The sequence below is a fragment of the Paraburkholderia sp. MM5477-R1 genome (genome assembly GCF_050436385.1).
Classification (GTDB): Bacteria; Pseudomonadota; Gammaproteobacteria; order Burkholderiales; family Burkholderiaceae; genus Paraburkholderia; species Paraburkholderia tuberum.
The window spans coordinates 1,365,963-1,423,633 of sequence record NZ_JBNDMC010000003.1 but is presented as its reverse complement, the minus strand read 5'-3'; the positions used below and the strand labels follow the sequence as shown (position 1 = coordinate 1,423,633).

General features: G+C 65.0%; 48 protein-coding genes, 1 tRNA gene, 3 pseudogenes and 2 riboswitches (2 of these 54 cut by a window edge). Of the genes and pseudogenes, 20 read left to right on the top strand and 32 right to left on the bottom strand.

The features are described from left to right. The 5 genes from flgA to OKW35_RS09790 form a co-directional block, all read left to right on the top strand. On the top strand, window positions 1–1,112 hold the 3' portion of the coding sequence (gene flgA, locus OKW35_RS09810) for a flagellar basal body P-ring formation chaperone FlgA (RefSeq protein WP_429551785.1). The gene continues 355 nt to the left of window position 1, outside the view; 1,112 of the gene's 1,467 nt are visible here — the last part of the coding sequence; its start codon lies off the left edge, out of view; the stop codon is at window positions 1,110–1,112. Between the two features lie 177 nt (window positions 1,113–1,289). Further along, complete coding sequence (flgM, locus tag OKW35_RS09805) at window positions 1,290–1,649, top strand: flagellar biosynthesis anti-sigma factor FlgM (RefSeq protein WP_090802502.1); 360 nt, start codon at window positions 1,290–1,292, stop codon at window positions 1,647–1,649. A 94-nt stretch (window positions 1,650–1,743) separates the two neighbouring features. Further along, window positions 1,744–2,190, top strand: coding sequence for a flagella synthesis protein FlgN (locus OKW35_RS09800; protein ID WP_018418771.1), 447 nt, complete (start codon window positions 1,744–1,746; stop codon window positions 2,188–2,190). A 290-nt stretch (window positions 2,191–2,480) separates the two neighbouring features. Continuing rightward, a complete protein-coding gene (locus OKW35_RS09795) occupies window positions 2,481–2,663 on the top strand; it encodes a type II toxin-antitoxin system HicA family toxin (protein ID WP_013090886.1) in 183 nt (60 codons plus the stop codon). Then, window positions 2,660–3,070, top strand: coding sequence for a type II toxin-antitoxin system HicB family antitoxin (locus tag OKW35_RS09790; RefSeq protein WP_090802498.1), 411 nt, complete (start codon window positions 2,660–2,662; stop codon window positions 3,068–3,070). The genes OKW35_RS09795 and OKW35_RS09790 overlap by 4 nt, the downstream gene beginning before the upstream one ends. 93 nt (window positions 3,071–3,163) lie before the next feature. Here the strand turns inward: OKW35_RS09790 and OKW35_RS09785 are convergent, their stop codons facing one another. From OKW35_RS09785 to flhD, 20 genes and pseudogenes are all read right to left on the bottom strand, one after another. Further along, window positions 3,164–3,898, bottom strand: coding sequence for an RNA polymerase sigma factor FliA (locus OKW35_RS09785; RefSeq protein ID WP_090802497.1), 735 nt, complete (start codon window positions 3,896–3,898; stop codon window positions 3,164–3,166). A gap of 30 nt (window positions 3,899–3,928) precedes the next feature. Beyond that, entirely contained in the window at window positions 3,929–4,798 is an 870-nt protein-coding gene (locus OKW35_RS09780; protein ID WP_429551784.1) for a MinD/ParA family ATP-binding protein, read from the bottom strand. Beyond that, on the bottom strand, window positions 4,791–6,740 hold the full coding sequence (gene flhF, locus OKW35_RS09775; protein ID WP_429551783.1) for a flagellar biosynthesis protein FlhF: 1,950 nt from the start codon (window positions 6,738–6,740) through the stop codon (window positions 4,791–4,793). The genes OKW35_RS09780 and flhF overlap by 8 nt, the downstream gene beginning before the upstream one ends. Window positions 6,741–6,987: 247 nt before the next feature. Beyond that, complete coding sequence (gene flhA, locus OKW35_RS09770; RefSeq protein ID WP_429551782.1) at window positions 6,988–9,090, bottom strand: flagellar biosynthesis protein FlhA; 2,103 nt, start codon at window positions 9,088–9,090, stop codon at window positions 6,988–6,990. After that, on the bottom strand, window positions 9,087–10,322 hold the full coding sequence (gene flhB / locus OKW35_RS09765; protein ID WP_429551781.1) for a flagellar biosynthesis protein FlhB: 1,236 nt from the start codon (window positions 10,320–10,322) through the stop codon (window positions 9,087–9,089). The genes flhA and flhB overlap by 4 nt, the downstream gene beginning before the upstream one ends. Window positions 10,323–10,497: 175 nt before the next feature. Beyond that, the gene (locus OKW35_RS09760) at window positions 10,498–11,817 is read right to left on the bottom strand and encodes a DUF3443 domain-containing protein (protein WP_429551780.1); all 1,320 of its coding nucleotides are present in this window, start codon (window positions 11,815–11,817) and stop codon (window positions 10,498–10,500) included. A gap of 14 nt (window positions 11,818–11,831) precedes the next feature. Then, complete coding sequence (locus OKW35_RS09755; RefSeq protein ID WP_184065972.1) at window positions 11,832–12,377, bottom strand: DUF2844 domain-containing protein; 546 nt, start codon at window positions 12,375–12,377, stop codon at window positions 11,832–11,834. Window positions 12,378–12,714: 337 nt separating this feature from the next. After that, entirely contained in the window at window positions 12,715–13,425 is a 711-nt protein-coding gene (gene cheZ / locus OKW35_RS09750) for a protein phosphatase CheZ (RefSeq protein WP_429490454.1), read from the bottom strand. A 1-nt stretch (window position 13,426) separates the two neighbouring features. After that, the gene (gene cheY / locus OKW35_RS09745) at window positions 13,427–13,822 is read right to left on the bottom strand and encodes a chemotaxis response regulator CheY (protein WP_018418782.1); all 396 of its coding nucleotides are present in this window, start codon (window positions 13,820–13,822) and stop codon (window positions 13,427–13,429) included. 61 nt (window positions 13,823–13,883) lie between these two features. Beyond that, window positions 13,884–14,972 carry a protein-glutamate methylesterase/protein-glutamine glutaminase gene (locus tag OKW35_RS09740; RefSeq protein ID WP_187613900.1) on the bottom strand — a complete coding sequence of 363 codons (1,089 nt, stop codon included), beginning with the start codon at window positions 14,970–14,972 and terminating at the stop codon, window positions 13,884–13,886. 5 nt (window positions 14,973–14,977) lie between these two features. Next, window positions 14,978–15,698: pseudogene (cheD, locus tag OKW35_RS09735) on the bottom strand (chemoreceptor glutamine deamidase CheD). Further along, on the bottom strand, window positions 15,695–16,657 hold the full coding sequence (locus OKW35_RS09730; RefSeq protein ID WP_429551779.1) for a CheR family methyltransferase: 963 nt from the start codon (window positions 16,655–16,657) through the stop codon (window positions 15,695–15,697). The pseudogene cheD and the gene OKW35_RS09730 overlap by 4 nt, the downstream one beginning before the upstream one ends. A 204-nt stretch (window positions 16,658–16,861) precedes the next feature. After that, window positions 16,862–18,718 carry a methyl-accepting chemotaxis protein gene (locus OKW35_RS09725; protein WP_429551778.1) on the bottom strand — a complete coding sequence of 619 codons (1,857 nt, stop codon included), beginning with the start codon at window positions 18,716–18,718 and terminating at the stop codon, window positions 16,862–16,864. Window positions 18,719–18,757: 39 nt separating this feature from the next. Continuing rightward, on the bottom strand, window positions 18,758–19,291 hold the full coding sequence (locus OKW35_RS09720) for a chemotaxis protein CheW (RefSeq protein ID WP_090802480.1): 534 nt from the start codon (window positions 19,289–19,291) through the stop codon (window positions 18,758–18,760). A 78-nt stretch (window positions 19,292–19,369) separates the two neighbouring features. After that, window positions 19,370–21,740: pseudogene (gene cheA / locus OKW35_RS09715) on the bottom strand (chemotaxis protein CheA). Window positions 21,741–21,836: 96 nt separating this feature from the next. Beyond that, window positions 21,837–22,214, bottom strand: a complete 378-nt coding sequence (locus tag OKW35_RS09710) for a response regulator (RefSeq protein WP_018418789.1) — start codon at window positions 22,212–22,214, stop codon at window positions 21,837–21,839. 83 nt (window positions 22,215–22,297) lie between these two features. Continuing rightward, window positions 22,298–23,308 (bottom strand): flagellar motor protein MotB, encoded by a 1,011-nt coding sequence (gene motB, locus OKW35_RS09705; RefSeq protein WP_090802477.1) that lies wholly within the window; start codon window positions 23,306–23,308, stop codon window positions 22,298–22,300. Window positions 23,309–23,330: 22 nt separating this feature from the next. Next, window positions 23,331–24,191, bottom strand: a complete 861-nt coding sequence (gene motA / locus OKW35_RS09700) for a flagellar motor stator protein MotA (protein ID WP_090802475.1) — start codon at window positions 24,189–24,191, stop codon at window positions 23,331–23,333. A gap of 136 nt (window positions 24,192–24,327) precedes the next feature. Continuing rightward, on the bottom strand, window positions 24,328–24,978 hold the full coding sequence (gene flhC / locus OKW35_RS09695; protein WP_184065986.1) for a flagellar transcriptional regulator FlhC: 651 nt from the start codon (window positions 24,976–24,978) through the stop codon (window positions 24,328–24,330). Beyond that, window positions 24,978–25,298: a flagellar transcriptional regulator FlhD gene (gene flhD / locus OKW35_RS09690; RefSeq protein ID WP_090802472.1), complete on the bottom strand. Its 321-nt coding sequence runs from the start codon at window positions 25,296–25,298 to the stop codon at window positions 24,978–24,980. The genes flhC and flhD overlap by 1 nt, the downstream gene beginning before the upstream one ends. 798 nt (window positions 25,299–26,096) lie before the next feature. Between flhD and OKW35_RS09685 the strand changes: the two genes are divergently transcribed. Continuing rightward, the gene (locus tag OKW35_RS09685; RefSeq protein WP_090802471.1) at window positions 26,097–27,161 is read left to right on the top strand and encodes a glycosyltransferase family 4 protein; all 1,065 of its coding nucleotides are present in this window, start codon (window positions 26,097–26,099) and stop codon (window positions 27,159–27,161) included. Between the two features lie 299 nt (window positions 27,162–27,460). Here the strand turns inward: OKW35_RS09685 and OKW35_RS09680 are convergent, their stop codons facing one another. Beyond that, window positions 27,461–27,763 carry an H-NS family nucleoid-associated regulatory protein gene (locus tag OKW35_RS09680; protein WP_013090908.1) on the bottom strand — a complete coding sequence of 101 codons (303 nt, stop codon included), beginning with the start codon at window positions 27,761–27,763 and terminating at the stop codon, window positions 27,461–27,463. Window positions 27,764–28,050: 287 nt separating this feature from the next. On the opposite strand from OKW35_RS09680, the gene aqpZ reads away from it, so the two are divergent. The 3 genes from aqpZ to OKW35_RS09665 all read left to right on the top strand — a co-directional run bounded on the left by aqpZ (window position 28,051) and on the right by OKW35_RS09665 (window position 30,313). Further along, window positions 28,051–28,791 carry an aquaporin Z gene (aqpZ, locus tag OKW35_RS09675; RefSeq protein WP_184065992.1) on the top strand — a complete coding sequence of 247 codons (741 nt, stop codon included), beginning with the start codon at window positions 28,051–28,053 and terminating at the stop codon, window positions 28,789–28,791. Window positions 28,792–28,964: 173 nt separating this feature from the next. Continuing rightward, window positions 28,965–29,732 (top strand): histidine phosphatase family protein, encoded by a 768-nt coding sequence (locus tag OKW35_RS09670; protein WP_429551777.1) that lies wholly within the window; start codon window positions 28,965–28,967, stop codon window positions 29,730–29,732. 287 nt (window positions 29,733–30,019) lie between these two features. Beyond that, window positions 30,020–30,313 carry a PXPV repeat protein gene (locus OKW35_RS09665; protein WP_429551776.1) on the top strand — a complete coding sequence of 98 codons (294 nt, stop codon included), beginning with the start codon at window positions 30,020–30,022 and terminating at the stop codon, window positions 30,311–30,313. Between the two features lie 101 nt (window positions 30,314–30,414). Here OKW35_RS09665 and OKW35_RS09660 read toward each other — a convergent pair whose 3' ends face one another. After that, window positions 30,415–31,236 carry a Cof-type HAD-IIB family hydrolase gene (locus OKW35_RS09660; protein ID WP_429356315.1) on the bottom strand — a complete coding sequence of 274 codons (822 nt, stop codon included), beginning with the start codon at window positions 31,234–31,236 and terminating at the stop codon, window positions 30,415–30,417. Between the two features lie 56 nt (window positions 31,237–31,292). Then, the gene (locus tag OKW35_RS09655; RefSeq protein WP_429551775.1) at window positions 31,293–32,174 is read right to left on the bottom strand and encodes a BadF/BadG/BcrA/BcrD ATPase family protein; all 882 of its coding nucleotides are present in this window, start codon (window positions 32,172–32,174) and stop codon (window positions 31,293–31,295) included. 140 nt (window positions 32,175–32,314) lie between these two features. Here OKW35_RS09655 and OKW35_RS09650 point away from each other — a divergent pair, with 140 nt between their 5' ends. Both OKW35_RS09650 and OKW35_RS09645 read left to right on the top strand, forming a co-directional pair. Next, window positions 32,315–32,911: a DNA-3-methyladenine glycosylase I gene (locus tag OKW35_RS09650; protein ID WP_429551774.1), complete on the top strand. Its 597-nt coding sequence runs from the start codon at window positions 32,315–32,317 to the stop codon at window positions 32,909–32,911. Between the two features lie 162 nt (window positions 32,912–33,073). Beyond that, window positions 33,074–33,423, top strand: a pseudogene (locus OKW35_RS09645) (hypothetical protein). Window positions 33,424–33,523: 100 nt separating this feature from the next. On the opposite strand, the gene rpsU reads toward OKW35_RS09645, so the two are convergent. The 6 genes from rpsU to OKW35_RS09615 form a co-directional block, all read right to left on the bottom strand. After that, window positions 33,524–33,736 carry a 30S ribosomal protein S21 gene (gene rpsU, locus OKW35_RS09640; RefSeq protein WP_006050883.1) on the bottom strand — a complete coding sequence of 71 codons (213 nt, stop codon included), beginning with the start codon at window positions 33,734–33,736 and terminating at the stop codon, window positions 33,524–33,526. 418 nt (window positions 33,737–34,154) lie between these two features. Next, window positions 34,155–35,096, bottom strand: coding sequence for an aldo/keto reductase (locus OKW35_RS09635; RefSeq protein WP_429551773.1), 942 nt, complete (start codon window positions 35,094–35,096; stop codon window positions 34,155–34,157). A 442-nt stretch (window positions 35,097–35,538) separates the two neighbouring features. Next, window positions 35,539–38,982, bottom strand: a complete 3,444-nt coding sequence (locus OKW35_RS09630; RefSeq protein WP_429551772.1) for a tetratricopeptide repeat protein — start codon at window positions 38,980–38,982, stop codon at window positions 35,539–35,541. A 211-nt stretch (window positions 38,983–39,193) separates the two neighbouring features. Further along, a complete protein-coding gene (locus OKW35_RS09625; protein WP_184051749.1) occupies window positions 39,194–39,493 on the bottom strand; it encodes a flagellar protein FliT in 300 nt (99 codons plus the stop codon). Between the two features lie 19 nt (window positions 39,494–39,512). Further along, the gene (gene fliD / locus OKW35_RS09620; protein WP_429551771.1) at window positions 39,513–41,141 is read right to left on the bottom strand and encodes a flagellar filament capping protein FliD; all 1,629 of its coding nucleotides are present in this window, start codon (window positions 41,139–41,141) and stop codon (window positions 39,513–39,515) included. Window positions 41,142–41,289: 148 nt separating this feature from the next. Continuing rightward, window positions 41,290–42,666, bottom strand: a complete 1,377-nt coding sequence (locus OKW35_RS09615; RefSeq protein ID WP_429551770.1) for a flagellin — start codon at window positions 42,664–42,666, stop codon at window positions 41,290–41,292. A 412-nt stretch (window positions 42,667–43,078) separates the two neighbouring features. On the opposite strand from OKW35_RS09615, the gene OKW35_RS09610 reads away from it, so the two are divergent. Further along, on the top strand, window positions 43,079–45,211 hold the full coding sequence (locus tag OKW35_RS09610) for a tetratricopeptide repeat protein (RefSeq protein ID WP_429551769.1): 2,133 nt from the start codon (window positions 43,079–43,081) through the stop codon (window positions 45,209–45,211). A 30-nt stretch (window positions 45,212–45,241) separates the two neighbouring features. On the opposite strand, the gene OKW35_RS09605 is transcribed toward OKW35_RS09610, so the two are convergent. Continuing rightward, on the bottom strand, window positions 45,242–45,541 hold the full coding sequence (locus OKW35_RS09605; protein ID WP_429551768.1) for a hypothetical protein: 300 nt from the start codon (window positions 45,539–45,541) through the stop codon (window positions 45,242–45,244). A gap of 103 nt (window positions 45,542–45,644) precedes the next feature. Next, window positions 45,645–45,720, bottom strand: a tRNA-Arg gene (locus OKW35_RS09600). 308 nt (window positions 45,721–46,028) lie between these two features. Between OKW35_RS09600 and OKW35_RS09595 the strand changes: the two genes are divergently transcribed. After that, window positions 46,029–46,928, top strand: coding sequence for a c-type cytochrome (locus OKW35_RS09595; protein WP_429490479.1), 900 nt, complete (start codon window positions 46,029–46,031; stop codon window positions 46,926–46,928). 120 nt (window positions 46,929–47,048) lie between these two features. Here OKW35_RS09595 and OKW35_RS09590 read toward each other — a convergent pair whose 3' ends face one another. Beyond that, the gene (locus OKW35_RS09590; RefSeq protein ID WP_429551767.1) at window positions 47,049–49,139 is read right to left on the bottom strand and encodes a UvrD-helicase domain-containing protein; all 2,091 of its coding nucleotides are present in this window, start codon (window positions 49,137–49,139) and stop codon (window positions 47,049–47,051) included. Between the two features lie 344 nt (window positions 49,140–49,483). Between OKW35_RS09590 and OKW35_RS09585 the strand changes: the two genes are divergently transcribed. From OKW35_RS09585 to OKW35_RS09555, 7 genes are all read left to right on the top strand, one after another. Beyond that, window positions 49,484–50,533 carry an oxidoreductase gene (locus OKW35_RS09585; RefSeq protein WP_429551766.1) on the top strand — a complete coding sequence of 350 codons (1,050 nt, stop codon included), beginning with the start codon at window positions 49,484–49,486 and terminating at the stop codon, window positions 50,531–50,533. A gap of 217 nt (window positions 50,534–50,750) precedes the next feature. Continuing rightward, window positions 50,751–51,101, top strand: coding sequence for a hypothetical protein (locus tag OKW35_RS09580; RefSeq protein ID WP_018418835.1), 351 nt, complete (start codon window positions 50,751–50,753; stop codon window positions 51,099–51,101). Between the two features lie 219 nt (window positions 51,102–51,320). Continuing rightward, window positions 51,321–51,422: riboswitch (glycine riboswitch) on the top strand. Between the two features lie 21 nt (window positions 51,423–51,443). Next, a riboswitch (glycine riboswitch) is annotated at window positions 51,444–51,603 on the top strand. Between the two features lie 80 nt (window positions 51,604–51,683). Next, window positions 51,684–52,799, top strand: coding sequence for a glycine cleavage system aminomethyltransferase GcvT (gene gcvT / locus OKW35_RS09575; RefSeq protein WP_429551765.1), 1,116 nt, complete (start codon window positions 51,684–51,686; stop codon window positions 52,797–52,799). Between the two features lie 59 nt (window positions 52,800–52,858). Further along, the gene (gcvH, locus tag OKW35_RS09570; protein ID WP_184003117.1) at window positions 52,859–53,239 is read left to right on the top strand and encodes a glycine cleavage system protein GcvH; all 381 of its coding nucleotides are present in this window, start codon (window positions 52,859–52,861) and stop codon (window positions 53,237–53,239) included. A gap of 68 nt (window positions 53,240–53,307) precedes the next feature. Beyond that, on the top strand, window positions 53,308–56,244 hold the full coding sequence (gcvP, locus tag OKW35_RS09565) for an aminomethyl-transferring glycine dehydrogenase (RefSeq protein ID WP_429551764.1): 2,937 nt from the start codon (window positions 53,308–53,310) through the stop codon (window positions 56,242–56,244). Between the two features lie 139 nt (window positions 56,245–56,383). Beyond that, window positions 56,384–57,514, top strand: coding sequence for an alginate lyase family protein (locus tag OKW35_RS09560; RefSeq protein ID WP_429551763.1), 1,131 nt, complete (start codon window positions 56,384–56,386; stop codon window positions 57,512–57,514). A 29-nt stretch (window positions 57,515–57,543) separates the two neighbouring features. After that, window positions 57,544–57,671 carry the start of an L-serine ammonia-lyase gene (locus tag OKW35_RS09555; RefSeq protein ID WP_090802417.1) on the top strand. The gene runs 1,261 nt beyond the window's last position, so the window shows 128 of its 1,389 coding nt (coding positions 1–128); the start codon lies at window positions 57,544–57,546; the stop codon falls past the right edge of the window.

Sequence of the window (57,671 nt, the reverse complement as noted above, 5' to 3'; positions counted from 1 at the left end):
CGCTCGGCCGCGCGAGCGGGTCGCGCGACACCGATACGTTCGGGCGTGCCGCGAGCGCAAGCGGCGCGATCGTCATTCCGGGCGCGGGCGAGCCCGCTGCCGCCGCGCCGGCCATCATCCGCACCAACTTCAAACCGGACGCCAACGGCGTCGTGACGATTCCGCCGGCGGCCAGCACTGAGGCGTCGGGCGTCGCGCGCGTCAATGTCGAAGCGGGCCCGGCCGCCAGCGTCGCGAATCAGCGCGTGGTCGCGGCCAGTGCGCCGCAAGGCGACGGTTTCGACAGTCTCGCCGCGCGCGGCGAGCCGCCCGAGTTCGGCGCGAATGGCAAGCCGATCGCGGCCGCTGCGGCGCAGCCGGCGCATCCCGGGATCGCGAGAACACCCGCGACGTCGCCTGGCTCGCGCCAGCCGGCGGCCGTCATTGCACAGAGAACGCCGCAGACCGCTACCGCCGCGACGGCTGCGCAAGCCGCCGCGCCGCTGCCTGGCCAGCAGGACCCGGAAGCGATTCACGCAAGCGCGCTCGCGTTCCTGCAACAGCAGGCCGTCGGCCTGCCCGGCAAGGCCGACATCACTGTCGCGTCCGCGTTTCCGCGCGGCCTCGCCGCGTGCACGTCGCTCGAACCGTTCATGCCGACCGGCGCGCGCCTGTGGGGCCGGCTGACGGTCGGCGTGCGCTGCGCGGGCGAGCGGCCGTGGACCATCTATCTGCAGGCGCGCATCTCGCTGCATGCGACCTACTACCTCGCCGCCCGCGCGATGGCGCCGGGCGAAGTGCTCACGGCCGCCGACCTCGTCGCGCGCGAAGGCGACCTGACCGGCCTGCCGCAGGCGATCGTCACCGACCCGTCGCAGGCGGTCGGCTCGGTCTCGCTCGTGCGGATCGCGGGCGGCATGCCGCTGCGCCGCGACATGCTGAAGAGCGCGTCGGCGGTGGTGTTCGGCCAGACCGTGCGGGTCATCGCGGCCGGCGACGGTTTCTCGATCTCGTCCGAGGGCAGCGCGATGAACAACGCGTCGCCGGGCCAGCAGGTGCGCGTGAAGACCGCCAACGGCCAGATCATCTCCGGCATCGTCAGGGACGGCGGCACGGTGGAGATCCAGATGTGAGCGGGCTGGCGGCAACGAGCACCGTCGAAACGGTCGGCGCCCCGGTGGCCAGGGCAGACGGACGGGGATTGAAAGGGGTAGATGGCCACCTGGCGGCGAGCCGGGTGTCGAGCGATTGCGCTAAAGTTTTGATCAGCGGTTGCCGTTATCAGGATCAAATCGTTAGGGAAGCCAATCGTGAAAGTCGATCCCACCACCTCTTCAAATCTGCCGTCCTTGAAAGACGCTTTGTCCCGTTCGCAGCAGAGCGACGAAGCCACGCCGGCAGCCAGCACCACCCAGGGCGCGACGAGCACCGCCGCGCCGGCCGCGAGCAGCGCGTCGGGCGAAACGAGCGTGAGCCTGTCGGGTCTGTCGCAGCATCTGCGCAGCCTCGCGGCCTCCGGCTCGGCCGACATCGACACCGCGCACGTCGAGTCGATCAAACAGGCGATCAAGGACGGCAAGCTGCAGATCGACTCCGGCAAGATCGCCGACGGCGTGCTGCAGACGGCGCGCGACCTGTTGCAGAACAAAACCTCGTCGACTGGCAACTGATCGGCATTTCGCCGCGCGGTGATCTGCCGGGCGGCGTCCGACCAACCCGGTTCGCGCGCCGTTCGCGAGCCAGTGTGCGTAGCGAGTTGTTGATATGAAAGACGCCCTCGTTGCTACCCTGATCGAAGAATATTCGACCGTCGAGGCATTCGCCTCGATCCTCACTCTCGAAACCAAAGCGCTGACGGCGGTCTCGCCGCTGGAGCAGTTGCCGGCGATCGTCGAGAAAAAAACCGAGCTGATCGGCGTGCTCGCGAGGCTCGAAGCCGCGCGCGACTCGCATCTGGCCGAACTCGGCTTTCCGACCGGCTGGTCCGGCATGGAGCTCGCGGCCAGCACCGACGCGCGCGTCGCGACGCAATGGAAGCTGCTGCAGAAAGCCGCGGATCGCGCGCGGCGCGTCAACACCAACAACGGCGAGCTGATCCGCGTGCGGATGGACTACAACGAGCGCGCGCTAAAGGCGCTGCAAGTCAACGTGCCGCGCAAGACGAATCTGTACGGGCCGGATGGACGAGTTCCGGCTTATTCGGGACTTTGATCGGCCCGCCTGCCCGGCCTGCAATCGAGCAATACACGAAATGAATGAAAAAGCCCGTCATCGACGGGCTTTTTCCTTTTCCGCCGCCGCTTTTCCACCCACTTCCCTGTCCGTTCCGCGCTGCGTTAGCCGTTCGGCTAGCTGGCGCTAGTCCACCTCGTCACGTTGAAATGGTGACTTCGTTCGAGCTTTCGCCAACGCCGCGGCTTCGACGCGGCCGCAATTCGACGGGCGGAAGCTTGTTTGCTCGTTAGTTTGTGTAGGCGTGTGTATAATGGAGGGTATGATGTATGAACAGTGCCGAGGTCGTCAAATTGATTCAAGCGAATGGCTGGCAGCTCGTCCGCATAGCGGGCAGTCACCATCATTTCAGGCACGCGGGAAAACGGGGGCTCGTGACCGTCCCGCATCCGAAAAAAGATTTGCCGGCCGGCACCCTGAACAGCATTCTGAAACAGGCGGGGCTCAAATGAAGCATCTGATCTTTCCGATCGCCATCGAACCCGGAGACAACACGCACGCGTTCGGCGTCGTGGTGCCCGATATTCCAGGCTGCTACTCCGCGGGCGACACGCTCGAACAAGCGTATGTGAACGCGAAAGAGGCAATCGAATCGCATCTCGAAACCTTGCTCGACGAAGGGCTGCCGCTGCCCGAGCCTCTCACGCTAGGCGAGCATCGGCGCAATCCCGAGTTCGCGGGGTTCACATGGGGATTCGTGACGACGCGCAATATTCCGGCGTTAAAGAAGGCGGTTCGCATCAACATCTCGCTGCCCGAGGTGCTGGTGCAGGAGATCGACGCGTATGCGCAGGCGCGCGGTATGTCGCGCTCGGCGTTTCTCGCGCTCGCCGCCGAGCATGAGATGGCGAACGCCTGAGCAACGGTAGGCGGCACAGGCGCGCATCGGCATCGGCGCACCGCCGCATCTGCAGACGGCGTTTGAAAAACGGCGTGCGGCGCCGCGGTGGCGTCAGTTCGCTTCGGCGTTCGCCCAGGCCATTTCGCGCAGTCGGGCGCGCAGGCGTGCCACGGCCTGGCTATGCAACTGGCACACGCGCGATTCGCTCACTTCCATCACCGCGCCGATCTCGCGCAGATTCATGCCGCGCTCGTAGTAGAGCGACATCAGCAGCTTCTCGCGCTCCGGCAAGCGGTCGATCGCTTCGATGAGCGCCGAGCGCAGGCTGTCGTCGAGCAGCGCCGAGAGCGGATCGGAATGATCGACGCAGTAGCGGTCCAGAAAAGGTTCGTCGTCGGCGGAGCGGTCGAAGTCTTCGTAGTAGATCAGCTGGCTGCCATGCAGGTCCTGCAGCATCGACTGATATTCGTCGAGCGGCATTTGCAGGTGCTCGGCGACCTCCGCCTCGCTCGCCGAGCGGCCGAGGTTCTGCTCCACCTTGTGCACCGCGGATTCCACTTCGCGCGACGTGCGGCGCAGGCTGCGCGGCAGCCAGTCGTTGCTGCGCAACTCGTCGAGCATCGCGCCGCGAATCCGCTGGCTGGCATAGGTCTCGAACTGCGCGCCCTGGTCTTCCTTGTAGCGGCCGGCGGCATCCAGCAAACCGATCATGCCGGCCTGGATCAGGTCGTCGAGATCGACGCTCGCCGGCATTTTCGCGACAAGCTGCAAGCCGAGTCGACGCACGAGCGGTGCGTACTTCGTCAAAACTTCGGCCTGAGAAATCTTTCCCTGAGCGTTGTACATCGTGCTCCCCTTGTCCTTCGTGCACGCCTTTCAAGCGTGATGCGCGGACGGTTGGTCGGCGTGGTGCGCCGCTGTAACTGTCGCAGGCGCCCGCCAGGGCGTTTGCGACGACATCGCTGGCCGCATCGGCCAGTACTGCAATTCGGCGGCGAGATGGCGGAAGTCGCGCGCGGCCGGTGTCGACGGAAACGCGTCGACCACGCAGCGCGACAGCTCGAGTGCCCGTGCGATGCGCACGTCGGCCGCAATGCAGCCGGCGTTTTCCAACGCGACGGTCAGGTAACGGCCGGCCACGCCGGCGAGATTCGCGAACGCGGCTTGCGCGTCGTCGGCGCTTTGGACGTGATTCGCGAGCACGCGCAACTGCGCGATCGCGTGCGCGTAATGCAAACGCTTGATGCACGCATAGGCCTCGGTGATCGCCTCGCCCGACATGCGCGCGACGATCATCACGTCATGTGCCTGCCTGGCGAGCGGCGACAGATGCCCTTCGTCGTCGAGTTGCGCGTCGATCAGCACGATATCGGCCGAGCCGCCGAGCAGCACACCGAGTTCGGCCTCCGTATGCCCCTCGCGGTTGTTGCGCGAGGCGGACAGCACCGAAAAACCGAGCGCGTGACGCGCGGCGGCGAAATCGACCGGGCTCTCGCCGCGCATCACCGCCGCGAAGTTGCCCGCGCCGCGCAGGCCGCCAAGCATCGCGCTCACCGACTTCTCACCGACGCATTCGTCGATCACCAGCACGTCCTTGCCCTGCTGTGCGAGCGCCGCGGCGAGGTTGACCGCCACGGTCGTATTACCGACGCCCGACGACGCACCCGCCAACGCGATCACGCGCGCGCCGCCGCGCCCGAGCAGCCGCCGCAACCCTTCGGCTTGATCCGAAACGAACTTATCCAAAGCGAACCTCGTGCAGCTCGGCCGTCGAACGTGCGGACAGCGAGGACAGCAAAGCGGGGATGTCGTCGTCGTGCGGCACGAACGGCGAGCTGTCGCGCGGAATGCAGAAGGTGCTCTTGATCAGGAATTTCTTCGTCGCGACGTAAAGGTTCTCCGGCACCTTCTGTCCGGTCGATACGTAATGCACCGGCAGCTTGTAGCGGATCACCGTATCGAGCACGCCGCCGAGGTTGGTCGCTTCGTCGAGCTTGGTCAGAATGCAGCCGGCGAGCGGCTGCTGGTCCGACGCGCGCTGATACGCCTGCACGACTTCGTTCAACGTGTCGCCGTGGCTCGTCGCGTTGAGCAGCAACAGACGCTGCACCGGCTGGCCGGCGCGGCTTAGCATCGCGATCTGGTCGGACACGAGCCGGTCGCGCTGGCTCATACCGATCGTATCGATCAGCACGATGTGCTTGTTGCGCAACTCCGAGAGCGCGAGCTGCAGATCGGCGCTGTCCTTCACCGCATGCACCGAAACGCCGAGAATCTTGCCGAAGATGCGCAGCTGTTCATGACCGCCGATGCGGTAGCTGTCGGTCGTCAGCAGCGCCACCTTGCTCGCGCCGAAGCGCATCACGCAGCGCGCTGCGAGCTTCGCGGTGGTCGTCGTCTTGCCTACGCCGGTCGGCCCCATCAGCGCGAATACGCCGCCGCGCTCCATCAGCGCGTCTTCGTCCTCCATCACCGGCAGGTTCGACTCGAGCACCGAGCGCACCCAGTCCATGCCGCCATCCATCGTGTCGACATCTTCGGGCAGGTTGTCGACCAGCATCTGCACGAGCTGCGCGGAAAAGCCGGCGGCGAACAGGTGCTTGGTGAGCGCGGCGCGTACGGGACTGCGGCGCTGTCGATCGCCCCACAGCAGACCCGCGAAGTGCTCTTCCATCATGTCGCGCATCGACGACAGCTCGTTCATCACGGTGTCCTTGACGACCTGCTCCATGCGCCCCTTGATCGCTTCGGCGACGGCGGACGGCGTGCGGCTTTCGTCAGTAGCGGACGGCACGGGCGCGATCTTCTGAGCGGCGCGGCGCGCAGCGGCTTCGGCGGCTTCGCGCGCCCAGTCGGGCGTGTCGATCACCGGCGGCACGGCGGCCGGCCGCGCGTCGACTGCGCTGCCGAGGCCATTGGCGGTCGCGACGGCGGGCGTCATCGCGGCGGGACGCGCGCTGTATTGGCCGCTCTGTTGCTGCTGCTCGGCCGCGAGGCGGCGCGCGTGATCGATGAGCCACGGATTCGACTCGGCCATCGTGCGCGGCGCGGCGGCTTCGCTCGATGCGTTAGCCGGCGGTACCGGCACGCCGGCAGCTTTCAGCAAATCCGCGCGGATGTCTTTCGACAGGCGCGCGGCCGCGGCGCGGGCGCTCGCGCCGGAAGGCGTGGCGGCAGCGGCGGGCGTGGCCGGTGCGTTGAACGATGTGGCCGCGCTGGACGCCGACTGGCTTGCGGCGGGCGCTGCTTGATTCGCGGACATGCTGAGCGCCTGGCTGAGCGCCGAATTGAGCGCCGTCCTGTTCACCGAGCCGGTCATGAAATCCGCAGCCGCATTCGCCGGCTCGATCGCCGGCGTCGCTTCACCACCCGCTTCCGGGCTCGCGCCGAACACCGACGAAAACACGTCCGGCATTGCGCTCGCGTACGGATTCGTCGGCGCCGCGAACAAGCCGCGCGGGGCCAGCGTCGATGCCGCACCTGAGCCCGTGCCGAGCGCCGCGGCCTGCGCGCCTTCGCGCGCTTTCGGCGTGATCGCGGCGAGGTCGCTATCGGCGAGCGCGACGATTTCGACGCTGCCGTCGTCCATCGTGCGATTCGACAGCACGACCGCATCGGGGCCAAGTGCTTCGCGAACGAGACGCAACGCATCGCGACTGGTAGCACCGACAAATTTACGAATGTTCAAGCTGGACCCCCGATGAGGTATACGGACTGACGGACCGGCAATACACCGCTTCCCATTGCGATCAATTATTGCGAAAGGCGTCGGGCGACGATCGATGGATAAAGACCGTTAAAGGTGGGTAATTCGCGCGATGGACACACGGCAGACGCATCGTTCGACGAGCCTGGGAGAGCCGTGCAAACGCAAACCGGCGCCCCATTTGAGCGCCGGTTGCGTTGTATCGACGGCCGCGAGCGAGCGACCTTGGTCAGCCGTGCGCGCCGATCAGATTGACCACCTTGACGTTGCGCGTATCGGGCACTTCCGCATACGAGAGCACCTTCAGCTGCGGCAGGCTGCGGCGCAGGAAGCGCGCGAGCATCGGCCGCAGTGCGTGCTGCACCAGCAGCACCGGAGCGAGGCCAAGGTTCTGCTGACGCGTCATCGCTTTCTGCGTTTCGGTGAGCAGCGTGTTCGCGAGACCCGGTTCGAGGCCCGGGTTCGGGCCGGTCGATAGCGCCTGCGACAGCACCCGTTCGAGGTTCGCGTCGAGGCCCATCACCTGCATGTCGGCGGCCCCGGGGAACCACTGCTGCGTGATCGCGCGGCCCAGCGCGAGCCGCACCGCGGCGGTGAGGTCGTGCGGGTCGGTGAGCTTGGTCGCGTGTTCGGCGAGCGCTTCGAGGATCGTGCGCATGTCGCGAATCGGCACGCCTTCTTCGAGCAGGTTCTGTAGCACCTTTTGCAGCGTGGTGAGCGTCAGCATCTTCGGCACCAGATCGTCGACAAGCGACGCCGTGTCCTTCTGCATCCGCTCGACCAGCGACTGCACCTCGCGGCGGCCGAGCAGCTCCGACGCGTGCGTGACGACGAGGTGATTCAGGTGCGTCGCGACCACCGTGCTCGAATCGACGACCGTGTAGCCGTATACCTGCGCCTGTTCGCGCAGATTCGTGTCGATCCAGATGGCGGGCAGGCCGAACGCCGGGTCCTGGGTCGGCGTGCCCGGCAGCGCGGCCGATACCTGGCCCGGGTTGATCGCGAGCCACTGGCCCGGATACGCCTCGCCCGAGCCGACCTCGACGCCCTTCAACGCGATCCGATAGCCGTTCGGCCGCAATTCGAGGTTGTCGCGGATATGAATGACCGGCGGCAAAAAGCCGATTTCCTGCGCGAACTTCTTGCGGATGCTCTTGATCCGCTTGAGCAGTTCGCCGTCCGAGTTCTTGTCGACGAGTGGAATCAGCCGGTAGCCGACTTCGAGGCCGAGCGTGTCGATCATCGTCACGTCGTCCCAGCTCGCCTCGGCGTTTTCGACCGGCGCCAGCGCGGCCGGCGCGACGTCGACGAGCGCCGGTGCGTTCTTGCGCTCCTCGGTGCGCTTCTTCATCGTGCGGCCGAGCTGGATCAGGCCGCCGCCGAGAATCAGGAACGCGAAGTGCGGCATGCCCGGGATCAGTCCCATCAGCACGAGAATGCAGCCGGTGATCATCAGCACGCGCGGGTTCGTGAACAGCTGGCCGGTCAGCTGCGTGCCGATGTCCTCGTTGGTCGCGACGCGCGAAACGATCACGCCGGCCGCCGTCGAAATCACCAGCGACGGAATCTGCGCGACGAGGCCGTCGCCGATCGTCAGCAGCGTGTAGTTCTTGCCCGCCGCGGCAAAACTCATGTCGTGCTGGACCATCCCGACGATCAGCCCGCCGATGATGTTGATCACCATGATCAGGAGGCCGGCGACCGCATCGCCTCGCACGAACTTGCTCGCGCCGTCCATCGAGCCGTAGAACTCCGCTTCCTGCGAGATCTCCTTGCGCCGCGTGCGAGCCTGCTCTTCGTTGATGAGGCCGGCGTTCAGATCGGCGTCGATCGCCATCTGCTTGCCGGGCATCGCGTCGAGCGTGAAGCGCGCGGACACTTCGGCGATCCGCCCCGCGCCCTTCGTGATCACCATGAAGTTGATCACCATCAGGATCACGAACACGACGATACCAACCGCGAAGTTACCGCCCACGAGGAAGTGGCCGAACGACTCGATCACCTGACCGGCCGCATCGGGACCGGTATGGCCTTCGAGCAGCACGACCCGCGTCGAGGCGACGTTCAGCGACAGCCGCAGCAGCGTCGAGAACAGCAGCACGCTCGGGAACGCGGCGAAGTCGAGCGGCTTCATCGTGTACATGCTGACGAGCAGCACCATCACCGACAGCGCGATGTTGAACGTGAACAGCAGATCCAGCAGGAACGGCGGCAACGGCAGAATCATCATGCCGAGGATCATGCAGATCAGCACCGGCCCGGCGAGGGCGCGCAGGTTGGTGCTGCTCAGCGCATCCGGGCGTCGGGCGAGGAAACCGGCGCGAGCGTTCATGCGGAGGCTCCGTTGTTGTCGTCGCTAGTGGCGTCGTTGGCGTTGTCGTCGGCCGGGTTCAGCGTGTTGGCGGCTTCCTCGGCGGCGTCCTCGTCCGATACGCCGCCCTTGTCGAGTTCGGGCGGCACGTCGAGTTCGGTCGGCGCGACCGGCACGTCGCCGCCTTCGGCCTTGAAGCGGCGCAGCTGATAGACCCACGCGAGCACTTCCGCGACCGCGCCATAGAGCGGCCCCGGAATCTCGCGATTCAGATCGACGTTGTGATAGAGCGCACGCGCGAGCGGCGGCGCTTCGAGCAGCGGCACGTTGTTTTCGGTGGCGATCTCGCGAATCCGCGCGGCCACGAGGTTCACGCCCTTCGCGACCACCTTCGGCGCGCGCATCTCGCCGTCCGTATATTGCAGCGCGACCGCGAAGTGGGTCGGGTTGGTCACGACCACGTCGGCCTTCGGCACTTGCGCCATCATGCGGCGCCGCGCGATCGCGCGCTGCTGCTGGCGAATCTTGCCCTTGATGTGCGGATCGCCTTCGCTCTCGCGATGCTCACGCTTCACTTCTTCCTTCGTCATGCGCAGCTTCTTGTGGAACGACCACAGCTGGTACGGCACGTCGAGCGCGGCCACCGCGAACATGCCGGCCACCGTCATGCCGCAGCACACCGCGATCAGATGCACGGAGTTGGAGAGCGCGAGATTGAGCGGCTGCGTCGCGAGCGCGAGGAATTGCTCGTGGCGATTCCAGATCGCCGTGCCGCCGATCAACCCCACCACCAGCGTCTTCGCGAGCGACATGCCGAGCTGGATCGGTCCGTTGATCGAAAATATGCGGCCGAGGCCCTCGATCGGGTTCAGCCGGTTGAACTTGGGCTCGAGCCCTTTCGCGGACAGTTGCCAGCCGCCCAGCGCCATCGGTGCGAGCAGCGCGGCAAGTCCGGTGACGCCGAGTATCGGCACGAGCGCGTAGAGTCCTTCGCGACCCGCTGAGCCCGCGCCGATCAGCATGCGGCTGGTGTCGAACGCGCTCGCGTGGTTGAAGGTGAGCGACGCACGCAGCATGTTCTGCAAATGCTCGCCGATGCTGCCCGACATGCCCCATACGCCGTAGAACCCGGCCGCGAGCAGCGCGAAGGTCGACAGCTCCCGCGAACGCACGATCTGCCCCTCCTCGCGCGCCTTCTGCAGGCGCCGAGGGGTGGCGGATTCGGTTTTTTCGAGGTCGCTGTCCTCTGCCACAAAGCTCTCCAGTCGGCCGAGGCACGGCGCCTCTTTCCAGTGACAGCGATTATTCCTGCTCGACGCAAGCGCCGATCGGCGGATAAGGGCGGAGAAACGGGGGTATTTCGAAGGATGAGCGGACGGCTCGCGCGTCTGTCACGCGCGCCGTCCGGCATTGGATCGACGTGCGGCTTCAGTAGCCGACGAAGGGGGAGGGACCGCCGCTCGCGGTCTGATCGAGGTGGTAGTACACGTAGCGGCCGAAGAAGTACGGCAGACCGAGGTCGAAGCTGGCGCTGCCGCCGATCTGGCCGGCGAGCGTGTTGAACGCGTAGTTGCTGCCGTTGGCGAACAGCGTCTGCGCGTTCACGATGCCGATGCTCGCGACCGCCGACACGTTGTTCTTCCCGACCAGCGTGACCGTGCGGGTCTGCGCCGACGACGGGCAATAGAAGCCCGCGAACTGGCTGCCGCACAGCGTGAGCGTGCTATCGCCGAAGAAATAGGCGTTCGAGCCGGAATCGAGGAACGCCTGGACGGTCGTGCCGTTGAAAGTGCTGTTGTTGAGGTCGCCGTATGGGTCGGTCGTGAATACCTGCGCAGCGGCAAGCGGGTTGTTCCCCTGCGTGCCGATGCCGAACACCAGCGTGCCGGTCGCCGACGCCTGCCCGGTGTTCGACACCGGTGCCATCTGTACGATCACGCCGTTGTTGTCGAGCGGGAAGTTCGCGACCGGATTGGCGATCTGTTGCGGAATCGGCACCGCGGCGCGCGTGCACGACGTGCCGTTCGGACAGGCGAAGTAGTTGCTGTAGGTCGCCGCGGTCGTCGTGTTCGCGCAGGTTGCGCCGCAATCGGTCGGCGCGGTGCCGATGCCGAGGATGCCGTTCGCGCCCAGATCGGCGGCCGTGTTTTCGGCCGGGCCGCTGCCGCAGCCGCTTGGTACCGTGCTCGCGGCCTTGTCGCCGATGATCTGCAGCGGGATGCTGCTGGTCGTCGTTTCACCGCCGATCGTCACGATCGCGGTACGCACCGAGCCCCACGTGTAACCGTCCGCGAACGTCGCGCACTCGGCGAGCTGCGCGCCGTTGCTGCCAATCGTGCTGACCGGCAGCGCGCCGAGCAGCGTCGAACTGAGCACTGAACTGACCACGCGCAGGCCAAACGAGCCGGTGTCGACCTGGATATTGTCGATGGTCTGACAGTTGCTGGTCGAGCCCGGCGCGCAGATCCTCACGCTGACGGTCGGGATGTTGATGACACCCGAAACGCCCCGGCCGACCGTGATCGGCACCGTGTTCGACGCATTCGCGGAGATCGGCTGCTGGGTCGGGCTGGCCGGCAGCGAACCGCCGTTCAGTCCGTTCGAGGTGTTGCCGCCATTGTTGGAGCTGGAGTTGTTGTCGCTACCGCCGCCTCCGCCTCCGCAGGCGACGAGCGTCGCCGTGAGCAGCACGGCAAGCGCGGCCTGCATCCAGCTTTTGATGTTCGCGGTCGTGAGCATGGTTCGCATCGTGGTCCTCGCCGTTACTGGATGTCGGAACCGCTGACGCCGGCCGGCAGCGCGGAGGGCAGCCACGCGACGCCGCTGAACGCGCCCATGTGGCCGCCCGAACGCACCACCAGCCCGCTCTCGTCGACGGCGACCGGCCCCCGCGCATTGCCGCGCGCGGCCCGCACGGCCTTCACGCCGGCCACGTACTGCGGGAAATAACTGCCGAGCAGATCACTGAGATCGGGCATTTGCGGACCATGCCACGAAATCCCGAATACCGCGCCGCTCGTGCTCAGGTATTCGCGCACCACGGTGCCGTTGCCGAACGTGGTCTCGCGTACCGTGTAGGAAGCGGGTGTGGAAGATGTGGAAGACGCCGCGCTCGATTCAGAACGCATGACACTTTGCGATGTGCCGCTGGCGGGCTGCACCACGCGGGAGGACACCGACGCGTCGGACGGGGGGGTGAGCGGCGCGCTGCCCAACGCCGCATGGGCGGATTGCGCGGCCGTCAGGGCCAGTAACGAACATGGCAATACGAGCGCCGTGACTCCGGCGCGACCAATACGACTCCACATGAGAAGCTCCTCCCGAGCCGCGGCACGCTTCGCCGACTGCGCGAAGCGGCCGCTTATAGGCAGATGATACGGCACCGCCGCGGCCGCAACGCTGAGGGATGGCCTCACCGGGCGACTGCCCGGCGTTGCGCGGGCCGGGTGCCGTACCGCTTTGACCTCGTAGTATGCCTGCGGATTCTTTCAGCCGGCGCAAGGCGCGCCCACGCGCGCGACTTGCCGACTATTACTAGCAGCAAAACGTACGGAAGATGGGTAGCCGGTACTCATTGAATGCGTGTTTGGCGCAAATCGCGGAGAAACCACCAGCCCGGCGCGCTTGCCGGGCCGAGACACTTGCTCAGAAACCGAGGCTCGCGAGCAGATCGTCGACCTGCGATTGATCCTGCACCACATCCGTCTTGCCTTCCGGATTGATCTGCGGACCGTTGAGCAGATGCTCCGGGCTGCCCGTCGACGACACCTCCGCCTTGAGAGCCGCGGCGTTCGCCGCGAACTGCTCGCGCCGCTCGAGCGCGATGTTCTCGACCAGCACGCCGAGCAACTGCTGCTCGATCAGATAGACGACGTCGGTGATCTTCTTGATCACCTGGCCGGTCAGGTCCTGGAAGTCCTGCGCGAGCATGATCTCCATCAGCTGCGAGTTGGTCGCGCCGGTCGCCTCGGGCACGCCGCGCAGAAAGCTGCGCGTGTCGTTCATCAGCGCGCGCACTTCCTCGCGCTCGATCGGCGCGGCGTACCACTGCTCCCAGCGCGCGTCGAGCGCGCCGGCGTCCTGCTGCAACTGCTCCTGGATCGGCTTCGCGACGTCGATCGCCGACAGCACGCGCTCGGCGGCCTGCTCGGTCATATTGGCGATGTACTTCAGGCGATCGCGCGCGTCGGGCACGGCTTCGGCCGCGCGCTCGACGTGCTTGTCGAGCCCGAGTTCGCGCATCGAATCGCGCAGCGTGCGCGTCAGTTGTCCGATGCGGGCAAGGATGCGGTCCGACGCGAAGTCGCCGCTGTCGTTCCCAGCTTCGGCGCCAGGCGTTTGGGTCGGCGGCGTCACGTCAGCTCCCGGCTTTCGCCATTTTCTCGAGGATCTTGTTGAGCTTCTCGTCGAGCGTCGCGGCCGTGAACGGCTTGACGACGTAACCGCTCGCGCCGGCCTGCGCCGCCGCGATGATGTTTTCCTTCTTCGACTCGGCCGTCACCATCAACACCGGCAGATGCGCGAGGCTCGCGTCGGCGCGGATTTCCTTCAGCATCGCGAGACCGTCGAGGTTCGGCATGTTCCAGTCGGAGATCACGAACTCGTAGCTGCCGCTGCGCAGACGCGCGAGACCGGCCGCGCCGTCTTCCGCCTCGTCGACGTTCGAGTAGCCCAGTTCCTTCAGCAGATTGCGGACGATCCGGCGCATCGTCGGAAAATCGTCAACCACCAGAATCTTCATTCCCTTGTCCATTTCTTTCCCTTTGCTTGATCCATGTTGCGGCGCTCGGCCGCGTCATTCCATCCGGCACGCATCATACCCGCTGAACGCGGTCACCCATCGACGACAAACGCGCCATCACGCGCCGGCTCATGTCCGGCAGCGCGGCGATTTCGTCGGCCGCGCCGAGCGCGATCGCCTCGCGCGGCATGCCGAACACGATGCAACTCGCCTCGTCCTGCGCCAGCGTGTAGGCACCGGCCTTTTTCATCTCCAGCAGCCCGGCCGCGCCGTCGCGCCCCATGCCGGTCAGGATCACGCCAACGGCGTTCTTGCCCGCATGCTGCGCGGCCGAACGGAACAGTACATCGACCGACGGACGATGCCGGTTCACCGGCGGGTCGTCGGACAGATGCGCAATATAGTTCGCACCGCTCCTCGCGAGCAACAGATGCGCATGGCCCGGCGCGATGTACGCGTGCCCCGGCAGCACACGCTCGCCGTGCTCCGCTTCTTTAACGGTAATCCGGCACAAACCATTGAGGCGTTGCGCGAAAGATTTCGTAAAGCCCGGCGGCATGTGCTGCGCGATCAGCACCGCGGGCGCGTCGGGCGGCAGCGGCACCAGCACTTCGCGGATCGCTTCGGTGCCGCCCGTCGAGGCGCCGACGATAACCAGCTTCTCGGTACTCAGCAGCGGGTTGTTGAAGAGCGGCGCGGCGCCGGCCGGCGCCTGCGCGGCCTGGGTGGCCGCATGCTGCGCCGGCGCCGCCTGGCGTACGCGCGCGCGGGCTGCCGCGCGAACCTTGTCGGCGAGCTTTTCCGCGTAGTCGAGCATGCCGTCGCGAATGCCGACCTTCGGCTTGGTCACGAAATCGACCGCGCCGAGTTCGAGCGCGCGCAGCGTGATTTCGTTGCCGCGCTCGGTCAGCGACGACACCATCACGACCGGCATCGGCCGCAGACGCATCAGCTTCTCGAGAAAGTCGAGGCCGTCCATGCGCGGCATTTCGACGTCGAGCGTCAACACGTCCGGGTTGTGCTGCTTGATGAGCTCGCGCGCGACGAGCGGATCGGGTGCCGTCGCCACCACCGTCATGTCCGGCTGGCTATTGATGATTTCGGTCATCAGGCTGCGGATCAGCGCCGAATCGTCGACGCACAATACCTTGATCTTTTGCACAGCGCTCACGCCTCCTCTGTGGTTCTGGCGTTGTTGGAATGAGTCGGGCGCGGGCTCGCGCCGAACAGTTCGATTCTCGGCCGCGCGGCGGCGGCGGGCCGGCTTCGCGAACAGCTCGACCCGCTTGCGCGCGGCGGCGAGCCGCTCCGCGCGTGCTTCGGCGCTTTGCCGCACGAGCGCCTGCTCGCGCTCGGCGACGCCCGCTTCCTGTTGCAAGCGCAATTTCTTCACCATCACCTGACCGGTGCGCGGCATGAACGCGACCTTGCGCGGGTGCGAGCCCTGCAGGTCCTCGGCGACGATGCGGATCTTTTCGGTGGCCAGATAGCGGCGCACGAACTCGGCGTTGCGATCGCCGATGTTCATCGTGGTCATGCCCGCGAGCACCGCGCCGCCGCCGAACACCTTGGCCTCGAAGCGCTCGCGCCGCCCGCCCGCCTTGATCAGTTCGTTGATCAGCACTTCCATCGCGTACGCACCGTAGCGCATCGAGTCCGACGCGGCCTGCGCGACGTCGGCGCCGTCGTCGGGCAGCATGAAGTGATTCATGCCGCCGATGCCCGCGGTGCGGTCCTGGATGCAGGCCGCGACGCACGAGCCGAGCACGGTCACGAGCACCATGTCTTCGCTCGTCGTATAGAACTCGTTGGGCAACAGCTTCACGCCGGGGCGCTGGAAGTGGTTGTCGTAGTACAGGTTCGAAGCGATCGGCAGCGTGCTGCTCATGCGGCCACCCCGCTCGATTGATGCGCGTCATGCGCGTTGGCGCGCGACGGCGCGCGCGCGCCGCCCGCGTCACGCGTCAGTTCGTAGACGGTCTGGCCGCGCAACCGGAACGCTTGCGTCACGTACGTGAAGTTTTCCGAATGGCCGGCGAACAACAGGCCGCCCGGTTTCATCAGCGGCTCGAAGCGCGACAGCACCTGCGCCTGCGTCGGCTTGTCGAAATAGATCATCACGTTGCGGCAGAAGATCGCGTCGAACTGCGTGCGCAACTGGTAATCGCGATTGGTCAGGTTCAGTTGCTCGAAGCGCACGAGCGCGCGCACTTCGGGACGCACCTTGACCATCCCCGCATGCGCGCCCGTGCCCTTCAGGAAGAAGCGCTTCAACCGCTCGGGCGACAGGTGCTTGACCTGGTCGAACTGGTAGACGCCGGCCTCGGCCTTCGCGAGCACCTGGGTGTCGATGTCGGTCGCGAGCACCGACGCCTGGCGCGCGCCGCTGTCGCCGAGCGCTTCGAGCAGCGTCATCGCGATCGAGTACGGCTCCTCGCCCGTCGATGCCGCCGAGCACCACACGGACACCGGTTGCGCACGGCGCGGCACGAACTCGGCGAGGATCGGAAAGTGATGGGCTTCGCGGAAAAACGCCGTGAGGTTGGTGGTCAGGGCATTGGTGAACGCTTCCCACTCGGCCGGATCGTTTTCCGCTTCGAGCAGATCGAGATACTGCCGGAACGTATCGATGCCGCGCGCCCGCAAGCGGCGCGCGAGGCGGCTATACGCCATGTCGCGCTTGTGGTCCGACAGCGAGATGCCCGCCCCGCGATGAATCAGCTCGCGGATGCGGGCGAAATCGGCCGCCGTAAATTCGAAATCGCGGCCCGTCTCGACGGACCTGGCCGGCTCTGTGCCGTCAGGTGCTGCCCGCGCGGGGCGTTGTGTTGCGCGCGTTGCCATCATGAAAATTCCTGTCTGCGATATGAGCCATCACGCTCGCCGCCCAGCCGGACTGCCTGGGAGGTAGGAATTGTCGTCGCGGGGTCGCGCCCTCCCGCGAGTTCCAGCGACATATGGCCGGCTCGCGACACGCGTGCTGTGCGTGCTTCGATGCTTCGCCCATCCGCGGGCGCGATGCCGGTTGACCACATGTCACTCTGCCGTTGCCTAAAATGTTTCCCAGTCCGCGTCCGAACTCGCCTTCGCCGTGCCCGGCGGAGCGGCGCGCGTGGGCGTGTCGGTCGTGACGCGAGCCGCGGCTGCGGCCGGCCGGGGCTTCAATGCCGGTTCGACGCGTGCGGCCGCGTCGTGCTGCGTCGGGGTCGCCGCGCTCGCCGCGATTGCCTTCGATTCCTTGCTCGCGCCCAGCGGGTTCACCGGAGTCCTTGCGCTCGCCGCTTGCGGTGCAGCCCTGGCGGGCCGCGCGGGCGTCTGCGCACGCGTCGCCGGGGCGCTCTGACGCGCCGGTGTGCCGGTTACCTTCCAGCCGCCCAGCACCGCCTGCAACTGCCGCGTCTGATCTTCGAGCGACGCCGCCGCGGCCGCCGCCTGTTCGACCAGCGCCGCGTTCTGCTGCGTGACCGAATCCATCTGCACGACCGCGCGGTTGACCTGCTCGATGCCGCCCGACTGCTCCTCCGACGCCGCGCTGATCTCGCCCATGATGTCGGTCACGCGACGCACCGCCTGCACGATTTCGTCCATCGTCGTGCCCGCGCGGCCGACCAGCTCGGAGCCGCTCTTGACCTTGTCGGCCGAATCGCCGATCAGCTCCTTGATCTCCTTCGCGGCGCTCGCGCTGCGCTGCGCGAGGCTGCGCACTTCGCCCGCGACGACCGCGAAACCGCGGCCCTGTTCGCCGGCGCGTGCGGCTTCGACCGCCGCGTTCAGCGCGAGGATGTTGGTCTGGAACGCGATGCCCTCGATCACGCCGATGATGTCGACGACCTTGTTCGAACTGGTCGCGATTTGCTGCATCGTCGTGACGACCTGGCTCACCACGTCGCCGCCGCGCGTCGCGATGTCCGACGCGTTGACGGCGAGCTGGCTCGCCTGGCGCGCGTTCTCGGTGTTCTGCCGCACGGTGCCGGTCAGCTGATCCATACTCGATGCGGTTTCCTGCAGCGACGCCGCTTGCTGCTCGGTGCGCTGCGACAGATCGGTGTTGCCCATCGCGATTTCGCGCGCGCCGGTGTCGATCGATTCGGTGCCGCTGCGGACCGCGCGCACCATCGTCGCGAGGCTTTCCTGCATCCGCTTGATGCCCGCGAACAGACGGCCGATTTCATTGTTGCTGAACACCTCGACGGGGGTGGACAGGTCGCCCCCAGCGATCCGCTCGAAACAGGCGGTCGCGTCGTTCAGCGGCTGCACGATGAGCCCGCGCAGCGCGAAACGGATGCCGACCACCACCAGCAGCGCGAACGCCGTGGTCACGCAAATCAGCATGATCATCAGCGACGCGCTCGACTGCGCGCTCGTTTCCTGATCGGCCACGCTCTGCCGCAACGCCTGGATCACCGCGGCGGCGGCCGCGTCGTAGGCGATGAACATCGGGCTGATCTTCGTGTCCGCGACCGCGTGATACGCGTCGAGATCGTTCGCGTTCAACGCGGCGAATTCGACGTCGACGCCGTCGTGCATCACCGTCGTACGCTTCGCGAGCACATCGTCGAGCAAGGCCTGCTCGACGCGGTGCTTCGGCGCGTCGAGATACGCCTGCCAGCTCTGCTTGCTCTTGCCGAGCAGCTCCTGCGCGCGATCGAGCGCCTTCTTCGCCTCGTCCGCGTTACCGGCGGCCGTCAGCGTGTTGAAGCGCTCGATCGCGATGCGCGAACGCAACAGATACGCCGACGCATCGTCGAGCGCATGAATCGCGACCAGTTCGCCGCGTGCGATGCGATCGAGCGAGCCGCTCGCGCGATTCAGCGCGGTCAGCCCGAGCGCGCCGACTACTACGGTCAGCGCCGCCAGAAGAATCCCCACCATCGTCAGCGACGTGCGGATCGACCACCTGCTCAGCATTTTGATGCTCCTTGTGCCGGGTTCCGTTACTGCCTGCGCTCAGACGCCGAGCGTTTCGGTCAGCGACATCTCGGAGCTGGTCATCAGCTTCTCGATGTCCATCAGGATCAGCATGCGGCCGTCGACCGTGCCGAGACCGGTCAGGTATTCGGTCGTCAGCGTCGCGCCGAATTCCGGTGCCGGCATGATCTGATCGACCGCGAGCGTCAGCACGTCCGACACGCCGTCCACGACCATGCCGACCACGCGATGCGCGACGTTCAGGATGATCACGACGGTCTGATGGTCGTACTCGACGCGGCCGAGATGGAACTTGATCCGCATGTCGACGATCGGCACGATGATGCCGCGCAGGTTGATCACGCCCTTGATGAACTCGGGCGCATTGGCGATGCGCGTCACGTTGTCGTAGCCGCGGATTTCCTGCACCTTCAGGATGTCGATGCCGTACTCTTCCGCGCCGAGCGTGAAGACGAGGAATTCCTGACCGCCGGCGTCCGCCTGCGCGTCGCGGCGGCCATTCGTACCGCTCGCGTTTGCGACGCTCGAATTGATGGATTGGACTTCTGCCACGTTAGCCCCCAAACGGTTGGGATGAATTGAGTTGAAGTTGTGTTGCGATGTCTGTCAGTGCCGCGTTTGCTGCGTGCGTTAGGCGAGGCTCATCGCCTGCGCATGCCCATGCGCATGACGCGATTCGCGGTTCAGCGCCGCGACGTCCACGATCAGCGCGACGCTGCCGTCGCCCAGAATGGTCGCCGCGGAAATGCCGTGCACCTTGCGGTAGTTCGTTTCCAGATTCTTCACGACCACCTGCTGCTGGCCGACGAGTTCATCGATCAGCATCGCGAAGCGCCGTCCCTCGGTCTGCATGATCGTGACGATGCCCTGGGTCGGCTCCTGCTTCGCATCCGACACGTTGAACACCTCGTGCAGCGCGACGAGCGGCAGGTATTCGCCGCGCACGCGCACCACGCGCTCGCCGTTGGCGACCGTGTAAATGTCTTCGGCTCGCGGTTGCAGCGACTCCATCACGAAGTTCAGCGGCAGGATGAAGATCTCGTTGCCGACCTTCACCGACATGCCGTCGAGGATCGCGAGCGTGAGCGGCAGCACGATCCGCGTGGTGCTGCCCTTGCCCGCGTGCGACGTGATCTCGACGTGACCGCCCATCGACTGGATGTTGCGCTTCACCACGTCCATGCCGACGCCGCGGCCGGACACGTCGGTGACCTGCTCGGCGGTCGAGAAGCCCGGCAGGAAGATCAGGTTCCAGACTTCCTCGTCGCTCATCGTGTCGCTGACCTGCATGCCCTGCTTGGCCGCCTTCGCGAGGATCTTGTCGCGGCGCAGGCCCGCGCCGTCGTCGCTGACCTCGATGACGATGTTGCCGCCGTGGTGCGCCGCCGACAGCACCAGCTGACCGGTCGAATCCTTGCCCGCCGCGCGCCGCGCCTCGACGGTCTCGATGCCGTGGTCGAGACTGTTGCGCACGAGGTGCGTCAACGGGTCGATGATCCGTTCGATAAGGCTCTTGTCGAGTTCGGTCGCCTGACCGAAGGTGACGAGTTCGACCTCCTTGCCGAGTTTCGCCGCGAGATCGCGCACCAGACGCGGGAAGCGGCTGAACACGTAATCCATCGGCATCATGCGGATCGACATCACCGCTTCCTGCAGATCGCGCGCGTTGCGCTCGAGTTGCGCCATGCCGTTGAAGAGCCGGTCGTGCAGCGCCGGATCGAACGTGCTGGTGGTCTCCGCGAGCATCGCCTGCGTGATCACCAGCTCGCCGACCAGATTGATCAGCTGATCGACCTTCTCGACGCCGACGCGAATCGAGCTGCCTTCGGCGACCGGCCGCCGCGGCGGCCGGACGGGGCGCCTTGCGGTCCTGATCGGCGGACGCGGCCGAAGCCGGTTTGGCCGCCGCCTGAGCCGCCGCGGGTGCCGCAGGCGGCGGCTCGATGCTGTCCGCCTGACCGGATGCGCTTGCGGGCGCAGCGGTGAGGGCCGCCGGGGTCGACGATGCTGCGGGCTCGGTGTGAAGGACCGGCTGCGCCTGCGCTTGCGCCGCGGGAGCGGCGGGCGCGACCTGCGCGGATTGCGCAGATTGCGCCGGTGTCGGAACGGCAGCGTCGGGCGTTCCAGGTTCGCCCTGCTGCGCGTCGTCCGCCGGCGCGGTGCCACGGCCGATCGTGATCTGACTTTCGTCGATCACGAAGCAGCACACGGCGATGATGTCGTCGGAGGATACGTCGCTCAAGAGCCACAGCGTCAGATCGCTGCCGCTCTTGACCTGCCCGACGATGTTGCCCAGGTTGCCCAGCTCTTCGGTGAGCAGCTCCTGGTCTTTCTCTCCCACGCCCCGTAGCGTAATTTTCAGATGTGGGCCGGCGCTGTCGGCCGTGCCCGCGGCTTGTCCGGTCTGTGCCGGTTCGCCGTCGATCCATTCGCCCGCCGCCTGCACCGCCTGTTCGACGACGTGCTCGGGCGGGGTGCCGCCTTGCTGCTGTACCGCGGTTGCTTGTGTTGTTGTTTGGGTTGCCGTCGCCTGCGCTGCTGCAGGCGCGGGGGCGCTCACGGCCGGCGCGGTTTCGGCGCTCGCCGCCGCTGCCGGCGCGCCGCCCATGCGGCTTTCCGCGTGCAGCTGCTCCAGCTTCGCGCAGATCGCGCGCGCCACCGCCGCATCGGGCTCGGCGCTCGCGCGATAGTCGGCGAGCTGGCCGGACAGCACGTCCTTGGTTTCGAGGAACGTGTCGATCATGTCCTTGCGCAGCACCAGCTCGTTGTTGCGCGCGCGATCGAGCAGCGACTCGAGAATGTGCGTGGTCTCGGTGAGCGCGGTGAAACCGAACGTTGCCGCGCCGCCCTTGATCGAATGCGCGGCGCGAAAGATCGCCGCGAGGTCTTCGGGGTCCGGGTGGGCCACGTCGAGATTGAGCAGCAATTGCTCCATCTGCGCGAGCAGTTCGTCCGCTTCGTCGAAGAACGTCTGATAGAACTGTGTGATGTCGAGTGTCATGCCTGGTTCACCGCGAGAGTGCCTGTCTGGCTTGAGTCGCCGTAGAGGCGCGTCGAGAGCTATCTGTACTGTGTCTAAAGGTGTTGATGACGCGGATCAAGCCGGGTCCGGTTCGGCCAGCGCCGCCACCAGCTCGGTCAGCATGTCCGGGTCGAGCGGCTTTTCGATCCAGCCGGTCGCGCCCGCCGCGCGCGCCGCCTCTTTGAAGGGTTCGCCCGATTCCGTCGTGAGGACGAGGATGGGCGTCGCCTGATAGGCTGGATTTCCGCGCAGCGCGGTGATCAGATCGAGACCGGTCTTGCCGGGCATGTGCTGGTCGGTCAACACGAGATCGAACGCCATCGCGAGCGCGTTTTCGAGCCCTTCGTTGCCGTCCGCCGCGAGCGTGACTTCATAGCCGGCGCCCGTCAGCGTCGCAGCGAGGATCTGCCGCATCGATGCCGAATCGTCGATTGCCAGGATGTGCCTGATCATGAAAACCTCGCTGCGCTTAACACTGGGCCGCCGGGCGGTGCGCGCCGGTCGGGCGCGGGCCGCGGCCCGGCGGCCGCGGTCTGTTACTGGGCCGGTGGCGCCGCCGCCGGCAACTTCGGTGCAGCCGTCACCGGCTGCGCAAGTCTTTGCAGCAGCGGCTTCGAGCCGGCTGCGTCGTCCGACAGGGTCGTCGTCGTGGAGTCGTCGTGATCGAGCGCCTCCTCGGACTTCCTGTTCAACACGATGATGCTGATGCGACGGTTCTCCGGATCGAGCGGGTCCGCCTTGTTCAGGTTCTGCGTCGACGCGAGACCGAGCACGCGCATTACCTTCGCTTCGTCCATGCCGCCCGCGACCAGCTCGCGCCGCGATGCGTTGGCGCGGTCGGCCGACAGCTCCCAGTTGCTATAGCCCTTCTCACCGCCCGCGTACGGCACGGCGTCGGTATGGCCCTGCACGATGATGCGGTTCGGCACGTCGTTCAGCGTGTGGCCGATCTCGCGCAGGATGTCGCGCATGTACGGCTCGACGACGTCGCGTGCGGTCGCGAACATCGGCCGCTTCTGCGAGTCGACGATCTCGATGCGCAGACCGGTCAGCGTCGAGTCGATGCGGATCTGCTGCTTGAACTGGCGCAGCACCGGGTTCGCCTCGATCGCGGCCATCAGCTTGACCTGCAGGTCGTGCAGGCGCACCTGTTCCTGGCGTTCGAGCGCGCCCGTCAGCTGCTTCACGGAGTCGTCGTCGTTGTGCGACGCGGTGCGCTCGGCGCGGCTGCTGCTGCCGTCGGTCGAGCGGGTCACGCCCTGCGCGTCGGTCGAGATGTCGCGACCGCCGCCCTTCAGGATGCTCGAGTCTTCGGCGCTGCGATCGCCGCCCCACAGCGTGATCTTCAACGGCTGGTTGAAGTAGTCGGCGATACCTTTCAGCTGCACGGTGGAGGCCGAACTCAGCAGCCACATCAGCAGGAAGAACGCCATCATCGCGGTCATGAAGTCCGCGTACGCGAGCTTCCACGCGCCGCCGTGATGACCGGACTTTTTCGGCGCGCTGCGCTTGACGACGATTGCGCGGTCTTTGTCCTTGCTGCTCATCGGTTCGGTTCCCGTCGCCTGCTTATTTCGCCTTGACGCGGCGCACGTGCTCTTCGAGCTCGGCGAACGACGGGCGCTCGGTCGAGAACAGCACCTTGCGGCCGAACTCGACCGCGATCGCCGGCGCGTAGCCGTTCAGGCTCGCGAGGATCGTCACCTTGATGCACTGGAACATCTTGGTCGACTCGGTCACGCGCTGCTCGGCGACGCTGGCGAGCGGCCCGATCAGCCCGTACGAAAGCAGAATGCCGAGGAACGTGCCGACGAGCGCCTGCGCGATCATTTCACCGAGCACCGCGGGCGGCTTGTCGGCCGAGGCCATCGTGTGCACGACGCCCATCACCGCGGCGACGATACCGAACGCCGGCATCGCGTCGCCGACCTTGGTCAGCGCGTGCGCGGGCGCCTCGCCTTCCTGGTGGTGCGTCTCGATCTCCTCGTCCATCAGGCTTTCGATCTCGAATGCATTCATGTTGCCGCCGACCATCAGCCGCAGGTAGTCGGTCAGGAACTCGATGATGTGCTTGTCGGCGAGGATCTTCGGGTACTGCGTGAAGATCGGGCTCTTCGACGGATCGTCGATGTCGGCTTCGAGCGTCAGCGTGCCTTCCTTGCGCGCTTTCGCGAGCAGCACGTACAGGAGCCCCATCAGCTCCATGTAGACGTCCTTGTTGTACTTCGCGCCCTTGAACAGGGTCGGAATGACGCGCAGGGTCGCCCGGATCGTCTTCATCCCGTTACCGAGAATGAATGCGCCGACTCCGGCGCCGACGATCATCAGCACCTCGACGGGTTGCAGCAGCGCGCCGAGATGGCCGCCTTCGAGCGCGTAACCGCCGAAAACGGACAACAGCGTCACGAGTGTTCCCACGAAAATCAGCACTGCCGAGCCCTCACAAAAAAGCGACGGTTACCGTCGTTAGTCAGGTTTACGGCACCGGGGCGGAAAACTTTGGGGAAAAAGACGGCGCTCGAGTCCGGTGTAAACCAGAGGCTTGCGCTGCCTCAACGCGTGCTGCTCAGACTTCGGCGGTGACGAGGGTATCGAGCGTGGGGGCGGGGCAGCGGGCCTCGTGAGCTCGCGCGTCGGTCACTTGCGGCACCTCGGCCGGGACTCCGGCGACGGCGATTTGCCGCTCGGCCCGCGTTTGCGCCGCCTTCTTCGTCTTGCCCGCGCGCGACGGCGGCTGACACAGCCCGCAAACGAACCCGTGCTGCGGATCGTGCGCGTGCGCGACGAAGTGGCCGCCGCAGCGGCGGCAGGCGCTCATCTGCAGCATGCCCGAGTCGAAGAAGCGCACCAGCGTCCAGGCGCGCGTGAGACTGAGCACCGGCTCGTCGTCGTGCAACTGCACGTGCTCGAGATACAGCCGGTAGCTCTTCACGATCGATTCGATCGCGCGGCAGCCGCCGTGACCGGCCATGAAACGGTAGATGTTGTAGAACAGCGACGAATGAAAGTTCGGCTGCCAGGTCATGAACCAGTCGGTCGAAAACGGCAGCATGCCCTTGGGCGGCGACACCCCTTTCAATTCCTTGTACAGCTTGACGAGCCGGTCGCGCGACAGGCTGGTTTCCGCCTCCAGCAATTGCAGACGCGCGCCCAGTTCGATCAGCTCGATCGCGAGGGTGATTTCCCGGACTTCGAGTAAGACGCTCTTACTGGCCATCAGCCGATCTGCTCGACCGGCTGGCTCGCCATCAGGATCGCCGAATGAGCCTGCGCCATCGCGCTGGACTTGTCCTTGTCCGCAAGGGCGGACAGCACCGCGTGATCGTCGAAGCGGAAGCGGCACAGCATCTGGTTGGACGCCGCGAGCTTGACGGTCTGCGCCAACGACAGATTGGCGAGCACGTCGGCCAGCTGGTCCGAAATACCCATGCGGAACATGCCCATCGGCTTGTCTTCGCGCAGCAGACGCTGGGCGAGCAGCAGATAGGAAAGATTGACTTCCCTGATCTCACTGAGCATATGGCTAGTCGTGCTCATGATTTCCCCCGTTCGTATGCCCGGCTGGTCAGGCCGATTTTTGCGGAAACGTTTGCTCGAACGCGCGCGCTGAATCCGCGCGAATCCGCTCGTCTCTGGTCTTGCAAGCATTGTCTCGAAAGGGGGCACAGCCGAAAATCGGAGAGACACCCCAGCTGGGTGACGGATTAATCCGTCATTTGTGTAGGAATTATTCCTACAACCCGGGTTGCGGCGAGGCACGAATTGGGCCGAATTGATGCGCGGGGCGGGACTGACGATGCGTGCTGGGAATTTATACGGCTGCGGCGTGTACCGGATGGTGAGTTTTCAGAACTTCACCGCCGCACCGTAAATCGGTGGAAAAGAATTATAAGACGTTTTCAGCCGGCTGCAATCTGGCTCAGTTAGAGATCTTTCCCGGCTCATCCGACCCTCGGGTCCGCCGCTTGCTACGGTGCATTTCGCCTGTCGAGCTTGATTGAGTCGGTGGAATTACGCTTCCCGATGATGGGGCCCTGTTGGCGGCTCGACCTTGCGCGGCAGCTGTAACGGTCGATGTTTCGCGCTGTAACAACATTAAGCGTTTGAAAAATAACTCGAATTACCGCGGTCGATCCCGATAATGAAGGCTAAGGGATTACCCGATAGCTATTTCGGAGCCCCCTCGGGCGGGGCAAACCGCGCCCAACCGTCCGGTTAGGCAGACGTACCACGCGCCATTCAGCCGTGGTGCGAAGCCCCGGTAAGTATCAAAAATCCGCATGGGATCCGGGTCGGCGCCACAGCGCTAACTTTGATCGACACAGGAGAAAACGCATGCGAATCGCACAAGTCGCGCCGCTCTACGAAGCTGTCCCACCGAAACTCTATGGCGGCACCGAACGTGTCGTGTCGTATCTGACCGAAGCGCTGGTCGAGCTCGGCCATGACGTCACGCTGTTCGCGAGCGGCGACTCGGTCACGTCCGCCAATCTCGAGGCATGCTGGCCGCGCGCGCTGCGCCTCGATCCGACGATTCGCGATGCATTGGCGCCGCACGTGCTGATGATGGAAAAGGTCCGCAAGATCGCGCACGAGTTCGACGTGCTGCACTTCCATCTCGACTACCTGCCGTTCCCCCTGTTCACGACGATGGACACGCCGTTCGTGACCACGCTGCACGGTCGTCTCGACTTGCCGGAATTACAGCCGGTGTTCGACGCGTTCTCGCATGTGCCGGTCGTGTCGATTTCGGATTCGCAGCGTCTGCCGCTGCAGCAGGCCAACTGGCTCAACACGATCTATCACGGTCTGCCGGACCAGTTGCTGACGCCGCAGCCGCACAAGAAGCCCGAATATCTCGCGTTCCTCGGCCGCATCTGCCCGGAAAAACGCGTCGATACAGCTATCAGGATCGCCGCGCAAAGCGGTCTGCCGCTGAAGATCGCCGCCAAGGTGGACAAGGTCGACATGGAGTACTTCAAGCGCGAGATCGAGCCGCTGCTGTCGATGGCGCATGTCGAGTTCGTCGGCGAGATCAACGAGGCGCAGAAACCCGAGTTTCTGTCGGGCGCGAAGGCGCTGCTGTTCCCGATCGACTGGTCCGAGCCGTTCGGCCTCGTGATGATCGAGTCGATGGCCTGCGGCACGCCGGTTATCGCGTTCAACCGCGGCTCCGTGCCTGAGGTGATCGACCACGGCGTGACCGGCTATATCGTCGAGGACGTGCAAGGCGCAGTAGCGGCTCTGCAGCGTCTCGACGAGCTGTCGCGCATCGAAATCCGCGCCCAGTTCGAACGCCGCTTCAGTTCGAAAACGATGGCGCAGAACTATATCGACGGCTATTCCGCCTTGATTGAAACGTCGCGGCGCCCGGTATTGCGCCAGGTCGCGGTCGGCTAGGCGCGCCTGAAAACGGCCGGCGCTTTTACGGCTGGCCGTTTTCGGCCCGCATTGAAGCGGCGCTGTGAACCTTCGCTTATAACGCCGCAATAGCGGCGAGTCCGGCATCGGAATCGTTTGCGCGAGCGAAAAACGAAGTCTTTTGGCTGCCGGACGCGAAAAAGCCGCCCTGTGTGGGCGGCTTTTTTAATACAGGGATGGTTGCGCTTCCACGGTGGACTTGCGCGCGGCGAATAAGCCAAACAGCAAAGAAACCTTCAGACCGCCTTCACCCCGTCTCACATCAGGTCGGGCGGGCGTCACGCCGAGCCAATCAGAAATCGCTCGCGATTCTTGCCGACGATCCATTTGGGCGGCTTGCCGCGCCCGCTCCATGTATTGCCCGACTTCGGGTCCTGATATTTCGCCGGCAGCGGCGTCTTCTTGGGCGGGCGGCCGCGCTTGGCGGCGACCGCGAAACCGAGATCCTGCGCGGTCAGACCGTATTCGGCGATCTTTTGGCGGATGTCGGCGACGACATTGTCGATTTCCGTGCGTCGCGCTTCTTCTGCCTGTGCCTGCAATTTGGCAATCTGCGCCTTGAGGTCTGCATATTGAGACATTCGGTTCTCCCCTTTTCTAGAACTCATTCGACCGCAGACTAGCTGCAATTATAAAAATTCGCAATGGCGACTAATACCGGTTTAGCGAATTTTCCTCTGATAATTATTAAAGAGTGTGAATTGTAAAACCTGCGCTTTATCTCGTAATAGTTTATAAATTCTGTGCGGATTGACAATCTTTGACACTCGATTTGGCGCTGTCTGCCTAGAATTGCGCGCTCAAGGTACGTACTCGCCCTTTTCGATGCGTGCTTCTGAAGTACCCATTCTTTTTAGGATCACCAAACATGCAGTTGTCAAAGCGCCTCGTTGCCGAATTGCTCGGCACCTTCTGGCTCGTGCTCGGAGGCTGCGGCAGCGCGGTCCTCGCCGCCAACTTCGCCGGGCCGGTTCACGGATTGGGCATCGGCTTCGTCGGCGTGTCGCTGGCCTTCGGCCTGACCGTGCTGACGATGGCTTTTGCGATCGGCCACATTTCGGGCTGCCACCTGAATCCGGCGGTGAGCGTCGGACTGGCCGTCGCCGGCCGATTTCCGGTGCGCGATCTTCTGCCCTATGTCGTCGCGCAGGTGGTCGGCGCGGTGCTCGGCGCATTCGTGCTGTCGCTGATCGCGTCGGGCAAGCCTGGCTTCGACCTGGTCGCGAGCGGCTTCGCGACGAACGGTTACGGCGAGCAATCGCCGGGTCACTACTCGCTCGCCGCTGCCTTCATTTGCGAAGTGGTAATGACTGGCTTCTTCCTGTTCGTGATTCTCGGCGCGACCGACCGCCGCGCGCCGGCCGGCTTCGCGCCCATCGCGATCGGCCTGTGCCTGACGCTGATCCATCTGGTCTCGATTCCTGTCACCAACACGTCGGTCAATCCGGCGCGCTCGACGGGCCCGGCGCTATTCGTCGGCGGCGTGGCGATCGATCAGCTGTGGCTGTTCTGGGTTGCGCCGATCATCGGTGCGGTGATCGCAGGTGTCGTCTATCCGCTGATCGCTGAGGATCGCAGCAGCGATGCGCGCAAGCTGGCGCTCGACTGACGGCCAGTTCGACGCCCCGGTCTCGCGATCGTCGCGTAGCCGGCATGAATGGGCGCCTCGGCGCCCATTATTCATTGCGCTCGCCAATGCGATATGAATGCCGCGCCGGCCGCGTGCCGGTGGGCACCGCTGCTAGAATCGGGCGACTTCCCAGCCTCGTACAGGTGCTTTCGATGAACCGTTTCCGCGGATTCCTGCATGGCGTCGCACTGTCGCTCGGCGGCCTGTGCGCGAGCACGATGGCGTTGCCGGCCGCGTCCGCGGCGACGAACACGGCGACCGTCGTTGCGACCGCGGCCCCCGTCGTTGCCGCGGCGGGCGGCAATATCGAAACCCTCGTATTCGTTCGACACGGCGAGAAACCCGCGCAGGGGTACGGCCAGCTAGACTGCCAGGGGCTCAACCGCGCGCTCGCGTTGCCGGCCGTGATCGCCGCCAAATTCGGCAAACCCGATGCGATCTACGCGCCCGACCCCGCCCAGCAAAAAGACGACGGCGGTCATCCGTACTATTACGTGCGCCCGCTCGCGACGATCGAACCGACCGCGATTCAATTCCAGATGCCGGTCCAAACACCGTACGGTTTTGCGCAGATCGACCAGCTCGGCAACGCGCTCGTCGACCCGGCCAATCGCGGCAAGCTGATCGTCGTTGCCTGGGAGCACAAGCTGATCGAGAAGCTGTTGCGGCAGATGTTGAGCGCGCATGGCGGTCGCGCGGCCGACGTGCCGAAATGGCAAAGCGACGACTTCGACAGCATTTACATCGTCCGACTCGACTGGCAGAACGGCACGCCGCGCGCGAGCTTCAAACACGATCGCGAAGGGCTCGACGGGCGGGCAACCGATTGCCCTTGCGCGGCCTTGCCGGGAGTGTCGACATCTTCGGCAGGGGCGGCCTCTTCCGCAACTTCGGCCGCTTCGGCGCCCGCGGCGGATTAATTGAGCAATACAGATGTAAGCCGTGTTTACGTGCGCTGGCGCGGCAAGCGGCGAGCGTGCGCGACCAGCCGCCTGCCGGCTTGAATTGATCCGCCGCAAAGCCCCGTGCGGCGCGGCTGCAAGCGAAGTAAGGTATTTGCGCGCAACGTCCGCGCGAGCGTTTTTTCTAGCTTCGATGACTTCGACGATGCTTGCAGTCCGTAACATCTGGTCGCAGTCCAGCCCACCTCGAGTGCGTACATTGGCCCTGTGCGACAAACCTACGTCGCCTCACAGGAGAGACCAACATGAAACGCATCGTCACTCACTTGCTGGTTGCTGCCGGACTCGCGGCGGGCGCATGCGGTGTCGCGCAAGCGCATACGGATCTGAGCGTCGGCCTATCGCTCGGTGCCCCGGTTTATGCCGCGCCCGCGCGCGTCTACGCGGCGCCGGAGCCGGTGTACTACGGCAGCTGGGATCATCGCTACCCGCGCGGCGACTACTACCGCGACTATCACCGCGATGACCGGGGCTGGGGTCACGACAACCGTCGCTGGGGTCATGACAATCGAGGCGAGCACCGCGGCTGGCGGGATTGAGGAGCGCTAGCGGAGCGCACGCTGCGCGCTTCGCGAGCAACTGTTGCGGCCCGCATCCACGCGAGTGGATGCGGGCCGCTTTCAATCGCAGTGACTACGGTTCAAGATGCCAGTTCGTCGTTGAGCGCAAACAGTTTGCGCAGATGATGCGCAACGCCCGCCTCGAAATTGTTGCCGATGCGCGGCACATGCGGCAGACGGGTGATCAGATCGGGATTGGCGTTGTTCATCATGAATGGATGGCCGGCCGTCTCGAGCAGATCGATATCGTTCATGTTGTCGCCGAACGCGACGCAGTGCGACGCGTCGACACCGAGACGCTCGAGCACGATCTGCAGGGCGCGCCCCTTCGACACATTCGCGGTCATCACTTCGAGACAATCCGGCAATGAATACGTCACGTACAGTCGTTCGCCGAAGTCGCGTTCCAGATTGGCGGCCACCCGCGCGAGATCGGCGGGGTCGCCGATATACAGCGCCTTGGCAATGTCGACGCCATCGTGCTTCGGCAGGTCGGTCACTTCGTACGTGAAGCCGGAATCCTGGTGAAATTCCAGCAGATGGGGCGCGTCGCGGTCGATGAGCCACGCCTCGTCTGCAAACAGACTGACGATCACTCGACCATGCGCGCCGACAATTTCGGGCTGCACGAGACGCTGGACGATCGCCGGCGGCAAATCGTCGGCGTGGATCACCGTGTTGTCAGGCGCGTGAATGCGCGCGCCGTTCGACGTGATCAGATACGGATTGATGCCGAGCAGATCGCGGATGCCCGCGACGTCGCAGTAATGCCGCCCGGTGGCGATCACGAACTGCAGCCCGTCGCTTTCGAGCTTGCGCACCGTGGCGACCGTGAACGGGTCTACCTGGTGATCAGCGTTGAGCAGTGTGCCGTCGAGATCCGTGGCGATGACTTTATACATGATGAGTCCGGCGGCTGAACCGTCGAGGCAGCGTCAAAGCGGGTATTTTACAGGTCTCATCGAGCCAGCCGCTGCGCCTCGCGCCGCGCCAGTTGCAAGCCGCCATGCGCCGAGTCTGCCCGCGGCTCGCGCAGGCGCGCCTGATACTCCCGCGGCACGTACTCGCGCAACGGCGTACCAAGGCCTCCGCATAACGCGACCGGCAGCGCGTCCGTCGCGTCCAGCGCGGCGATCATCTTGCCGACTTCGACGCCGGCCTCGCCGAGCAGCCGCGCCGCGAACGGATGTGCGCGGTGTTCGATCGCGATCGGCGCGAGCCGCGCGTAGGCAGTCTGATTGGCCGTGCACAGCCACACGACGAGACTGTCGCGATCCCGCGCGCCGGTATGCGCTAGCAGCGCTTGCGTGAGATCGTCGACGGCAACGCGGCCATCCAGCGCCTGTTGCGCGTGCACGATCAGCCGGAGGCCGAGCCACGCGCCGCTCGCTTCGTCGCCCGATGGAAAGCCGTAGCCGCTGGCCATGCGGAATTCGCCGTCGCTCGCGAGCGAAGCCGCGACGCTGCCGGTGCCGAGTGCGACGATCACGCCGGGCGCGCCGTCGTGCGCGCCGAGCAGGGTCGTGTAGGCGTCGGTTTCGACGGCCAGTCCGGCGAGCCGCGGCGCCTGCTGGTGAAACTCGGCGAGCCAGTCGCGATTGTTGACGCCCGCCAGTCCGCAACCGAGCACGCAGCGCGACCAGTCCAGCGCGACTCCGGCTCGCTGGAACGCTTCGCCGCAGGCGGCCTGAATGGACTGCCATGCGCGCGGGATGCCGAGCCCAAGGCCCGATGGGCCGCTTGCCGCTTGCGCCAGTTCGCGGCCCTGCGCGTCGCCGAGCACGACGCGCGTGCCGGTGCCGCCGCCGTCGACGCCGATCAGAAAGAAGTCGTGGTTCATCGAATCGAATCAGTTCCGTGGGTGAAAAACGCTTAGCGTGGCAGGTCAGTTTGAATCGCGCAATTAGCCGATTGGCCAGCTTGCGGCGTACACCGCTTCCGCTATGCTGGCGAACGACATGACCACGCGGGGGCACGACAGTGACACAACGATGCAACTGGGTATCGAGCGAAGCGCTCGCACAGTACCACGACACCGAATGGGGTGTGCCCTCGCGCGACGACCAGCACCTGTTCGAGATGCTCGTGCTCGAAGGCGCGCAGGCCGGTTTGTCATGGTCGACGATCCTCAACAAGCGCATCGGCTACCGCCGTGCATTCGCCGACTTCGACATCGACAAGGTCGCGGCCTTCACGCTGAAGCACGTGGATGCGCTCGTCGCCGATGAAAGCATCGTTCGACATCGCGGCAAAATCGAGGCGGCCATCCTGAACGCGCGCGCTGTGCAGCAGATTCAGACCGAACATGGCTCGCTCGCGAACTTCGTGTGGTCATTCGTCGACGACACGCCGATTCAGAACGAATGGGCTTCGTATAAGCATGCACCTGCGTCGACGGAAGTATCGGACGCGCTAAGTAAGGCGCTCAAGCGCTACGGCTGCAAATTTGTCGGTTCGACGATCTGCTACGCATTCATGCAGGCGGTCGGCATGGTCAACGATCATGAGACGACCTGCATGTGTCGTGAGCGATGCGTGTCGCTGGGCAAGAAGGGGCGTGGTCGGAAGGCGAGGTGAGGCCACGGCGTCCGCGGGAGGCGCAAACGCGTGAATTGGCGCCCTTTCATGCGCGTAGTCGGCCCTTCGTCGGACGACGCACGGCGGATACTCGTCGCCATGCGCTCACGCGATGCGCGCTCAACAACAAATAACTACCGCCTCGGACGCGGGAGACCAACCATGAAAACACTTAGCTTCCTGACCCACCAGGACATTTACGATCAGTCCGTCACGCATCTGTTCGAACAGAAACGCGCTGCGTTGCTACCGAGGGGCGGCGGCGCCTACCGCGGCTATTGCGGCGGCTGCCCGGTCGGCAACATCCCGCTTACATGGATGTCGGCTTGGCCGCGCTGAAAAAAGCGCTGCTTCGCGCCCGCATGAACGTATACGACCCGGTGACCATCGCTTTGCTCAGTTGCCTGCAAAACGTGCACGACGTGTTCGGCACATGGGAGTGGCACGACCGGCTGGGCTCGATCGCGCGCGAGTTCGGGCTGTCGGCCGAACGGCTGAGGAGCGCGGCGTAACGGCTGCACGCAGGGGCAAAATCCGACGCTGTAAAAGCAAAACGGCGATGTGGCTTCTTTCGAAGCTCACACCGCCGTTCGGCGTATGTAAAAAGCGTGCTTAGTGCAGCTTTTTCGGCAGCATCTGGCTGCGCAGACGCTTGTGCAGGCGCTTAACAGCTGCTGCCTTCTTGCGCTTGCGAGCCGTGGTCGGCTTTTCGTACGACTGGCGTTCACGCAGTTCAGCGATCAGGCCATTCTTTTCGATTGCGCGACGAAAGCGGCGAATTGCCACTTCGAACGGCTCGTTTTCCTTCAGAAGAATCGTCGTCATGTAATTCCTAACTCAATCACTAGATACGGGTTTAATTGCATGGCGGTAACCGCTCAGGTCACCACTCACGCGCCGGCCCTCCGGTCGCTCCGATTCATGGCCAGTAACAGGCAAACGCGAGGCTGATAAACAACCCCGGCCAAACCACGAATGAAGCGAGAGGCAAAGCGGCCACGGAGGCCGGAAAAGAGAGGTGGGGAGTTCACCGCGGAACGCGGACAGACGTAATGCAAAAGCCGCGTCTGTTGCCGTTTCGCCAACCTTTCATCAACCAAGAACACTGAGGAAACAGGCAAAGATCTCAATTCACTCCCGATCATATCAGGAAACTCTCCATCCTACCAGGGGTTCACCGATTGCGCCAGGCTATTCCCTGGCGCGGATCGCCCCCGCGTTGGCGGCCGAGGTGTTCGCCTTATCAGGCGCTCGCTTCGTCCAGCTCACGAATATCGTCGGCGGCGAGGGACAGCTGGACGGCCGCGACCAGGCTCTTCAACTGCTGGACCGAGGTTGCGCTCGCAATAGGGGCCGTAACGCTCGGGCGCGCGATCAGCCATGCAAGCGCGATCGCGGCCGGCGTGCTGCCGTGCCGTTGCGCGACGCGGTCGAGCGCGCCGAGAATCCGCAAGCCGCGCCCGTTCAGGTATCTTTCGACCCGGCTCCCGCGCGCCTTGCCGGCCAGATCGGCCTCGCTGCGGTATTTGCCTGACAGGAACCCGCTCGCGAGGCTGTAATAGACGACCACGCCGAGATGATTCGCGAGCGCCACCGGCTCGCTGTCGCTCTCGTATTGCGCGCGGTCGTACAGGTTGTATTCGGGCTGCAGCAACTGATACCCGGGCAGCCCGTGCTCGCGCGATACCGCGAGCGCTTCCTCGACGCGCGCGCCAGTATAGTTAGACGCGCCGATCACGCGCACCTTGCCCGCCTCGATCAGCTTCTGATACGCACCGAGCGTTTCGGCGAGCGGCGTCGCGGTGTCGTCGTCGTGGGAGAAATAGACGTCGATGTAATCGGTTTGCAGGCGGCGCAGCGAGTCTTCGACCGCCGCCTGGATATTTGCGGCCGATAGCCCCTTGCGCTGCGGATGCTTCGACACCTTGGTCGCAAGCACGATCCGCTCGCGCTTGCCGCTCTGACGGAACCACTTGCCGAGGATCGTCTCCGACTCGCCGCCCTGGTTGCCGGGCACCCAGGCCGAGTAGACATCGGCGGTGTCGATGAAATTGAGTCCGGCTTCAACGAAAGCGTCGAGGATCGAGAAAGAGGTGGCTTCATCGGCCGTCCAGCCGAATACGTTGCCGCCGAACATGAGCGGGACGACCTGCAACGAGGAAGTGCCGATCCTGCGTAGTTCCATGATGGCTCCAGGTATGAGTGGGCGAACGCAATGCGGGAAATGGCCGGGCAAACCCGGGACCGTTGAGCATACGCCGCCTCGCACTACGTTGCAGCCCCGGGCACGAAGGCTACGCCGCACGCCTCGCGCTTGAACGCGGTCGATGCGTGGCGCAAAAGATGGCGCAATAGTTTGCGCACGTCTCAAGTTTATTCAGAACAACCACCGGCGCGATGATCTATAGGGTCAGGACAACTCGGCCAATACGACGACGCAAACGACCGGCACGTACACAGACGTCTCGGTAATTGTGGCCGGCTCCGTCTTGAGCGTCCCGATCTCGAGTACGCCCGAAGGACGGCGAGGCGTTCAGCGTGACGCCCGCCGATAGTCTGTCGCCTGAACTATCGCTCTACCCCACGTGCCCGCAACAAAGCTTTAGTTGACCGACCAGGCGCAATGGTCACTTCAGGAACGTCGACCATGCCTGGTGTTCGCGGTAGTACTGATCCTCCGCAGCATCCAGTCCGTTGTCCTTGTACCAGGGCAGATGCCTGCACGTGTACCGTCCACCGAAACGCACCGCAGCCAGATGAGTTTCGCGGCGGAAGTACCGCTTGTTGTAGACCGCAAAGGTCGTATCGATCGGCGCGCGAAAGATCGGGTCACCGTTGGCGGTCGCCGCGATCTGCTGTTGCCAGAAGCGTGCTTCCCAGTCGATCAGCCCATAGTTCTTCACGCCGTCCGACTGCATGATGGAGAGTGCTTTCTCGTCCATCAGCGCGGGTTGCGAGATGTCGAGAGCAAAGCCGGCCTTGCCGATTTTCAAAGCTTCCGTGGCGTCTATCAGGTCGAACAGGAAAGTATCGGGCAACTCGGGATTCAGTTCGAGATCGGGATCGGTAATGCAGAAAATGTCCGGCAGCCGGTGATAGATGACGTCTGAAAGCGTGAACGCGCGCGGCCCGACATTGTGGTCGAGCCGTGCGACGCTCACCGTATCCTGGATGCTGGCGAGGTAGTCGAGCATACCGGGGGCGCTCGATGCGTTGTCCACGACGATGAGATTGCGCAATCCTCTGCCTTGGAGCTGCGACACCATCCGGCGCAGATATGTGACGTTGTTAAAGGTCGGGATCAGAACCGGCACGTTGGCGATCAGGGCGCCGACTGGATGCCGGTATTGCCGGCTATCCGCCCTGAGCGCTGCCAGCTCGCTCGCTGGCTCAGCCCGGTTGACCGGCGCGATGCGCTCAAGATCGCTCACGTATTGTGAGACTCGGCTCAGTTCCTGGCGGATATTCCTGTCGTTCGGCAGCAGGGTATCGGCCTTGCGCAAAGGCTCCAGTGCCTCAAAGGGTTTCCCTTGCTGCCGCAGCGACGTCGCCAGCATGTGCCATGCCTTGCCGATTTCTGGCAAGAGCGTGGTGAACTGGCGGGCTACAGCTTCGGCCTCGGCAAACTGCTGCTTGTCGAGCAGGAGCGTGAGCGTATCGACGAATTCACCGGCCAGCGCGGCGCGCTGCTCGGGCGACAGGCCTGCTGGGCTGTCCCCGGTGGTGTGCGCATTGCTGACATGGGCCAGAACCTCGAAATGCTCAGGCTCCAGTCCGTCGCACCACCGCTGCCACATGGTGTGAAACGCGCGCGAGGCGGCGTTGGAGATCGCGCCGGCGTCGATCAGGACCGACTGTCTGCAGTACTCGCGCAGCTCGCCGCGCACTACCGCGAGCGCTTCGGGGTCGGCGGCCAGCGCGGCGCACTTGCGCACGAAGTCGTCCTTGTCCTGCGCAACGAAGGCTGAGTCGAGCCCGAGGTGCGAGAGCCACCCCGTGCTGCCGCGGCTCGCCATCGAAACGCCGGGCAGGGTCATGGTGGGCACGCCCATCCACAACGCTTGCATGGTCGTGGTCGAATTGCCGAAGGGCAACGTGTCGAGACAGACGTCGATCAGATTGTGCTGCTGCAGGTAAGTCGAGACATTCCCGCGCTGCAGAAAACTGATACGGCTCAAGTCGATCCCTTCGCTCGCGAACAGCCCGGTCAGCTTGTCCATCTGCTCCCGTGCCGTAATCGCGCCGATGACCATGCGCGAATCCGGTACCTCGCGCAGCACGCGTGCCCAGAGCGCCACGACTTCAGGCCCGATCTTGACGATGCGGCTGAAGCTGCCGAACGTGATGAAGCCGTTTTTCAGGGCAGGTAACTCGTTGACGTCCGGCGCTTGCGGGTGCGGCTTGAACGGCGCGAGCGCCGGCAGGAACACGAGCTTTTCCGAGAACTGGCGCTCGAATTGTTCGAGCGGCGTGACAAAACGGTCCGACAGGTAATAGTCGACGGCGTCCAGCCCCGTCGTGGCCGGATTGCCGATCCAGCTCGCCTGGACCGGCGCCGGCTTGTGCGCGAAGGCCACGAGCCGGTTGCGGCCGGTATGGCCGGACAGGTCGATGAGGATATCGATGCCGTCGTCGCGGATCTTCTGCACGACTGCGTCGTCGCTCATGCCGAAGATTTCGCTCCACGTCTGCGCATGCGCACGAATCTGCTCGGTGAAGCCGTCGGTCACCGCGTAGTTCGAATAGATGTGCAGTGACAGACTCGAATCGAGCGCCAGATGCTCTAGCACCGACAGGAAGAAATACGCAACCGGGTGACCGAGCAGATCGCCGGAAACAAAACCGACTCGCAGGCGCCGCGACGGATCGCGGTCATTGGTGTGCCGGGGCCGACGCGCACGCAGCGGCGCTTCGTGGCGCGCCGCAAACTCCCGGAACTCCGCGAATGCGCTGAGCGCGTCCAGATCGGGCTTGTGCATCAGGGTGAACAGCAGGTTGCTGTGGATTATCGCCTGCATCGGTGCCAGTTCGAGCGCACGGCGGAAGGCGGTTTCGGCTTCGTCGTACAGACCATGCTTGAGCAGCAAGAGGGCAAACGCGTCGCACTCGAGGGCGTCGTTCGGCGCCAGTTCCACGGCACGGCGGAGATGGACGATCCCCTCGGCGTACCGGCCCATCTCCTCTAAGGCGGTACCAAGGTTGCGATGTAGCGCGGCGCTTTCCGGATATTTTTCGAGCGCCTGCCGGCAATGCGCTTCGGCTTGCTGATACTGGCGGGTGGCAATCAGCCCGTCAGTCAGCATCGTCCGGGCGGCAATGAAATTGGGCAGCAGGCGGGCGGCGTGGTCGGCTGCCTCGACGGACTCGGTGTAGCGGCCCGTGCGTTGCAGGACACGCCCAAGTTCGTACCAGCATTCGCCGTGCGACGGGTATTGATGCGTCAGGCGGCGGGAGACCTTCAGCGCCGCCTCGAGTTTCCCGCTGTTGAAGAGATGCTGGAGCTGGCGCATCTCCTTGAGGCTTGCTCGGCGCGTATCGAGCTTCACGCGCCTGTCCGTATCGGATGCCGCAGGGGAGCGCGTGTCGCTCCCGCTCGCATCAGCCTGGGGAGCGAGAGCGGGCGCAGCCTCGGGCTTCGGCGTGGCCGGCAGCGGCGCTTCTTCCCCATTGATGCGCGCGTGCAGCATCTGGACGGCCGCCTCGGGCAGGCCTTGTTGCCGCGCGAGGTCGAGCACGACCCGCGCCGCCTCGGTCTGCCGGCTGGCGACGAGGGCGTTGATGTAGTAGACCCAGATCTGCCCATTTTTCGGCACCTGCCCGAGCGCCGCCTCGAAATGCGGCACTGCTTCGGAGGGTCGCCCCGTTTGCATGAGCAGCACGCCGAGGTGGTAGTGCGCGTCGGTGTGATCGCTCGCGGCCTCCAGGACGGAGGCATAACGCGCGGCCGCCTCGTCATATTCCTGCAGGCGATGATGTTCGATCGCGCTCTGCATGGCGAGCGCGATGTCGTGATTCTGCTGCGATGCGGCGGCAGGCGTGGCGGTGCAACCCGGAGGGAGGAAGGCGGTCATGACGAAGGCGCGCGTACGCGTCAAGAACTCGGAACGTTGGAATTATGGGGGGTGGGCAATTGCGCCGATCGTCCGAGCTAGCGTCAAAACGGGCGCCAATTTGCCTTCGATGAACTCTCAGGGCAAAGAAACGGAAAAGAAAAAGCCCGCGCAAGGCGGGCCAGGGTACGCCATTGCGCCGCGAAGGACGCAATGAACCGTTGCTCCTGCTTCAGTACCGCGCCATGCTCAAATACTGCCCGGCGTTGCGGCTCGCCTGCATGCTCGCCTGATACTCGGCGCCCAGCACCTGCTGCGCGGCCTGCGCGGCCTCGACGATGCGGCTGTCGATCTCGTGGATCTCCTTGAGCCGCACGATGACCTCCTGCGGCTGGGGCGCGCCGAGCGCCGTCAGGAGGGGCGAGCGCTCGTCCGCGAGCTGCGCGGCGCGCTCCCACTCGCCAACAGCGACCGCCAGTTCGAGGTCTTTCGTTATCTGCCAGATGCGCTCGATCGGGGCGACGTTCTGCATGGCTCGCTCCTCGTCGCGCTCAGCTCTTGTTCGTGGCGAGCGCGCCTGCGCTGTTGGTGCCACCGAACAGTTGCGTGAGGTATTGCGAGTTGTTGTTCATCGTTGCCATCAGTGAGTTGAGCGCCGTGAACTGCGCGGTATACATACTGGTGAGCTGAGCCTGCCACGCTGTAAGCGTCGTCTGCTGGTTCGAGAGGCTAGTCAGGTCGGCGTTGATCGCGTCCGTACGGTTTTGAATGATGCCGCCGGACGAGGTGTAGTTTGTGATGCTGTCGTCCAGTTGCGCGGCGATGCCGTTGGTGGAATTGAACAGCGAGGCTACAGCCGACTGGTTGTTCTGCAACGCATTGCTGAGCGTCGTGTCGTCCACCGACAGCGTGCCGTCCGCCTGGAGCGTAACGCCGATCGCGGCAAGCGTCGTCTGCGAGGTGCCGCTGCCCACGCCGCCGCTCACGATCTTGGCGAGCTGGTTCTGGATCGTGCTCAACGTGGAATCGCCGATTAGCACGCCCTGCGACGTCGAGTTCGCGTTGTACGCCGTCAGCGCCCCCATCGTCGTGACGAGCGTGTTGTAGAGGCTGACGAAATTGTTGATCGCCGAGGACTCCGCGCTGGTGTTCTGCGCGATCGTGAGCGTCTGCGTGGTGCCGACCGCCGCTGCCGTGAGGTTCAGCGTCACGCCGGACACGGCCGTCGTCACGGAGTTCGAGGAGCTGGTTACGCCCACGCCGCCGAGCGTGAAGTACGCATCCTGGGCGGCCTGCGTCTGGGTCCAGCCTGTGCCGGTAATGGTCGACTGGCTGGGGTTGTAGGTCTCCGGGTTGCCGTTGCTATCGAGAACCGGGTTGCCACTGCTATCCAAAGCTTGAGCGGTGAGGTCGCTCGCGCTGGAGATCGTTTTGCCGTTGGTGGTCGTCACCGCGAGCTTGTTCAGGTCGTCGGTCGAGCTCGAATCGTTGATCGCGATGCTGATGCCGCTCGACGCGCCGGTCGAGGTCGATTGCAGCACGAGATGCGCGCCGTCCGCGCCGGTCACCACGGTCGCGACCACGCCAGGATTGTCGTTGGCCGAATTGATCGCCGATGCAATGCCGGCAATCGTGCTGTTCGAGCTATTCAGGGAAATCGTGCTGGTCTTGCCGTTGACCGTCAGGGCCATCGTGGCCGCGCCGGAAGCCAGGTTTTTGGTCGAGCTGTAGCCCGCCGAGGTGAGCACTTGCGACGTGGCGACCTGCGCCACATTGAGCGAGTACGAACCTGCCACCGCACCCGTGCTGGCCGTGGCGGTAACGCCGCTGCCGCTCAAGGTGGACGAGAACGAGTTGAGCGTCGCACCGTCGCTGAGCGGCTCGGCGGCGGCCTGCAACGCGGACAGTGCCGCGGAGAGCGTGCCGTAGGCCGAGATCAGCGTGTTGTCCGCAGTCTGCTCGGCAGCGATGGTCGCGGACTGGCCGGCAGTCTTCGAGTTGACGAGCGCGGTGACGAGCGAACTTGTGTCCATCGACGAATTGGTCGAGCCGCTAATGATCGACTGGGCGGCTGCCTGCACCGTGGCGTTGGCGTCGGCTGTCGTGGTGGCGACTGCACTCGCGATCGCGCTGGTGGTCGATCCGGTTACGGTGGAGGTGGATCCGGTTACGGTGGACATGAGGAGGCTCCGTGCGTCGGCAATGCCGGTTAAAGCGATTTAACAAGCGGGGTAACGCGGGAAAAGACAATCGGGAGGCAAGCCTCCCGACGGGTTTGCGTCCGGCGCGCATCGAGCCGCGCGCCGGCTGCCTGCAGCGGGAAGCGCCTTACTGGAGGAGCTTCAGGATCTGCTGCGGCTGCGAGTTCGCTTGTGCCAGCACCGAGATACCGGCTTGTTGCAGAACCTGTGCCTTGCTCAGGTTAGCCGTTTCCTGCGCGAAGTCCGCGTCCTGGATCGACGACTGGGCGCTCGACAGGTCGGTCGATTGCGCTTGCTGCGTCGTGCCGATTGCGCTGAAGCGGTTTTGTGCCGCGCCGAGCGTTGCCTGCAGGTTGTTGACGGAGTTCAGCGCGTTGTCGATCGAGAGCATAGCTGCCGATGCACCGCTCTGCGTCGAGATGTCGATTTGCGAAACCGACTGGGTGCTGTTCAGTGCGTCGATCGTGTTGCCGGCGGTGGTATCAGCCGTATCCTCTGCGCTGTTTGCGGCCACCCCCAGTACGCCTTCAATGGCGGTCTTCATAGCCGCGCCCGTCACGCCGGCCAGGGTCGTGGCACCCGTCGTCGCGTTCGTACTCACGTTACCCGCCCCGAAGAGGGCGCCTGCGGCAGTCGTGTTGATAGCAACGTTGTTTTGGTCGGTGAGAGTGAAGCCACCCGTGCCGTTCGAGATCACGTTGATTTGCGTGATGGTGGCATTGGTGCCCGAAGCGATAGTGACCGTATTGGGTGCGGGAGCTCCCGCAGTCGGCGAGCCTCCTGCCGTACCCCCGGCTGCGCCTGCGGTGTACGCTTTGATCGTGCCAGCGTCCGTAATCGCGTTGCCGTTCTGATCCGTGTAGGCAAGCGCGCCCGTGGTAGTGTCCCACGAAGCCGTCACCGAAGTAACGCCAGGCGCTGCTGCCGCCACGCCCGCGCTATCCAGCGAAACCGAGAACGATGCCAGCGTGTTGCCAGCGGTCGGAACGCCCGAGCCAATCTTGGCCGACGACATGTCTTGCGTCAGATTGAGGCTGATCGTCTGGCCCACGTTGGCACCGACCTGAAACGACACGCTGCCGAGCGTCCCGTCGAGGACGTTCATGCCGTTGAAGGTCGTTTGCGACGCGATACGGTTGATTTCCGAGACTTGCTGGTTCACTTCCTGTTGAAGTGCAGCACGGTCGTTGTCGGTCATCGAACCGTTAGCTGCTTGCGTAGCAAGCTGGCGGATACGCTGGAGCGACGAAGTCAGCGACGACAGACCCGACGATGCCGTTTGCACCATCGAAGTACCATCGTTCGAGTTCGACACACCCTGGTTCAGACCGTTGATCTGGGTCTGCATGATGTTCGAGATCGCAAGACCTGCTGCGTCGTCTGCTGCGCTGTTGATGCGCTTGCCCGACGACAGACGCGTGATCGCCTGCGACAGTGCGCTACCCGAGCCGGTCAGGTTCTGTTGCGCGACGAGCGAGTTGGTGTTGGTGTTGATTCCGAGCATTGACATTCTCCTGATGGGGCCATCGGCCCAGTAACGGCAGCGGTTCGTTGGCCGGCCGCCTTGTTTGTGATTACGACCCCACCTGGAAAAACTTTAGCTGCCTTGTTGATGCGACCCTCTGGGCTGACGCCCTTCCCTCGCCCGCGTGCAGTGGGGAGGCGCTTTTCAGGATAGGGGACGCCAGGCTCGTCCTTCGGCGGCTTAAGGCTCGCAGGCGTCGAAGCCACTTCGCGTCGCAATGCTGATTGAGCATCCGATCGCCCTTGATCTGCACCCGGCCTTACGGCTTCGAAAGACAAAGCCCGCGCAGCACGTCATCGGTCGAATTGAACCGAGCTGCCCGCTCAATTCGGGCCGCCACCGCGCGTGCGCATGCCTTAAGCTGCGAATCCACAGCCCCTCTACGACGACCGTGACCGCTACGAGCCCAATTGCCCCCACGCGCCAGCACATTCTGAGCGAAGCCACTGCCCTCAGCGCCACCGGGCAGTTCGCCGACGCACTGGCGCTGCTTGCACCGCTCGTCGGCGCGAAGGCCACGCCCGAGGACGCGGAGCACGCCGATGCGCTCAACCTCGCGGCCATGTGCGCCACGGGTGTGGGCCAGCCCGCGCAGGCGCAAGCTCTATGGTTGCGCTGCATTCAAGCGAAGCCGGATTTCGCCGACGCGTATCTGGGGCTCGGAGCGATGCTCGCGACCCTCAATCAGCTTGCCGAAGCGGAGGCGGTTTACGGGCGGCTTGCCGCGATACGCCCCGATGACGCCGATGTCCACAGCAATCGCGGGATCGTGCTGCACCGTCTCGGACGGCATGACGCGGCCGAGGCCGCGTACCGGGTGGCACTCGCACTTCGCCCGGACCACGTCGACGCGAACTACAACCTCGGCATCGTGCTTCATGAACAGCGCCGCCTCGACGAAGCGGAGGCGGCCTATCGCACAGCGCTTGCCGTGAATCCGCAATTTGCCAAGGCGAACAACAACCTCGGCAATCTGTTGCGCGATCGCGGCCGGATCGAAGAGGCTGAAGAAGCGTATCGGCAGGCGCTGCTCGCGCACCCGCAATATCCCGAGGCACTGAACAACCTGGGGGCGCTTTACAGGGCGCTCGGCCAGCTCCGGGAAGCCGAGCTGGCTTGCCGCCTCGCGCTTCAGATCCGCCCCGCCTACGCGGACGCGCTCAACAATCTCGGCTGTGTGCTCACCGAACTCAAGCGCCTGCCCGAGGCGGAAAGCGCCTACCGGCAGACGCTCGCGTTGCGCCCCGCCTTCGCCGAGGCGCACTACAACCTCGGCTGCGTCCTGCACGCACTGGACCAACTGGTCGATGCCGAATGCGCGTATCGCGAGGCGCTTCGGCTCGCGCCGAACCGCGTCGAAGCGGCCAATAACCTGGGTTGCACGCTGCTTGCGCAAGCGCGCCTGCCCGAGGCTCTCGCGGCGTTTCGCCACGCGCTCACGTTGCACGCCGACATCGCCGAAACACACTTCAACATCGGCAGCATCGTGAAAGAGCTCGGCGACCCGGAGCAAGCCGAAGCCGCCTACCGCCGCGCGCTCGCGCTGCGCCCCGACTACGGCGACGCGAAGTTCCGTCTCGCCACGCTGCTCATCAGCATGGGCCGCTTCGAAGAAGGCTTTCTCCTCTACGAATGCCGCTACGAGATGGCTGGGTTCGCGCATCACGCCACGCAGTCGATGCTGAGGTGTCCGCGTTGGCGAGGCGAGCCGCTCGCCGGCAAATCACTCCTCATTTGGCAGGAGGATGGACTTGGCGACATGCTGCAGTTCGGGCGTTATCTGCGCCTGTTGAAGGCCCAGGGCGCCGCGCACGTCGCGTTTGCCTGTATGGCACCGCTACAACGCCTGTTCGCCGATGTCGTTGGAGTCGACGCGGTGCTCAGTCATGATGAAGCCTCAGCGCGCGCCGGCGATTTCGATTGCTGGATCAGCGCGCTCAGCGCACCGCTGTATCTGGGCACGACGCTCGACACGATTCCGCCTCCCCTACGCATCACACTGGCCCCGTCGCGCGTCGAGCATTGGCGCGCGCGCCTTGCTGTGCTGGGCGCGGGACACCGGGTGGGTCTCGTCTGGAAGGGCAACCCGAAACACCACAACGACGTGCACCGTTCGCTACCGTTGCTCAACACACTGGCGCCGCTCTGGAGCCTGCCGGGCGTGAAGTTCGTGAGCCTGCAAAAGGGCGCGGGGGAAGACGAAGCGCTGTCATTCCCTGCGAGCCTCCCGATCCTGCCTCTCGGCGCAGATCTCGAGGACTTCACCGACACGGCTGCGGTCATCTCGCAACTCGATCTGCTGATCTGTGTGGACACTTCGACGGCACATCTGGCGGCCTCGCTCGGCAAACCATGCTGGGTGCTCTTGCCGGCACGCGACGTGGACTGGCGGTGGATGCACGGCCGTGACGACTCGCCGTGGTATCCCAATACGGTTCGCCTGTTCAGGCGAGGGCTGGATGAACCGTGGCCCGCGGTCGCGGAGCGCGTGCGACAGGCCTGCGCTGCGTGGTTCGGCGCGTGACATCAACGCCGCGCTTGCACTGAAGTGAGGCTAGTCACACATGCTGCGAAACACCACGGCAGCGATCATAGGCGCGCAGAGCACGAGCAGCACCAAGGCATCGAGCAGGCGAACCAGGCGGTGTCGCAGATGGGCCAGATGACGCAGCGGAACGCGGCGGCGGCCAGTTCGTTGCACGACCATGCCGGTCAACTGGTTCAGCAGGCCTCGGATTTCAGGGTGGCTTGAAGCGGCTTCCGGGTTCGCGCAGTAAGTTTTCCGGTCGTCGGCGTTGCTGGGGCGTGATGAGACCGGCAACTGATGCAGGAAGCACGCCATGTTGGAGCGCAAGACGTTGGTTCTGACGCCACGACAAAAAACTAAAGGCCCCAGGCTTTCGCCAAAGGGCCTTGTTTTATCGGGTTTTGTGCGAACCCGGCATCATGTCTAATCCTGGTGCGCCCGGCTGGGATCGAACCAGCAACCCCTGCCTTCGGAGGGCAGTACTCTATCCATTGAGCTACGGGCGCTTCACCACAAAACTGCGGGGAATCTACGCGAAAGCGCGCCAACCAGAACGGACGCGACGCCAACGCGAGAGACCGCAAGGATACCCGGTTTCGGCCGAACCGTCCACAGGACGGCCTCCGACGCCCATCCCAGCGTCTTCCCCGACTCCTGCCATCGTCCATGCCGATCCGGGTAAACGCCTGCTGAACACCGTCCTGGCCCCCTCGCCGCCGCCGAAAGCTTGCGTCTATAATCGTCCGTGGCTGATAAAGAACAAGAAGTTGCCGTCGCGCTGTACCGCTCACACACCCACGGAGACGAGACAAGCATGAGCGAAGCACCACACGGAGCCCCGATCAAAACCCCAGCACAGCTCATCGCCGCGGTCATCGCCGGGTTTGCTGTGCCGATCGTCATCATCGTTCTGCTCGCCGTCTACGTCGATAATTCGACGCGCACCGGCGCCGGCACCGACTCTCTCTCCGAAGCCGAAGTCACCTCCCGCATCCATCCGATCGCCCAAGTCGAGATCCGCGACGCCAACGCACCGCGCGTCTACAAGAGCGGCGAGGAAGTCTACAAGGCGGTCTGCTCGGCGTGTCACGCGTCGGGTGCCGCAGGCGCGCCGAAATTCACCAACACCGCCGACTGGGCGCCGCGCATCGCGCAGGGCTTCGACACGCTGTGGCACACCGCCCTGTCCGGCAAGGGCGCCATGCCGCCGCGCGGCGGCACGAGCCCCGACGACTACAGTGACTTCGAGATCGCGCGCGCGGTCGTCTATATGGCGAACAATTCGGGCGCGAGCTTCCCCGAGCCGGCGCAGCCGGCGGCGGGCGCGGCCGCGGCATCCGGTGCGGCAGCGGCATCCGGTGCAGCAGGTGCATCGAATGCGGGCGCGGCCCAGGCCGCCGCGGCGCTGGCCGCAATGGCCAGCGTGCCGCAGACTCCCGCCCCGGCAGCAGGTGGCGCGCAAAGCGCGGACGCCTCGCAGGCCGGCAAGGCGCTGTATCAGTCGGTATGCCAGGCCTGTCACGCGGCCGGCGTGCTGAACGCGCCGAAGTTCGGCGACAAGGAAGCATGGGCGCCGCGCCTGAAGGACCCGATGGACACCGTCTACAACTACGCGCTGCACGGCAAGGGCGCGATGCCGCCGAAGGGCGGCTCGAACGCATCGGATGCGGACGTGAAGGCCGCGGTCGACTATATGGTCAGCGCGGTGAAGTAAAGCACGCGGCATCGGCCGTCGCTGAAATGAAAAATCCCTGCATGCGCTAACGCGATGCAGGGATTTTTTATGTGCAATCGCAAGCAAACGTACCTGGCGGGCACTTGCAGTCCCGCCCGCTCACGACTTCTGCAACAACGCCTTCAGGCTCGCGAGCCGGTCCTTCGGCGACATCGGCGCTTCTTCCGGTGTCGGCGGCGGCGCATCGTCGAGCAGCATTTCGTTGATGAAGCGCGACGCCTCGCAGACGACCGTCTCCCGCGCCCGCTTGCGCTTCTTGCACCAGTTCAGATGCAGGCTGCGCTGCGCGCGCGTGATCGCGACGTACATCAGCCGCCGTTCCTCCTCGATGCGCGCGTCGTCGATCGGCTCGTCGTCCGCGCTGCCCCGATGCGGCATGATGCCTTCCTCGACGCCGACCAGGAACACGTGCGGATACTCGAGCCCCTTCGACGCATGCACGGTCGACAGCCGCACCGCATCCGGATCTTCCTCGCGGCCTTCGAGCATCGACATCAGCGCGACCGTCTGGATCAGCCCGAGCAGGTTCTTGCCGGTGTCGCCGAAGCCGTCGGCGGTGTCGTAGCCGGTCGCTTCGCTGCCGCTGCCGTGCTCCGGCTCTTCCTTCGTGCCCTTGCGCTTGAGCCACTCGATGAACTCCAGCACGTTCTGCCACTTCGCCTGCGCCTGGCGTTCGTCGAACGCGTCGTACAGATACGCTTCGTAGTGGATCGCCCCCATCAGCTCATTGAGTAGCGTGCCCGCCGCGTCCTTCTCCGCGCGGTCGGTCAGGCGCTGCATGAAGTCGCAGAACGCGCGCATCGGCTCGATCTGACGCGGCGACAGACGCGCCTCGATGCCGCCCATGTAGACCGCCTCGAACAGCGACACCTTCGCCTGACCCGCGAACGCGCCGAGCGCCTCCAGCGTCGTATTGCCGACGCCGCGACGCGGTGTCGTGATCGCGCGGATGAACGCGGGATCGTCGTTCGCGTTGGCGATCAGACGCAGGTACGCGCAGATGTCCTTGATCTCGGCCTTATCGAAGAACGACTGGCCGCCCGACAGCACATACGGAATCCGTTCGCGGCGCAGCACCTGCTCGAAGATCCGCGCCTGGAAGTTGCCGCGATAGAGGATCGCGTAGTCGCGGAAATTCGTGCGCCGCTCGAACTTGTGCGCGGACAGCCGAAACACGACGGACTCCGCCTCGTGCTCCTCGTCGTTGCAGCCCGTCACCGTGATCGTGTCGCCCATGCCGTGCTCGGACCACAGCTTCTTCTCGAACAGCTTCGGATTGTTCGCGATCACGTTGTTCGCGGCGCTCAGGATGCGCACCGTCGAGCGGTAATTCTGCTCGAGCTTGATCAGGTGCAGGTTCGGGAAATCCTTGCCGAGCTGGCCGAGGTTTTCGAGGGTCGCGCCGCGCCAGCCGTAGATCGCCTGATCGTCGTCGCCGACCGCCGTGAACGCCGCGCGCTTGCCGGCCAGGAGCTTCACCAGTTCGTACTGGCACGCGTTGGTGTCCTGATACTCGTCGATCAGCAGATAGCGCAGCTTGTTCTGCCAGCGGTCGCGCACCTGCTCGTTGCTCGCGAACAGTTCGGCGGGCAGGCGGATCAGATCGTCGAAATCGACCGCCTGGTACGCATGCAGCGTCGCCACGTAGTTGCGATAGACGATCGCCGCCTGATGCTCGTCCTCGGTCGAGGCGGTCGCGATCGCCTGCTCGGGCATGATCAGGCCATTCTTCCACAGCGAGATGATCGACTGGATCTTGCGAATGAAGCCCTTGTCCGTCGAGCCGACCTGCTCCTGGATCATGCCGAAGCAGTCGTCGGAATCCATGATCGAGAACTGCGGCTTCAGGCCGACATGCTCCGCCTCCTGACGCAAAATCTGCACGCCGAGCGAGTGGAACGTACACACCGTCAACTGGTTCACGGGCACCTTGCGGCCTTCCTTGCCGGGTGCGGTCAGCGTCTTGCCTTCGAGCAGCTTGCCGACGCGCTCGCGCATCTCCGCCGCGGCCTTGTTCGTGAACGTGACGGCGGCGATGTGCCGTGGCTCGAAGCCCTTCGCTTCGATCAGGTGCGCGATTTTCTGCGTGATCACGCGCGTCTTGCCGCTGCCGGCGCCGGCGAGCACGAGACAGGGACCGTCGAGATAACGGACCGCTTCACTTTGAGCGGGGTTCAGGCCTGCGGACATCGTTTGTGGATGGCTAATACGGTTGAGGGCCGCTGAGGTCGGACCGGCGGGTGGCGCCGGCCGAAGGCCCGGGGCATGCTGCGCGGCGCAGTGCTCGCGAGAGGTGCGATGTTAACATGGCCACTGCGATGGCCACTGCGATGGCCACTGCGATGGCCACCGCGATGGCCACCGCGATGGACGCCCTCGTTGGATGCCTCGATGGTTCGGACGCCCCGACGGGCTGCGCGCAAGGCCGGCCGTCATGCTCAGCCCCCAGTCCAGCCAACAAATGCCACAATGATCAGATTGCGCGCCGCCGCCGCGGTGGCAAGGCGGCGCGCCGCTCCTCCAGGAAGACTCGCATGTCCGCATCGCTGAAAATTGGATTGATGGGCTACGGCTTCGCCGGCGCGACGTTTCACGCACCGGTGATCGAACACTGCGGACGCGCGAGGGTCGCCGCGATTGCGACCGGGCAATCCGAGCGCGCGCACGCCGACTATCCGCACGCGAAAATCGTCGCCGATCTCGACGCGCTGCTCGCGCTCGACGACATCGACTGCGTCGTGATCGCGACGCCCAACGACACCCACTTCGACCTCGCGCGCCGCACCCTCGAAGCCGGCAAGCATGTGGTCGTCGACAAGCCTGTCACGCTGAGCGCCGCCGACGCCCACACGCTTGCCAATATCGCGCTCGCGCGCGGCAAGCTGTTCGCGCCCTTTCACAACCGCCGCTGGGACGGCGATTTTCTGACCGTGCGCGATCTGCTCGCGCGCGTGGAACTGGGTCGCCTCACGCAGTACGAATCGCATTTCGACCGCTTCCGGCCGGGCGTGCGTCAGCGCTGGCGCGAAGACGTGACGCGCGGCGGCGGTCTGCTGTTCGATCTCGGTCCGCATCTGATCGACCAGGCGCTCGCCCTCTTCGGCGCGCCGAAGACCGTATCGGCGACGGTGCGCACCCATCGCGACGACGCAAGTGCACCCGACTATGTGCACATCCAGCTCGGCTACGACGAGTTCGAGGTCGTGCTGCACGCAAGCGCGTTGACCGCGTTGCCGGGACGGCGCTTTGCTATCCACGGCACGCGCGGCAGCTACGTGAAGTACGGCCTCGACTCCCAGGAAGATCAGCTGAAAGCGGGCCTGCGCCCCGGCGACGCAGGCTTCGGCGCCGGCAACAGCCCCGGCATGCTGCGCGTGCTCGAAGGCGACGAGGAAGTCGAGTGCGAATTGCCGACCCGCAACGGCGAGTACGCAGGCTTCTATATTGCGTTGGCCGACGCGATCCAGAACCGCGTCGCATTTCCGATCAGCACGCGCGACGCGGTCGACGTGATGACGATCATCGAACTGGCCGCGCGCAGTTCCGAGCAGGGCGTGCGACTGCCGTTCGAGCGGATTCGCTGAACCCCGCCCCGCTGCGCGTCGACACCGCGCCACCACGATCTGTGTACCAAAAACGGGACGCCTTTAGCGCCGCGAAGGCTGTCGGCGCGGGCTTTCCTGACGCTCCGGAAAGGAACATAACGTTACAAATTCGCCCGCTGCCAGGTCAGCGGGCGTTCTTCGTCAGCCGTTGCTAATGAGGTAGCAACCCAACACGACAACGACTCCGGGAGAATCCATGTCTCGAATCATCCGTGCCCTTGTTGCATGCGCGCTGCTCGGCTCCGTCGCCGCCTGCGTGGTAACGCCCCCGCCGGCGCCGCATCCGGGCCCGACTCCGCAGCAGATCGCGGACCAGCGTCTGCATCAGGTCGACGGCCGCATCGACAATCTCGCGCACCGTATCGATAACCGCGTGAATCAGGGCTATTACCCGCCGCCGCAAGGCGCCGCGCTGCATCACCGTCTCGAGACGATCCGCCAGGAAGCGCATGACATGGCCGCCCAGCATGGCGGCGGTTTGTCCGCGGAAGAACAGCGCGTGCTGAATCAGGAACTGGACAATGCGGCTCATGCGATCGGCGAGTGAGCCAGCGAGCAAGTGGTCAAACCGAATCGGCAAACGAGCCACCAGGTGAGCCCCCACTACCGCTCATCGTGCGGTCACGGATGGCACCGGGAGAAGCAACTGAAAAGCGCGGGCACCACGGTCCGCGCTTTTCTTTTTGACGCCCCCGAACAGCCACAGCCGGCCCCACACCGCTCCCGGGCCTTTATTTGACAAGCCCCGGCCCGTCGCGTAAATTCGCCGCACGCGTCGGGAGAGCGTGCTGGCAGGCGAAAAATCGCAGGCCGCGCCGCCGAAGGGGCACACCCGCAAACTCTCAGGCAAAAGGACCGACCGCGTCGAAAAACCCGTCTTCCGGCGGCTTTTTCGCACTCTGGAGAGCGGCAGTAGCCATCCGCGCGCACCTCGTGCACCGCAGGCAGGCTGCCCACCGAAGGGGCGCGCGTTTCACCGTGACGGATCGAGCTCATTGAGCCAGTCGCGGCGGCGCAATCTCTCAGGTATCGAGGACAGAGGGGTCATGCAGAACCACGCTCGCAGGCACACGGCCGCGAGGCAGTGCGCCGCATGGCCTTTTTTGTTTCGCGAGATGCCCGAGGCCCCATGACCGAACTCAAACACACCCCGCTCCACGCCGCTCACCGCGCGCTCAATGCTCGCATGGTCGACTTCGGCGGCTGGGACATGCCCGTCAACTACGGCTCGCAGATCGAGGAACATCGCGCGGTGCGCACCGACGCCGGCATGTTCGACGTGTCCCACATGTGCGTGGTCGACTTCACCGGCGAGCGCGTCCGCGCGTTCTTCGAATACGCGCTCGCGAACAACGTCGCGAAGCTGCAAACGCCGGGCCGCGCGCTCTACTCCTGCATGCTGAATCCGAACGGCGGCGTGATCGACGATCTGATCGTCTATTACTTCGCCGAAGACCACTTCCGCGTAGTCGTCAACGCCGGCACCGCCGACAAAGACATCGCCTGGTTCGGCCAGCTCAACGCGGGCGGCTTCGGTCTCACCATCACGCCGCGCCGCGATCTGGCGATCGTCGCCGTGCAAGGCCCGAACGCACGCGAAAAGGCCTGGCAAACCGTGCCGGCCGCGCGCGCCGCGACTGAAGCGCTGAAACCGTTCAACGCCGCGCGCGTCGACGGCACGCCGTTCGGCGAGCTGACCGTCGCGCGCACCGGCTATACCGGTGAAGACGGCTTCGAGATCATCGTCCCGGCTACCCACGTCGAAGCGCTGTGGAAGGCGCTCGCGGCCCACGGCGTGCGCCCGGCCGGTCTCGGCGCGCGCGATACGCTGCGCCTCGAAGCCGGCATGAACCTGTACGGCCAGGACATGGACGACAATGTCTCGCCGCTCGACGCCGGCCTCGCATGGACCGTCGACCTGGCCTCGCCGCGCGAGTTCGTCGGCAAGAGCAGCCTCGAAGCCGACGGCTCGCGCGCCGCGTTCGTCGGCCTGATCCTGCTGAAGGAAAACGGCAAGGCCGCGGGCGTGCTGCGCGCGCATCAGAAAGTCGTCACGCCGCACGGCGGCGGCGAAATCACCAGCGGCACGTTCTCGCCGACCATGCAGGAATCGATCGCCTTTGCGCGCGTGCCGAAGGGCGTGCAGCCGGGCGACACCGTGCACGTCCAGATTCGCGACAAAGCCTGTCCCGCAAGCGTGGTAAAACTGCCGTTCGTGCGCAACGGCAAGGTGCTGGCGGTCTGAGCGGCCGGCGCGCGCCCCCACATTCAAACACTACCGAACATACCGTTCAGGAGCATCCAATGAGCATCCCGGCCGAACTGAAATACACCGAATCGCACGAATGGGTCCGCACCGAAGCGGACGGCACGCTGACGGTCGGCATCACCGACCACGCGCAGGAAGCGCTCGGCGACATCGTCTTCTTCGAAGTCCAGGAACTCGGCAAGTCCGTGACCGCGGGCGACACCGTCGCCGTGATCGAATCGGTGAAGGCCGCCTCCGATATCTACGCGCCGGTCTCGGGCGAAGTCATCGAGGCGAACACGACCGTCGCGGACTCGCCCGAAACCGTCAACAGCACGCCGTACGACAGCTGGCTGTTCAAGATCAAGCCGGCCGCCGATGCGTCGCTCGACCGCCTGCTCGACGCCGAGGCCTACGCGAAGTCGATCGGCGCCTGAGTCGCCTTTTGTTTTAACCGTCAGGCGCGGCGCTCGCACAACGGCGCGCCGCGCCGCCAGGAACACCCATGAAGCTCGAACACCCGGATCGTCTGATGAACCGCACTCCTCTCTCGCTCGCCGCGCTCGAAGTGCACGACGCCTTCGCCGAACGGCATATCGGCCCGGATACGGCCGACCAGCAAGCGATGCTCGAAGCACTCGGCTTCGCGTCGCGCGCGGCATTGATCGACGCCGTCATCCCGAAGACGATCCGCCGCACCGAAACGCTGCCGCTCGGCCCCTTCGCGCAACCGAAGAGCGAAGCCGAAGCGCTCGCCGCCTTGCGCGAGCTCGCGGACAAGAACCAGGTGTTCCGCTCCTACATCGGCCAGGGCTATTACAACGCCCATACGCCGACGGTGATCCTGCGCAACGTGCTCGAAAATCCGGCGTGGTACACCGCGTACACGCCGTACCAGCCTGAAATTTCCCAAGGCCGTCTGGAAGCGCTCCTGAACTTCCAGCAGATGGTCACCGACCTGACCGGCCTCGCGATCTCGAACGCATCGCTGCTCGACGAAGCGACCGCCGCCGCCGAAGCGATGACGCTGCTGCAACGCGTCGGCAAGCCGAAGTCGAACGTGTTCTTCGTTGCCGACGACGTGCTGCCGCAGACCATCGAAGTCGTGAAGACGCGCGCGACGCCGGTCGGCATCGAAGTGAAAGTCGGCCCGGCCGCTGAAGCCGCCGACGCCAACGCATTCGGCGTGCTGCTGCAATACCCGGGCGTGAACGGCGACGTGCGCGACTACCGCGCGTTGACCGAAGCGATCCACGCGGCGGGCGGCCATGTCGTCGTCGCCGCCGACCTGCTCGCGCTGACGCTGCTTACGCCGCCGGGCGAATGGGGCGCGGACGTCGCGGTCGGCAATACGCAGCGTTTCGGCGTGCCGGTCGGCTTCGGCGGCCCGCATGCCGCGTACCTCGCGGTGCGCGACGAATTCAAGCGGCAAATGCCGGGACGTCTGGTCGGCGTAACCGTCGACGCGCAAGGCAACCCCGCGCTGCGTCTCGCGCTGCAAACGCGCGAGCAACACATCCGCCGCGAGAAGGCGACCTCGAACGTGTGCACCGCGCAGGCGCTGCTCGCGATCATGGCGAGCATGTACGCGGTCTATCACGGCCCGCGTGGCCTGAAGACGATCGCACTGCGCGTCAATCGCATCGCCACGCTGCTCGCCGAAGGCGCGAAGCAGCTTGGCTATAAGCTCGTCAACGAAACTTTCTTCGACACGCTCACGTTCGACACCGGCGCCCGCACGCAAGCGCTGCACGACGCGGCTACGGCGAGGCGCATCAACCTGCGCCACGTGAGCGCGACGCAAGTCGGCCTGTCGATCGACGAAACCACCACGCGCCACGATCTGGCCGACCTGCTCGCGGTGTTCGCTCAAGCGGCCTTCACGAGCGACGTGCCGCAAGTCGACGCGCTCGACGCCGCGCTCAACGCATCGAACTCTGCGTCGGTGCCGGCCGCGCTCGAACGCACGAGCGCGTACCTGACGCATCACGTGTTCAACCGTCATCATTCGGAAACGGAAATGCTGCGCTATCTGCGCAGTCTGTCGGACAGGGACCTCGCGCTCGATCGCTCGATGATCCCGCTCGGCTCCTGCACGATGAAGCTGAATGCGACGTCGGAAATGCTGCCGGTCACGTGGCCCGAGTTCGGCCAGATCCATCCGTTCGCACCGACCGAACAAACCGTCGGCTACCGCGAGATGATCGATCAGCTCGAAGAGATGCTGGTCGCCGCGACCGGCTATGCGGCCGTGTCGCTGCAGCCGAACGCGGGCTCGCAGGGCGAGTACGCGGGTCTTTTGATCATCCACGCCTATCACGCGTCGCGCGGCGAAGCGCATCGCGATGTCTGTCTGATTCCCGCTTCGGCGCACGGCACGAACCCGGCGTCGGCGCAAATGGCCGGCATGCAGGTCGTGGTCGTGGCATGCGACGCGCAGGGCAACGTCGATATCGAAGACCTGAAGAAGAAGGCCGCACAGCACGCCGATAAGCTCGCGGCGATCATGATCACGTACCCGTCGACGCACGGCGTGTTCGAGCAGAACGTCCGCGAAATCTGCGAGATCGTGCATGCGCACGGCGGCCAGGTCTACGTGGACGGCGCGAACATGAACGCGATGGTCGGCCTGTGCGCGCCGGGTCAGTTCGGCGGCGACGTCTCGCACCTGAACCTGCACAAGACCTTCTGCATTCCGCACGGCGGCGGCGGACCGGGCGTCGGTCCGGTCGCGGTCGGCGCGCATCTCGCGCAGTTCCTGCCGAACCAGACTTCGTCGGGCTACCAGCGCTCGGAGGATGGCATCGGCGCGGTGTCGGCCGCGCCGTACGGCTCGGCGTCGATCCTGCCGATCTCGTGGATGTACATCGCGATGATGGGCGCGAAGAACCTGAGCGCCGCGACCGAAACCGCGATCCTCAACGCGAACTACGTCGCCAACAAGCTCGCGCCGCACTATCCGGTGTTGTACTCGGGCCCCGGCGGCCTCGTCGCACACGAGTGCATTCTCGATCTGCGTCCGATCAAGGACACGAGCGGCATCACCGTCGACGACGTCGCGAAGCGCCTCGCCGACTATGGCTTCCACGCGCCGACGATGAGCTTCCCGGTACCGGGCACGCTGATGGTCGAACCGACCGAGTCGGAGTCGAAGGAAGAGCTCGACCGCTTCATCGAGGCGATGATCGCGATCCGCGAGGAAATCCGCGCGGTCGAGGAAGGCCGCGCGGAGCGCGAGGACAATCCGCTGAAGCACGCGCCGCACACGGCGGCGGTCGTGATCTCGGACGACTGGAAGCACGCGTATGCGCGCGAGACCGCCGCCTACCCGCTGAAGACGCTGATCGCGAACAAGTACTGGCCGCCGGTCGGTCGCGCGGACAACGTGTACGGCGATCGCAACCTGTTCTGCTCGTGCGTGCCGATCGCCGATTACGAGTAAGCAGCGCGAGTCGGCGAGACGTCATGCGCGGCTCTGTGAAGGTCCGTCGGCGTCCGCGAGCGGTCCACCCGCGGTCCTGTCGTTGAAAGCCGCAACCGGCTAACATCACACACCGAATCAGCCTAACGAGGAGTTTCGCATGGCGCGAAAGGTGCGATTGATGCAAAGCCGGGCCGAGGCGGCAGGCGTCCGTCCGTGGCGGCCCGCTTACGCGGTACTGTTGGCCGCAGCGGCCGCGTTGCTGCCGCTGCGCGCGGCGCAGGCCGCGATGAATTTCTGCGCGGCGCCGGCGCTGCAAACGAGCGAGCGCACCAATGCCGACCCCGGCGTCAAGGCGCTCGTCGCCAACGTGCAGGCCCATCTGAACGAGCAGCCGCATGCGCTCGCCAAATTGCACACCGAGGGCACGCTGCCGCACGAGGGCATCTACGATCAGAGCGTCGAAGCGGAGAAGGATCTCGACCTGCTGCGCGACGCCGCGCTCGCGTGGCGCGCGACCAGCGACGACCGCTTCCTGAAGCTCGTCGACCGTCTGCTGTACGCGTGGGTCACGACCTATCAGCCGAGCTTCGATCCGATCGACGAAACGCGTTTCGAAGGTCTGATCCTCGCGTACGACATGACCGCGAGCGCGTTGCCCGTCAAAACGCGCAACGCGGCGATGGCCTTTCTGACGAAGCTCGCGAACGGCTACATCGCGCAGATCGACGCGCAGCCGCGGCCGCTCACGGGCACGTTCCGCAACAATTGGCAAAGCCACCGCATCAAGCTGATCGCGATGGCGGCATTCACGCTCGACAACCGCAAGATGATCAACGCCGCGCAGCGGCTGTTCGTCGAGCATATCGGCGACAACATCGCCCCGGACGGCTCGACGATCGACTTCGGCGAGCGCGATGCGCTGCACTACGTGACCTACGATCTGCAACCGCTGGTGACGGCCGCGCTCGCCGCGCGCCGCCACAACCGCAACTGGCTGCAAGAAAAGGGCGCGAACGGCGCGACGCTGCTCGCCGCGCTGAATTGGCTCGTGCCGTTTGCTACCGGCGCTCAGACGCATGAGGAATTCGTGCATTCGAACGTCGCGTTCGATGCAAAACGTCGCGAGGCCGGCTTGCCCGGCTATTCGGGTCCGTGGGATCCGAAGAACGCGACGGAACTGTTTCACCTGGCGGCCCGTCTCGACGGACGCTTTACGCCAGTCGCGCTGCAGCTCGCACCGACGCCGCCCGCGTGGCTCGCCGTGTGCTTGCCGCTGCCGGCGCGCTAAACTCTTTATCTATAGGCAGGGAGCAGTACATGGCAGTCAGCGTCTTCGATCTCTTCAAAATCGGCATTGGTCCGTCGAGCTCGCACACGGTCGGGCCGATGCGCGCGGCGCTGATGTTCGTCCAGGGACTCGAGCGCGACGGGCTGCTCGCTTCCAC

What these genes read in the sequence shown, in the direction of transcription:
- OKW35_RS09800 (WP_018418771.1), top strand. Translation starts at nt 1,744, where the DNA reads ATGAAAGACGCCCTCGTTGCTACCCTGATCGAAGAATATTCGACCGTC.
- OKW35_RS09795 (WP_013090886.1), top strand. Translation starts at nt 2,481, where the DNA reads ATGAACAGTGCCGAGGTCGTCAAATTGATTCAAGCGAATGGCTGGCAG.
- OKW35_RS09790 (WP_090802498.1), top strand. Translation starts at nt 2,660, where the DNA reads ATGAAGCATCTGATCTTTCCGATCGCCATCGAACCCGGAGACAACACG.
- OKW35_RS09785 (WP_090802497.1), bottom strand. Translation starts at nt 3,898, where the DNA reads ATGTACAACGCTCAGGGAAAGATTTCTCAGGCCGAAGTTTTGACGAAG.
- flhA (WP_429551782.1), bottom strand. Translation starts at nt 9,090, where the DNA reads ATGAACGCTCGCGCCGGTTTCCTCGCCCGACGCCCGGATGCGCTGAGC.
- OKW35_RS09760 (WP_429551780.1), bottom strand. Translation starts at nt 11,817, where the DNA reads ATGCGAACCATGCTCACGACCGCGAACATCAAAAGCTGGATGCAGGCC.
- OKW35_RS09755 (WP_184065972.1), bottom strand. Translation starts at nt 12,377, where the DNA reads ATGTGGAGTCGTATTGGTCGCGCCGGAGTCACGGCGCTCGTATTGCCA.
- cheY (WP_018418782.1), bottom strand. Translation starts at nt 13,822, where the DNA reads ATGGACAAGGGAATGAAGATTCTGGTGGTTGACGATTTTCCGACGATG.
- OKW35_RS09730 (WP_429551779.1), bottom strand. Translation starts at nt 16,657, where the DNA reads ATGATGGCAACGCGCGCAACACAACGCCCCGCGCGGGCAGCACCTGAC.
- OKW35_RS09725 (WP_429551778.1), bottom strand. Translation starts at nt 18,718, where the DNA reads ATGCTGAGCAGGTGGTCGATCCGCACGTCGCTGACGATGGTGGGGATT.
- OKW35_RS09710 (WP_018418789.1), bottom strand. Translation starts at nt 22,214, where the DNA reads ATGATCAGGCACATCCTGGCAATCGACGATTCGGCATCGATGCGGCAG.
- motB (WP_090802477.1), bottom strand. Translation starts at nt 23,308, where the DNA reads ATGAGCAGCAAGGACAAAGACCGCGCAATCGTCGTCAAGCGCAGCGCG.
- flhC (WP_184065986.1), bottom strand. Translation starts at nt 24,978, where the DNA reads ATGGCCAGTAAGAGCGTCTTACTCGAAGTCCGGGAAATCACCCTCGCG.
- flhD (WP_090802472.1), bottom strand. Translation starts at nt 25,298, where the DNA reads ATGAGCACGACTAGCCATATGCTCAGTGAGATCAGGGAAGTCAATCTT.
- OKW35_RS09685 (WP_090802471.1), top strand. Translation starts at nt 26,097, where the DNA reads ATGCGAATCGCACAAGTCGCGCCGCTCTACGAAGCTGTCCCACCGAAA.
- OKW35_RS09680 (WP_013090908.1), bottom strand. Translation starts at nt 27,763, where the DNA reads ATGTCTCAATATGCAGACCTCAAGGCGCAGATTGCCAAATTGCAGGCA.
- aqpZ (WP_184065992.1), top strand. Translation starts at nt 28,051, where the DNA reads ATGCAGTTGTCAAAGCGCCTCGTTGCCGAATTGCTCGGCACCTTCTGG.
- OKW35_RS09670 (WP_429551777.1), top strand. Translation starts at nt 28,965, where the DNA reads ATGAACCGTTTCCGCGGATTCCTGCATGGCGTCGCACTGTCGCTCGGC.
- OKW35_RS09665 (WP_429551776.1), top strand. Translation starts at nt 30,020, where the DNA reads ATGAAACGCATCGTCACTCACTTGCTGGTTGCTGCCGGACTCGCGGCG.
- OKW35_RS09660 (WP_429356315.1), bottom strand. Translation starts at nt 31,236, where the DNA reads ATGTATAAAGTCATCGCCACGGATCTCGACGGCACACTGCTCAACGCT.
- OKW35_RS09655 (WP_429551775.1), bottom strand. Translation starts at nt 32,174, where the DNA reads ATGAACCACGACTTCTTTCTGATCGGCGTCGACGGCGGCGGCACCGGC.
- rpsU (WP_006050883.1), bottom strand. Translation starts at nt 33,736, where the DNA reads ATGACGACGATTCTTCTGAAGGAAAACGAGCCGTTCGAAGTGGCAATT.
- OKW35_RS09635 (WP_429551773.1), bottom strand. Translation starts at nt 35,096, where the DNA reads ATGGAACTACGCAGGATCGGCACTTCCTCGTTGCAGGTCGTCCCGCTC.
- OKW35_RS09630 (WP_429551772.1), bottom strand. Translation starts at nt 38,982, where the DNA reads ATGACCGCCTTCCTCCCTCCGGGTTGCACCGCCACGCCTGCCGCCGCA.
- OKW35_RS09625 (WP_184051749.1), bottom strand. Translation starts at nt 39,493, where the DNA reads ATGCAGAACGTCGCCCCGATCGAGCGCATCTGGCAGATAACGAAAGAC.
- fliD (WP_429551771.1), bottom strand. Translation starts at nt 41,141, where the DNA reads ATGTCCACCGTAACCGGATCCACCTCCACCGTAACCGGATCGACCACC.
- OKW35_RS09615 (WP_429551770.1), bottom strand. Translation starts at nt 42,666, where the DNA reads ATGCTCGGAATCAACACCAACACCAACTCGCTCGTCGCGCAACAGAAC.
- OKW35_RS09595 (WP_429490479.1), top strand. Translation starts at nt 46,029, where the DNA reads ATGAGCGAAGCACCACACGGAGCCCCGATCAAAACCCCAGCACAGCTC.
- OKW35_RS09590 (WP_429551767.1), bottom strand. Translation starts at nt 49,139, where the DNA reads ATGTCCGCAGGCCTGAACCCCGCTCAAAGTGAAGCGGTCCGTTATCTC.
- OKW35_RS09585 (WP_429551766.1), top strand. Translation starts at nt 49,484, where the DNA reads ATGTCCGCATCGCTGAAAATTGGATTGATGGGCTACGGCTTCGCCGGC.
- OKW35_RS09580 (WP_018418835.1), top strand. Translation starts at nt 50,751, where the DNA reads ATGTCTCGAATCATCCGTGCCCTTGTTGCATGCGCGCTGCTCGGCTCC.
- gcvT (WP_429551765.1), top strand. Translation starts at nt 51,684, where the DNA reads ATGACCGAACTCAAACACACCCCGCTCCACGCCGCTCACCGCGCGCTC.
- gcvH (WP_184003117.1), top strand. Translation starts at nt 52,859, where the DNA reads ATGAGCATCCCGGCCGAACTGAAATACACCGAATCGCACGAATGGGTC.
- gcvP (WP_429551764.1), top strand. Translation starts at nt 53,308, where the DNA reads ATGAAGCTCGAACACCCGGATCGTCTGATGAACCGCACTCCTCTCTCG.
- OKW35_RS09560 (WP_429551763.1), top strand. Translation starts at nt 56,384, where the DNA reads ATGGCGCGAAAGGTGCGATTGATGCAAAGCCGGGCCGAGGCGGCAGGC.